This is a genomic window from Stenotrophomonas sp., assembly GCF_032103445.1.
Classification (GTDB): Bacteria; Pseudomonadota; Gammaproteobacteria; order Xanthomonadales; family Xanthomonadaceae; genus Stenotrophomonas.
In genome coordinates, this window is record NZ_DAMDFR010000027.1 from 1 (window position 1) to 56,382 (window position 56,382).

A 56,382-nucleotide genomic window follows, 5' to 3' on the forward strand; every position below is an offset into this window, starting at 1 on the left:
ACCGCGGCCACCGCAACGCCGGTAGTGCCGGCCGTTGGCCGACTCCGCGACACACCTTCCGCAGGCGCATCAACCGCCACCGGCATGTACTCCACCTCCGGCCCCGGCCCCGGCCGCGGGCCGCCCAGCAGCCACCATCCGGCCGCCCCGATCACCACACCCAACGCCAGCAGCCGCATCAAGGTCATGAGCTCACTCCTGCATGATCACAGGCACCGACGCATCCACCGCATCAGCCACCCGCAACGCATCCCAGTTGGTCATCCGCACGCAGCCGTGCGATTCGGTCTTGCCCACATGCCCCGGCTCCGGGGTGCCATGCAGGCCATAGTGCGGCTTGGAGATGTCGATCCAGACCGGCCCGACCGGATTGTTCGGCCCCGGAGGAATCGTCGCCTTGCGGTCGCCCTTCTTCGCATCCCAGAACAGCTTCGGGTTGTAGTGGAACGGCGGGTCACGCGAGATGCCCAGAATCTTCCACTCGCCAATCGGCAGCGGGTCGTGCTGGCTGCCCGAGGACACCGGGACCTGCGCATAGACCTTGCCGGCGGCGTCATACAGGCGCAGCGTCGAATCAGACTTGTCGATCACCAGTTTGGCTGCCTTGGGCAAGGCGGCCGGTGCAATGTTAGGCACCTGGATCTGGCTCCCTGCGTTGCCCAGGTCCACGCCGGGGTTCAGCGTCTGCAGCAGCTTCGGGTCGGCGTGGAAGCGCTCACCCAGGGCTTCGGCCACCGAGGCATACCCCAGTGCGTCGAGCTTGGCCTGGTCGGCCGGCTTCTTCGGCACCGGACGGAATGGCCCGGCCACGTCCTCGGCGGTGAGCGTGTAGCGGGCCAGCGCCGGCGTACTGTCCTGCAGTGCCTGCCAGGTGGCGTCATCCAGCTCCCCGGTCACCTTGAGGCCGCGCGCCGCCTGGAAGCCGGCGACCGCGCGCCGTTGGTTGGAGCCGATCTCGCCATCAATCTGCCCGGGCGAGAAGTTGGCCCGGTCCAGCAGCACCTGGGCGTGCAGGTTGGAGCGCGGGCCGGTCTGAAGCGCGTCTGTTTCGGCGATGGGAGCCGGCAGTGCGGCCGGGGCAGGGGCCTGGGCGAGGGCAGAGGAGCTTGCCGCAGCCAGGGCCAGCGCCAACAGGGGTAAGGACGCAGATCGTTTCAGCAGCATCGGGCACTCCGTTTCACATCTGTCCCGAACATGCCGCAGTCGGCCGCGCACGCCTTGTGAAAAGCTGCACCCGCGCTGGGCTGGCCGTCATGCAGATGAGTGCGCCGTGGGTGGGGTGTGAAGCACCGTGCACAGCCAAGCGCTAAGGTAGGGCCACACCGCTTCCGAAGGGGGAGGGCAGGATGGCGTGGTTGGCGGCCGCGTTGTACGTGCTATGCCATGCGATGGTGCTGTGGCTGCCCGCGCATGCCACGCTGGGCTCGTTCCTGTTCCTGATCGGTGCGCCATTGCTCGCCGCTGCGGCCTGCTTCCATCGCCTGGTGCGCAGCTGGCACAGCGACGTGCGCATCGGCTGGTTGGCGCTGAGCGTTGGCATGCTGCTGTGGGCCGGTGGCATGGCATTGAACATGTACCAGGAAGTGGCCCTGGGCAACGTGGACGCCGTGCCCGGCATCGCGATGTTGCTGTACGTGCTGTATGGCGTGCCGCTCACTTTCGCCATGGCGCACCCGCGGCACGAGCCGTGGTACCTGATCGCCATTGACGGCGCGCTGGCCCTGCTGCTGGGCTACTTGTTCTTCGTGCACACCTTTTCCTACGCCACGCCGACGGATGCCCCCGACCCGGCGATCGGCAGCCTGCGCCTGATGTTCGACATCGAGAACATCTTCATCGCGCTGTTTGCGCTGTTGCGCTACATCACCAGCGAAGACGGAACCCGGCAGGGCCTGTTCCGCGCACTGACGGTGTTTGCCTGGGTCTATCTGGCGATGGCCGCCTACATCAACCACATGGCCACCGATACCGGTTATGGGGCGCTGCCCGACCTGCTGATCGACATCCCGTTCCTGCTGTTGGCGGTGATGGCGTTCCGCCATGGCGACGAGCCGGCCCGGCAGACGCCGCGCAGGCTGACCTTGGCGGTGCGCGCGGGTGCGCCCTTGATCCTGCCCGCTGCGCTGCTGGTGGTGTCGGCGCTACTGGTGGACCAGCATCCGCATCTGGCCGCGTTCGGTTTCATCTTCGCCACGCTCGGGGCCGGGCTGCGGGGTGTGGTGATGCAGGTGCGGGCGATGGAGGGCCAGGATCAGCTGGACCGGTTATCGCGCGTGGATGCGCTGACCGGCGTGGCGAACCGGCGCGAATTCGACCAGGTACTGCTGGGCGAATGGGGGCGTGCGCGCCGTAGCGGGCAGCCAATGGCGCTGTTGATGATCGACATCGACCACTTCAAGCAGTTCAACGACCGCTTCGGCCATCCCATGGGCGATGCCTGCCTGCGCGCCGTGGCGAACACGTTGAACCACTGCGCCACGCGTGGCACGGATGTGGTCGCGCGTTATGGCGGCGAGGAGTTCGCCGTGGTCGTGCCGGCGACGCCACGTGCGGGCGTGCTGGCGCTGGCGGATACACTGCGCGGCGCGGTGGAGCGCATCCGGCTGGCCTCACCGGATGGGGTGGGGCAGATCGGGGTGACGATCAGTGTGGGGGCGGTGGTGATTGCCAAGGTGGCGGGGGCGGACCCCACGGCGCTGCTGAAAGCCGCCGACGCAGCGCTGTATGCCGCTAAACACGAAGGCCGCAACCGGGTGGTGGAAGGACACCTGCCGTAGGGATACGCCATGCGTGTCCAAGCCGATCACGCTCGCGTGCCCACCTCGCCGAAAAACCACAGGTCGCTGTACCACTCGTCGTACCCTTCAACTGCCGGATACTCGGCGGCAACGCCCCATTCGCCCACGCCGGGCGGCAACGTCAGATTCCACTCGAGCGCCAGGCTGCGCGGCTGAAGAGAGCGCAACTGGCCACGGTCGTAGGGGCCGGGCACGGTGTGGCCGCGATAGTAATCTTCATCGAGGTACAGGCAGATCTCGCTGCCAAACATGTGTGGCAGCGCGATGAGGCAGGTAACCCGCACGTGGGCGAGTTCTGCCGGCCTTGCCGCGATCAGGTGCGCGCAGGCATTGATCAAGTGCTGCGCGCATTCCCGCTGCAATTGAGGGTTGGTGGTGGGCGCTTCTACCAGCCGTGACTCGACAGGAATCTTGTTGTTCCAGTAGCGGGGGTGTTCGGCGATCTCTTCCGCTGAGGGAAACCTCCCGGCGAATCCCTCCGACCAGCGCTGCAGGTCACGCAACCCACGCGGCGCAAAGCGCAGCTTCGCCTGGCCGCGCTCGGCGGGCCGAAGCAGCGCTGCGCGCCTTGCCTTGGCCGACTGGCCCGGACTCACCGCTCTCATGACGGATCCCTGCCTGGTTCCACAGCTTGGGCCACGTATCGCATTCGTGCATTGGGCAGCAATTGCCCGCGCAGCTCAACCACCTGCCGGTCTACCACTACAAACCCATTCGAAGCGAAGAACTTTTCCGCGGCAAGGCTGACGTCGGCGGTGAGTTCGGTGATGCCACGATGGGCCGCCTCACTCATCAGGTGCTGCATCAGTGAACGGCCAATGCCTTTACCAGTCCACCGGGGGTGAACGAAGAACAGGTCGATGTAGCCTGACTCCTAAAGGTCCGCGAATCCAGCGAGCTGATCGTCCACCACCACCACGAACGGATTCACGGATTGGATCCGCTCGGCCCACACACCGACGTCGTAGCTGACCGGTGCCCAGGCCTCACACTGTTGCGGCGAGTAATGGCGAGAGGCCGTCTCATGCACGGCGGCGTGGAACAGCTGGCGAAGCTCGGCTTCTTCGCCTGTCCGGTATGGACGGATGTGCATGGGGGTCACCGGGCGCGGTCGGATGTTTTCCGCCGCTTGGCATAGATGATCAGTGGCCAGAAGGCAATCATCCCCAGGCAGAACAGGGCACCTATGGCCTTGCCGAACAAGGTGGCGTTATCGTTGCGCAGGACGACATCCAGCAGCACCAGACCGGTGATGATGGTCGGGCCGCCGAGGAAAAACAGCGCAAACAATCTCAGACGGCCGCTCACCGGGCTGTCGCTGCGCAGGGCTCCAACGACACTGACATCGCCGAAATGCACCTGCAGCGGGTCGGTGGTGGAACGGGCGGCTTCGGGGGTGGCCGGAGCCGGCGGAGCCACCGGTTGCTGATAATCCTGCTGCGGATTGGCAGGCTGCAGCAGATCACCCAGATTGGTCTGGGCGATCAGGTCCTTGAGCTTGGAGTCCATCGTGCGTTCCGTGCGTGGGGGCACGGATTATCGCACGTCGCGCATTTCCCAATGATGGCCGGCCAGCAGGCGCAGGCGCTGCTTGAAGACGTCGCTGTCGATCTTCGTATTGACGGTCAGGTTGATGCGCAGGTCCTTCTGTTCACCGGTGACGGTGGCCTCCGGGTCGGTCACGCCCCACTGAATTTCCACCGCGTCCGGGTCGGGCTGCTTGGCGCGCCACTTTTCGAACAGGGTGGTGCTGCGCAGGGCGTCCTGCAGCTCCTCGGCGAATCCACTCGCCCCGTGCGACTTGAACGACAGGTCCGGGTCGCTGCCACGGGCTTTTTCCGGGTCAGGCAGGCTGATGGTGTAATGAACGACTGACGACATGGTGGTCTCCATTGAATGCACGCAGACTGCCAGAAACCCGGTGCAACCGGTGTGCAGAAACCGGCCGGCCAGGTCAGCCGCTGAAGGTGTGCGGGCCGTCGGCAAAGCCGACCGTCACCGCGCCCTTGCCGACGTTGACCATGCCGGTCAGGCTCATCACCGACTCGAACAGCTGCACCCCGTGCGCCTCGCAGGTCTGGCGCAGGCTGGCGTAGCCGGGCAGGGCGCGCAGGTCCTCCAGCTCGCCGCCGTAGCTGACGCAGACGGTGGGGGTCATCAGCCCGGCCTTGACCCGCTGGCCGACGAAGTCGAACAGCTTCTGCACGGCGTTGTCGAAGCCCTTGATCTTGGCCACCGGCCCGGTCTCGCCCCGGTAGCCATGCAGCACCGGCTTGATGTCCAGCGCGCTGCCCAGTGCGGCGCTGATCAGGCCCACGCTGCGGTCGCCCTTGTGACGGGCGCGGGCGCGCATGTAGTACAGGTCGCGGGTGACCATGTAGCCGTGCACGTTGTGCGCCAGGGTCTCCAGCTTCTCGCGGATCTGCTGCACGCTTGCCCCGCTGTCACGCAGCCGTACCGCTTCCACGGCGGTCACGCCCTGGGCGGCGAACAGGTTCTGGGTGTCCAGCACGCGCAGCGCGAACGGCGAGTTGAAGCCCGCCGCCTGGCGCACCGGCTTGTAGTCGTTGAGGATCGCGAAACTGGCCTGCATCGCGTTGTCGTAGATCGGGCTGCGGGTCTTGGTGATCGTCATGCAGAACACATGGTCGTAGTCGATCACCAGCTTGCCCAGGAACAGATCGCGGATCTGCACCACGCTGAAGGGTATGGTTTCTGCTTCAGCCCCGTTCTCGGCCACGTGGGCATGCAGGAAGCTCAGGGTGGCTTGTTCGTCGCGATGGTCGGCGAGCACGGCTTCGCCGATCCGCACCGTGATCGGCAGCAGCACCAGGTTGTTCTTTTCAATGAAGTCCTGCGGCAGATCGCAGGCCGAGTCCACGACAATTCCGATGCGCATCCTGTTACCCCCTCCAGGCAGGTGTCGGTTCGAAAATGTGAAAGCTATCTCAAAATGGACTCACGTACCTGACCGGGGATTCACGGATTCGGATGTAATCGATTACCCGGCACATGAAGCAGCCGGGCAAGCCCGGCTCTACATTTACCGCGAGTATGCCCGCGGTTCGCTGCCAGCGGGAGCCGCGTACCGATCCCGAAGCTCCGTCTGGCGCGAACGCATCGGCATGGCCTTGCCGCCCAGCCATACCTGCTCGGCGTAGTGCGCCACATCCAGCGGGTCGCCTTCCCACAACACCAGATCGGCCAGCTTGCCCGGTTCGATGCTGCCGATCCGGTCACCCACGCCCAGCACCTGCGCCGGCACCCGGGTCAGGCCGGCCAGGCCGTCCTGCCACGGCAGACCGTTGGCCACCGCATTGCCCGCCAGCTGGCGCATCTTGCGGGCATTGTGCGAGGCATCGTCGCGCTGGGCAAAGCTCACGTCCACACCGGCCTTGCGCAGCCGCGCGGCGTTCTCCAGCGTGGCCCCGAGCTGGTCGAAGCTGCTCGGCAGGTTACCCAGCGCATCCACGAACACCGGCACGTTGGCCTGTGCCAGCTGCGGGGCGATCCGCCACGCTTCGGCACCGCCGGCAATGGCGATCTTTACTTTCTCACGGGCAGCCCAGCGCAGCAGCTGGCGGATGTCGGCGGCACGGTCGACTTCGACCACCAGCCGGCCTTGGCCGTTGAGATAGCGCGCCAGCGTGGCACGGCCCGCAGGCGTGAGCAGGGCATGGGGCGAATCCGCCGGAACCCGGCCACGCGCTTCGCTGACCATCTGCTCCAGCAGCATCCACTGCGCCGCGCGCGAGCTGCCGGTGAGTTCGGCACCCGAAGCACCCAGACGGATGTACAGCGCCAGCGGGCCAATCGGGTCGGCACTGCCGTCCAGCCGCATCACGCCGCCCTGGCCGGCAATGAACGATCCGCCGGTGTTGGCTCCCAGCGCGGTGAAGCCGATGCCGTCCAGGCGTGCCACCGGAATCAGCACCGAAGCGGGGTTGTAGGCCAGGCTGACGTCGAATTCCGGTCGCAGCGGCTGGTCTTCCAGCTTCAGCGTGCTGTGCACGGTGGAAGATTCACCGGACACCTCGTCGATGCCGATATCGGTAATGCCGCCAAACAGGGCAGGGGTCAGCGGCTTGCCCGCCGCTTCCACCACGCTGGCACCGGCCGGTGCAGTCAGGCCGGTACCGACGGCGCGGATCACGCCGCCCTGCACCAGCACGTCAGCATGTTCCAGCGTGCCGCGCGCGCTGGCGGTATGCACGGTGGCGTTACGGATCAGCACGTCCTGGGCGAAGGCCGGCGCGCTGGCCAGCAGGGCGGCCAGGGCTGCAGTCAGGGCAAGCCGGCTCATGGGCGTGCCTCCTGGCCGAGCATGAAGTCCGACAGCGGCTGGCGGCGTACATCCGCGCGGTCGTACACCTGGTGGCCGTCGATATAGACCTTCTCGGCCTGCGCATAGGAACTGAACGGACTGCCGTTCCACACCACCACGTCGCCCATCTTGCCCACCTCCAGGCTGCCGGTCTGCTGTTCCACACCCAGCGAGCGTGCGGCGTTATGGGTCAGCCACATGATCGCGCGCTCCGGTGCGATCTGCATGCCGGCACGGCGTGCATTGGCCATCACCTTGGCGGCTTCCTGGTTGAGGCGCTGGATGCCCTCGGGCGAATCAGAGTGCACGATGGCGCAGCTGTTGGCCGGACGATCCACCAGCGCGATGTTCTCCTGGATGCCGTCGAAGGCTTCCATCTTGAAGCCCCACCAGTCGGCCCACAGCGCGCCACACACGCCTTCGGCCGCAAGGCGGTCGGCCAGCTTGTAGGCTTCCACGCCGTGGTGGAAGGCGGCGATCTTGAAGCCGAACTCCTTGGACAGGTCCAGCATCGTGGCCATCTCATCGGCGCGGTAGCAATGAATGTGCACGCGGATGTCGCCGTTGATCGCGCCGGCCAGCGTGTCCAGCTTCAGGTCGCGCTTGCCACCGGCATCACCGGCGCTGTCACCCTTCTCATCGCCGCTGAACCAGCGCTTCTTCTTCACTTTCTTCGGGCTGTTCCTGGCCAGGTACTCGCTGGCATCGATGAACGCGGCGCGGTAGCCGGCCACATTGCCCATGCGCGTACCCGGGGCCACGCCCTTGCCGCCGCCATACACGCGCTTGGGATTCTCACCGCAGGCCATCTTCAGGCCCCACGGCGCGCCGGGGAACTTCATGGCCTGGTAGGTGGTGGCGGGCACGTTCTTCAAGGTGACGCCACGTCCACCGACCAGGTTGGCCGAGCCCGGCAGCACCTGCATCGAGGTGACACCGCCGGCCAATGCAGTGGCAAAGCCCGGATCCTGCGGCCACACCGAGTGTTCGGCCCAGACGTTGGCGGTGACCGGTGCGGTCATTTCATTGCCGTCGCTGTGCGCGCCGACGCCGGGGCTGGGGTACACGCCCAGGTGCGAGTGCACGTCGATGATGCCGGGGGTAACCCACTTGCCGGTGGCATCCACCTGCACCGCATCGGCGGGAACCTGCAGCGCGCTGCCCACGGCAGCAACGCGGCCATCGCGCAGCAGCACGTCGGTCTGCTCCAGGCGTGCGCCGGTGCCGGTCAGCACAGTGGCGTTGCGCAACAGCACCGGAGCCGAGGCAATGGGGGCATAGGTGCTGGGGTAGGGATCCTCGGTGAACCGCGAAGCGGAGTTCGCCGCAGGCGCGGCCAGTGTCAACAGTGCCAGGCCCAGCCCGGCGCTCAAGTGTGTACGCATGTTTTCCCCGACGTGCATCTGTGCAGAAAGCGACGCTAGCCGCTGGGTGGGGTCGTTGCCAAGTGCCGGTCTGCACGCTGGGTAGAGCAGAACACTTGTTTCAATCGTGTGACTGTGTTCTTGTCGGGGTGTGCTGACCTGGCCCATTGGCTTTGCCGAAAGTGGCGCAGCACCGTTCGAGCATGCCGCGGAGTGGCATGCATGTCTCGCCGTTCTCAAGGAAGTCGCTTCTGATGACCCATCGCTTCACGATCCAAGCTACCCCACGTCGCCCCGTGCCCAGCCTGCTCGCCTCCGCCATTACCGGCACATTGATTGCAGCGCTCGCGGTTCCTGCTCTGGCAGCGGCACCCGCCGACACCCTCTCCAGCTATCAGCAGCAGCGCGTGCTGCAACGTGCGGCATTCGCCGAGCGCAGCACGGAGCCCTCCGACCCGCTACCGGTCAACGGTACGCCCGGCGATGCGGCCAGCTGGCGCTCCGAAGAGTTCCAGGCCGACTGGGGCCTGCAGGCGATCAATGCTGATGCAGCGTATGCGCGCGGGCTGAGCGGCAAAGGCATCCGACTAGGCGTGTTCGACAGCGGCAGCGGTCTGGACCATGACGATTTCGGCGGCAAAGACCATCGCAGCATCCACATTGCCGACCTGCTGGCCGACGGCACGCGCTGCGGCAATACCCTTATTCTGACCGGGCCCGATGCCTGCTTCAGCAGTGATGGCGACGACGTGGCGATCGACTCGGTGGCATTTGATGACAGCGTGCCGGAGAACATCCGCGAGATCATCCGTAACGGTCGGTATGTGCAGCCGGGCATCAACTACAACACCCACGGTACCCACGTGGCCGGCACCATCGCTGCCAACCGCGACGGCAACGGCATGCATGGCGTTGCCTTCGGCGCTGACCTGACAGCCGGTCGTCTGTTCTTCAATTCGGCGGCGCAGTGGCAGGCAATGCCGGGCGGCGGTTACTCGGTCGTCTCGCTGGGCGGCGTGGGTCCTGATCCCACGGCCTTCGAAGACATGTACGCGCAGATGAACGCCCAGGGCGTGCGCGCGGTCAACCATAGCTGGGGCCTGGCCAACGAGCCGGATGAAGAAGATTACGACCTGATCTACCAGGATCCGGGTGATCGCGAGTACCTCAACACCTATGCAGAAGGCTCGCGCGCCAATGGCATGATCCAGGTATGGGCCGCCGGTAACAGCGGACCCAATGCGTCGCCGGAAGCCAGCCCGATCGCAGGCATCTACGCCACCCTGCCGCGCGCGTTTGAAGATATCGAGCCGTACTGGCTGAGCGTGGTCAATGTGAATCAGTCGCTGACCCTTGATGATTCGTCAAACCGTTGCGGTCTGAGTGCGAACTGGTGCCTGGCTGCACCGGGTACCGAAATTCTGTCGACGGTGTATGGCGACGATTCGCAGATCGACGCACAGGTCGTGACCGGGCCGCAGGGTGAGTTGATGCTCGACGTCATCTCGCGCATGCCCACCTATGACTATGCGCTCAATACCGGCACTTCCATGGCCGCGCCGCACGTCACCGGTGCGCTGGGCCTGCTGTTCGAACGCTTCCCCTACCTGAGCAACGCGCAGGTGCGCGATGTGCTGCTCACCACCGCCACCGACCTGGGCGAAGAAGGGGTGGACGACATCTACGGCTGGGGCTTGATGAACCTGGCGGCGGCCATTGAGGGTTACGGCCAGCTGCGCGTGGACACCGACGTGGTGATGAACCAGAGGGCCGGTGGTCTGAAGGTGTGGGAAGGCGAAGCGTGGGACGACTGGACCAACGACATCGGCGGTCCCGGTCGTCTGACCAAATCCGGTATCGGTTGGCTGCGGCTGAGCGGGGACAACAACTTCAACGGGGCTACGGTGCGCGAAGGTGTGCTTGAGCTGGATGGGGTGAACACGCTCAGCGGTTCGCTGGATGTGGCTGGCGGGCAGTTCCTGCTCAATGGCACCCTGCGCGACATGGCCTTCAACAGTGCCGGTGGCAGCAGTGTGGTCAGTGCCAGCGGCGTGCTCGACAACACCGACCTGACCATCAGCGGCGGCGTGGTGTCGTTCAACGGCGTGCAGACGGGTGGCGGCACCCTCGTCGGTGCTAACGGCACGCTGAAGGGCGTGGGCCGGTTGGGGGACACCCGTGTGGAAGGCACCATTGCCCCGGGCAACTCGATCGGCACCCTGACCGTCGATGGCGACTACGTGCAGACCGCCACCGGCGTGTACCAGGCCGAGTTGGCCCCGGGCAGCCGCAGCGACCTGCTGCATGTCACCGGCACTGCCAGCCTGGACGGTACCCTGGTGGCGCTGCCGGAAGCCGGCGTGTACTACCTGGGCGAGCAGTTCAACTTCCTGGCCGCCGATGGCGGTGTCAACGGCACCTTTGCCAGCACCGACTTCTCCGCGTTCTCGCCGTTCCTGCAGTTCAACCTCGTGTATGACGCGCAGAGCATGCGCATCGACGTCATCCGCGGCAACGCGCTGGCCTCGGCAGCCAGCACCGGCAATCAGCTGGCCGTGGCCAGCAGCGTGGACGGACTGGCCATCGAGCAGGGCCTGCCGCGTCCGCTGACCCAGCTGTTCCCCGAACAGGTAGGCGCGGCACTGGACAGCCTGAGCGGCGAGCTGCATGCGGCCATGCCGATGCTGCTGGTGGAAAGCAGCCGCTACCTGCGTGACGCTGCGCTGGGCCGTTCGCTGGCACAGCGGGCACCGGGCGAAGCGGAGGGCGGGGCGACCGGAGCCTGGGTGCAGGCCATCGGCGGCAGCACCCGTCTGGATGGCGACACCAACGCCGCCCGCACCGAGGGCAACAGTAACGGCCTGCTGGTCGGTGCCGACCATCAGTTCGGTGGCTGGCAGGTGGGTGCGCTGCTCGGTACCGGGCGTACCGATGTGAAGCAGGGCCAGGGCCGCCGCGCCAAGTCCGATATCGACAACACCCATTTCGGTGCCTATGTGGGCCACCAGTGGGGCGGTTTCGGTCTGAAGGCCGGTGTGGGTTACTCGCGTCACGACGTCGACAGCCAGCGCAGCCTCGCCTTCGCCGGGTACCAGGACACCTTGTCGGCCTCCTACGACGCCACCACCCGTCAGGCATTCATTGAGGGCAGCTACCGCTTCGGCGGCATGCAGGGCGGACTGGAGCCCTACCTGCAGGTGGCGCGCGTGGAAGTGGACGTGGACGGCATTGACGAGCAGGGCGGTGCCGCCGCGCTGAACGGTCAGGCCGCCGACACCCGCACCACCCTGGCCACGGCAGGTCTTCGATTCGATCGAGGCTTGAAGGCCAGCTGGCAGCAGGACGCGTGGCTGCACGTGGTGGGTGGGGTTGGCTACCGCAAGGCGTTTGGCGACCGCGAACAGGTGGCCGATCTGGCCTTGGCCGGTGGCGACGCCTTCCGGGTGACCGGCGCGGCGATCGCCGACAATGCGGTCGTGGCAGAGCTGGGGCTTTCGGCCTGGCTGAGCCCGCGCCAGCAGCTGGAACTGGGCTACAACGGCCAGTTCGGCAGCGAAGGTCGCGACCACAGCGTCAACGCGCGCTGGTCGCTGCAATTCTGATCCGGCCCGTCCGGTAGGAGAGAGAAGGCGGCTTCGGCCGCCTTTTTTCTTGCCATTTTTCCCGCCAGCCGGACAATTGCCGCACATCATAAAAACAAGAAGAACGGGCAATGAAGAACAAGCAGGAAATCGTGGAGAACTGGCTGCCGCGCTACACCGGCGTGGCCCTGGACCAGTTTGGCGAGCACGTGCTGCTGACCAACTTCGGTGGTTACCTGCACACCTTTTCGCAGCTGACCGGTGCGCCCATCGTGGGCCTGGACCGGCCGATGGCCAGCGTGACCCACGACGGCATCACCCTGATCAACTTCGGCATGGGCAGCCCCAATGCCGCCATCGTGATGGACCTGCTGTCAGCGGTGATGCCCAAGGCGGTGCTGTTCCTGGGCAAGTGTGGCGGGCTGAAGCGCAAGAACCAGCTGGGCGACCTGATCCTGCCGATCGCGGCGATCCGCGGCGAGGGCACTTCGAGCGACTACCTGCCGCCGGAAGTGCCGGCGCTGCCGGCGTTCGCGCTGCAGCGAGCGGTTTCGACCACGATCCGCGACCTGGGTCACGATTACTGGACCGGTACGGTGTACACCACCAACCGCCGGGTCTGGGAGCACGACGAGGCGTTCAAGGAAAAGCTGCGCCAGATGCGCTGCATGGCCATCGACATGGAAACCGCCACCCTGTTTGCGGCCGGCTTTGCCAACCACATCCCCAGCGGGGCGCTGCTGCTGGTCTCGGACCAGCCGATGATCCCGGACGGGGTCAAAACAGAGGCCTCGGACGCCAAGGTCAGCTCCCAGTTCGTGCAGAACCATATCCAGATCGGCATCGAGGCGCTTAAGCTTATCCGGCGCAACGGCAAGTCGGTCCGCCACCTGCGCTTTGACGAATGATGCAGACAGCCAGGGCAGGCGTCACCGTGACGGCCTGCCTGCAGGGATATGGAATGGACGTGGCGACGAAGGTAGTCGAATTCTGGACAAACGCGGGGCCACAGAAGTGGTTCACGCGCGATGCTGCGTTCGACGCGCAGTTCCGCGAGCTGTTCCTGGATGAACACTACGCGGCGGCCAGGCGTGCGCGCGAACATTGGCTGGTCAGCGCCGAAGGCGCGCTGGCACTGATGATCCTGCTCGACCAGTTCCCGCGTAACTGCTTCCGCGATACGGCCCATTCCTACGCGACCGACGGGCTGGCGCGCCACTACGCGATGCGCGCGGTGGAAGAGGGCCTGGACCTGCAGCTGGTACCGAAGCTGCGCGCCTTCATCTACCTGCCGTTCGAGCATTCCGAAGACCCGCAGGACCAGGAGCGCTCGGTGGCGATGTTCGACGCGCTGGGCGACAAGGAGTACCTGCAGTACGCCGAACTGCACCGCGACATCATCCGCCGCTTCGGCCGCTTCCCGCACCGCAACGCCGTGCTCGGCCGCATGCCGACCCCGGAAGAGCTGGACTATCTGGCCGAAGGTGGTTTTTCCGGGTAATGACACACAAAAAACGCCGGCAATGCCGGCGTTTTCCGTAGGTGACACGCCATGCGTGTCACGCAGCATGAATCAATACTTCGGCACCGCGTTGTCCACGTCCTCCGACCAGGCATCAATGCCGCCGGTGATGTTGTGGACGTTGGTGAAGCCCTTGGCGCGGAACTGCTCGGCGGCCTGGGCGCTGCGGCCACCGCGGTGGCACAGGAAGGCCAGTGCGGTGTCCTTGGGCAGCGCTTCCAGACGGGCGCGGTTGTCACCGTCGAAGGTCTCGAAGGCGGCGTTGATCGAGGCAATCGCGCGCTCGTCGGCCGGGCGCACGTCCACCACCGTGATCGTGCCCGCGCGCAGGCGGTCGTCTGCGTCACGCACGCTCAGTTCCTGCACCGGCTTCGGCGCGTTCGGGTTGTCGATCGCCAGGCCCTTGCCGCGGATGTCGTCCACCCAGTCAATGGTGATGCCTTCGGCGCGACGCGCGCTGGAGACGTCAAACTGGACGCGCAGCCCGTTGGACTCGGCGGCGATGGCGTTGTCGTCGTGCGGCACCAGCTGGAAGTTCGGCTGGAAGCCGGCGTCGATGCTCAGCTGCAGCGAAGCACCCGGGGCATCGGCCAGCGCACCGCGCAGCATTTCCACTGCGGCCGGGGTCACCGTGATGCGCGGCGGGGTGCGGTCCGGTGCCGCCAGGCCCAGCACGCTGCTCAGTTCGCCGCTGCTGGCCATCTGCAGAATGATGTCGCTGCCGCCCACCAGTTCGCCCTCGATGTACAGCTGCGGAATGGTCGGCCATTCGCCGTAGACCTTGATGCCTTCGCGGATTTCCGGGTCGGCCAGCACGTTGACGTGGGCGAACTCCACGCCCAGGTCCTGCAGCGCGCCTACGGCCTTGGCCGAGAACCCACACTGGGGCATGGTCGGCTGGCCCTTCATGAACAGCACGACGCGGTTGGCGTTGAGGATGGATTCGATGCGCGAGCGCAGGGCGGGATCAAGGGACATGACGGTAGGTCCGGGATATTCGAACCCGTCATTCTACGCGGCATGGCATCATGGGGCATGACCGTACCGGAAACGTTGCATCGCATTCCCCGCCGCCCCTGGCGCTGGCTGCCCTGGCTGGTGGCCTCCCAGCTGCTGGTGGTGCTGGCCTGGTGGAAGGCCGGCTGGCTGCTGGGCCTGCCCCTGATGGTGGCCTCGCACGCCCTGTTCATGGTGCCGGTGTTCCTGCCCAACAGCCGCTTCTATGCCCCGGTGATCAGCCGCCTGCCCGGCACGGCTCCGCGCGTGTGGCTGACCATCGACGACGGCCCCTCGGACGAAACCCCGGCTGTGCTCGACCTGCTCGACCGCTACCAGGCCAAGGCTACCTTCTTCATGGTCGGCGAACGCGCGCTGGCCCATCCCGAGCTGGTGCAGCAGGTGCTGGCGCGCGGGCATGACCTCGGCAACCACAGCCACAGCCACCCGCAGACCCGCTTCTGGCGGCTGGGTCCGGCCACCATGGGCACGGAAATCAGCGCCTGCCAGCAGGCCCTGACCGAGGTGAGCGGTGCGCCGCCGCGCTGGTATCGCTCGGTGGTCGGCATGACCAACCCGTTCGTGGCCCCCGCCCTCAAGCGCCTGGGCCTGACCCGGGTGGGCTGGAGCGCGCGCGGCTTCGATGGGGTGAACTGCACCCCGCAATCGGTGCTGGAACGCCTGCGTCCCGACCTGCAGCCCGGTGCCATCGTGCTGCTGCACGAAGGGGCCGCACACGGCCATAACCTTGCGATTATCGAGGCGGTGCTGCAGGAATTGCAGGCGAAGGGGCTGCGGGCGGAACTGCCGGATGCGCCCGCTCCCATTGCTGATGCGCCCAGCTCCCCAGTGAGGCCTGCGCCCACAGCAGCGTGAGCGACAGTCCCAGCGCCAGCACTCCGGTCACCCGGCGGCGCTGGTGCTGCAGCGCGCTGCCAATGCCCAGCAGCAACGCCAGCACGCTCAGGCCCAGTCCAACGAACAGCAGCACCAGCAAGGCCAGCGGCACTTCCTGCATGTCTTCATAGGCAGGGCGATGTGCCACCTGTGCGGTGACCGCGAACACCACCAGCGCACACAGGCTCACCACCAGTGCGGTGATGCCCAACGCGGAATGACGCGGACCGGCCTGCATGCTCAGCCGCGCGTGGCGGTGAACAGCCAGTTGTTGAACGGGGTGTTGCCGTACAGCGGTGTCATCTGCAGGTGCAGCCCCGCCGCTTCCAGTGGCGCACGCACACTGGCGGCGTCGGGGTAGTGGCGGGGGCGGGTGCCCATCCAGCCGACCAGATGCGCCAGCATGTCGGTGATGCGGGTAGTACGGTCGCGACCGCTGTTGTCGGCCAGCACGGTGCGGATCACCAGCCGACCGCCCGGTGCCACGCGCGCGGCGGCGCCCGCCAGCAATTGCGGCTGTGCCGCCGCTGGCAGGTACTGCAGGACGTCCAGCAGGGCCACGCTGCCCTGGTGTGCCGGCAGGGCTGCACTGGCGTCCACCACGTCAAATCCGGTGTCAGCCAAACCGGCGCGGCGGTCGGCGCGCACGGCCCGGGCGATCTTGTCCGCATCCACGTCCACGCCCAGGTAGGGCATGGTCTGGCCGTCCTGGCGCAGTACATGCGCCAGAAGGCCCAACCCGCAGCCGATGTCGAGCAGCGGTTGGGTGTCGCCGCGCAGCGCACCCAGCACGCCGGGGAACAGCGGGTCGCTGCCCAGCTTGCCGCGGGTGTAGTAATAGTCGCGCCGGTTGCCGAAGCGCTGCGCCGGCATGAAGGCGTCAGCGATGCGGCGGGCCTGTTCCCTGGCCAGTGGTAGGGCGTCCGTGCTCAGGGGAGTACCTCGTTGTTCAAGTTCCGGTACGCGACCGGATACGCCTGCTGGAACCAGTGGGTATACAGCGCGGCGGAAGGATGCAGGCCGTCGTCGGCCAGCATGGCCGCCTCGCCACCGCGTGCGCGGCTGACCGGGGCGGTGTCGATGAAGGCAATGTCGTGTTCGGCGCAGACGGCGGCTGCCACCGCGTTATAGCTGTCCAGCTCGCGTGCGATCTGCGCCACGTCGCGCCCGGAGCCGGCGGCAAACGGGGTCACGCCCCAGTCCGGAATCGCCAGTACCAGCACCCGCTGCGCGCGCTGCCCAGCAAAGCCAAGCGCGCGTTCGAGCAGTGCGGTGAATTCGCTGCGGTACTCGTCAACCGATCGCCCGCGATACTGATTGTTCACCCCGATCAGCAGGGTGACCAGATCAAACGGCCCCTGCGGTGCCGCCGCATCAATGCCGGCGGCCAGCTCGTCTGTGGTCCAGCCGGTGGTGGCGATGATCTGCGGGTCCGCGATGTCCACGCCGTTCGCGCGCAATGCGGCGGCCAACTGCATCGGCCAGCGGCCTTCGACCGCCACGCCCTCACCAATGGTGTACGAATCGCCCAGCGCCAGGTAACGCAGCGCCATCGTTCAGGCCACGCTGCGCGGCTTGAGCGGCACCACCTTGGTGTTGGCCTCGGCACGGCGCGCCAAGGCACGGTCGATGCGAGCGAACACGTCGCGCATCACGCTCGCTTCGGGCAGCAGGGTGACGCGGAAGTGGTGGCGGTAGGGCACGTTGAAGCTTGAACCCGGCACCACCAGCACGCCTTCCTCGTTCATCAGTTCCAGCGCGAAGTCGTGGTCGTCGAAGGCTTTCGCCGCCGCACCGACCACCGCCGGGAAGGCGTACAGCGCACCGGCAGGAGCCACCAGCGACAGGTGCTCGCTGGCGTTGCAGGCTTCAATCACGGCGCGGCGGGTTTCATACAGGCGGCCGCCCGGGGCACAGAGCTCGGAAATGGTGTCCGGTCCGTTCACCGCCGCGTCGATGGCGTACTGGCCCGGCACGTTCGCGCACAGGCGCAGCGCGCTCAGCAGGTCCATCGCCGCGCGGAACTCGCCCAGCTGTTCGGCGGCACCGGACAGCATCGCCCAGCCCACGCGCCAGCCGCAGGCGCGGTGGACCTTGCTCAGTCCGCTGAAGGTGATGCAGGGATGATCGCCGGCCAGCGGTGCCACCGGCTGGAACTGCGCGCCGTCGTAGAGGATCTGGTCGTAGATTTCATCGACCATCAGCAGCAGGTTGTGCTTGCGCGCGATCTCAACAATGCGCTCCAGCAGCTCGCGCGGGTAGCTTGCGCCGCTGGGATTGTTCGGGTTGATCAGGACGATCGCGCGGGTGCGCGAGGACACCAGGGTTTCAATCTCGCTCGGGTCGGGCTGGAAGCCGTTCTCCGGGGCGCAGCGGTAATACACGGGCCGACCGTCGTTGAGGATGGTGGCGGCCGACCACAGCGGGTAGTCCGGCGAGGGCACCAGCACTTCATCGCCCGGGTTGAGCAGGGCGCGCAGCGACAGGTCGATCAGTTCGCTGACGCCGTTGCCAATGAACACCCGGTCCGGGTGTGCGTCCGGTGCGCCGCGGCGGGCATACGCAGCGGCAATGGCCTCGCGCGCGACCGGCAGGCCCTGCTGGTGGGTATAGGGATCGGTGCGGCCCATGTCGTCGGCAATCGCGCGCTGCAGGTGTTCCGGCGCGCGGAAGCCGAAGTTGCCGGGGTTGCCGATGTTCAGCTTGATCAGGGTGCGGCCCTGGGCTTCCAGCTCACGCGCTCGTCGTGCCAGTTCGCCCCGGATCTCGTAGCGGACTTCGGACAGGCGCTCGCGGGTGGCGAGCGGCTTCAGCGGTGGCGTTGACATGGCTGGGCCAGGTTGGGCATGGAAATCGCATGGTAGCGGAAATGGTGCGACGCAGGGCAAGCCCCTCGGGGGCAAATCCTGAGCACTGGCGGGCAGTTGCCGGCCATGCCTCAAGGGTAGAATGCGCAGGATGACCGACCCGATCGATTACCGCGCCCTGCAGACCATTGGCTGGCCCTGGCCAGGGGCCCCTGAACTGCCTGCCTGGCAGGCCTTGTTCGCGGCGCACCCACAGGCCCGTCCGGGCCGGGTGATCGAGCAGCACCGCACCGGTTACGTAGTGGCCGATGCCCCAGAGGCCGCCCTCAAGACCGAATCTCCGCCCGAGTGGCAGCGCCCGCGCTTCCCCAGCCATGAACGCGCGGCGGTGGGCGACTGGGTACTGCTGGAGGGCATCAAGATTGTCGCGCTGCTGCCCCGGCGCACCGCGATCAAGCGCGGCGCGGCCGGTGAGCACTACCACCAGCAGGTGATCGCGGCCAACATCGATACCGTGTTCATCGTCTGTGGGCTGGATGCCGACTTCAATCCGCGTCGTATTGAGCGCTACCTGCTGCTGGTCGGCGGGGGCGGCGCACAGCCGGTGGTGGTGCTGACCAAGGCCGACCAGACCGAGTACAGCCAGGACGCGCTGGATGTGCTGGAAGAGCTGGCCGCGCAGGATATTCCGCTGCTGGCGATCAACGGCAAAGATCCAGAGAGCGCCAGCGCGCTGCTGCCCTGGCTGGGCCCGGGCCGGACCGTGGTGCTGGTCGGTTCCTCCGGGGCGGGCAAGAGCACGCTGACCAACACCCTGTTGGGCGAGCAGCGGATGAAAACCGCCGATGTGCGCGAGAACGACTCCAAGGGCCGGCATACCACCACCCACCGCGCGCTGATGCCGCTGCCGGCCGGGGCCTGCCTGATCGATACCCCCGGCATGCGCGAACTCAAGCCCACCGGCGAAGAGGCGTTGAGCGAGGGTGGCTTCGCCGATGTGGAAGCGCTGGCCGCGCAGTGTCGCTTCCGCGACTGTGCGCATCAGAGTGAACCCGGCTGCGCGGTGCGCGCGGCCATTGACGCCGGCGAACTGGACGAAGAGCGCCTGCTCAACTACTTCAAGCTGAAAGAAGAGGTGGCCGCGGCCGCCGCCAAGCTGGCCGTACGCCAGGCCGAAACCGCACAGGAGCGCGGCAAGGGCAGGGGCCAGCAGTTCCGCCCTGCGGGCAAGCCGCGCCGGCGTTGATCAGCGGGCCCGAAACAACAGGTTGTACTGCAATCGCTGCGTCGCCCGCGCGGTGATCCGTTGTGCATCCGCATGCTGCGCATTGATCAGCACCACCGTCTCCTCCGGTACGATCACCGACGGCAGCTCCACCAGCGCCTGACCCTGCGACAGGTACCACGCCGAACCGGCCTCCACCGACACCACGCCATGCGGAATCGCGTCCCAGCCACTCGGCAGGACATCGGCGCTGATGATCCGCCGTGCTGCCCATACATCGTCCGGCACGTCGATCTCGATCACATACTTGTTCAACGGCAAGCCGCTGTCATCGATGTGCGCGGCCGTCTCCAGCACGGCCATCGCCAGGGTGGGTGCGGCGTACACCACGGCCTGCCCTTGCTTGTTCCAGCGACCGGGTGAGTAAGCAGCACCGACGCCGCTGAGATCGTCCGGCCGCCAGGTAGGCCCCGTGGAGCCGATCCGCGCCAGCTTCACTGATACGCACCGCTCTGGATGGCCCCCAGTACCCGCATCACCGAGTCGCGCCCGCTGGGCGTGTCCATCAGTTCCGCCGGAGCCAGCCCGCCGAGCGCCGGCTGCGGCCGCTGGATCCACTCACCCACCCACTTCTGCACATCGAAGTCGCGCGCCTCGGCGTTGTCGGTTTCAGCCGCCAGCATGTCTTCGACCTTGTTGATGAGCTCCATCAGGCCGACCACCGATTGCCCGGGCGTGCCGCCGAACAATGCCTTGTCGCGCATCTTTTTGGTGAAGGTGGCCTTGGGAATGCGCACGAACACCTGGAAATCGGCGCTGCTTTCAAACACGTCGTCGATCAGGCCTTTCACCACCTGATAGGGGACACCCTCACGCTCAATGCGGACCCGTTCTGTCAGAGGGGCAGTGCGCAACTGCACACGAAAGCTGTTGGCGGTGGAGGACATAGCGTGGCTCGGCGTGGCTAGATATGGTCCTAATGTAGGCTAAAAATAGTCATAAGCAAGTGAGGGCTGTCGCCTTTGCCCACCGAAGTCATTGATCCTGTTAATGTCCGCCCATGAACACCGCTCCGATCACCGCGGACCGTGACGTGGCCTACCACACCCAGCTGGATGCGCAGCTGGTGGAGGCTGTGGGCGACATCAAACTGCTGGGGCTGACCAGCTGGCCCGCCGCGCTGCAGGCCCCCTTCCTGGCCAGCGTGGCGCGCGGGCAGCCGGTGCTGCCGCAGGTGGACTACCCGAAGCTGGACTTTGGCGAGACCCGGCAGGCGCTGGCCAAAATCAGCGACCGGTGCGACCCCAGCCATCCGCTGGGCCAGTATGTGCAGCGTTCCGCACAGAGCTGGGACCTGGCCGCTGGGCTGCTGGAGTCATTGGGCACGGCAGCAGTGGATGGATACTCGGTGCAGTTGTACGGTGCGCCGGAACAACCGCTCCCCGGGCATGGGCCCAGCACGCGTGAGGCGGCGCGCCACTTCATCCAGATCGCGCAGGAACTGGACCACGAATTGTTGGCCCCAGAAGAACAGGTGCCGGTTTCGGCCACCGCGCTGATGCTGCAGTTGCAGAGCGATCTGGACGCGTTTTTTGAATCCCGCATCATCCAGGTGCAGCTGGATCCGGATCTGATCTCCAAGGCCGCTGCGGGCCCGACCCGCATCCGCCTGCGCACCAGTGCGCGTTTCAGCGCGTATGACCGCGCGCAGCTGTTCCACCACGAGGCGCTTGTGCACTCACTGACTGCGCTCAATGGTCGCGAGCAGCCGCATCTGCCCAGTCTGGCGCTTTCATCGCCGCGCGTGACCGCCACCCAAGAAGGATTGGCCACGTTCGCTGAGCAGATCACTGGCAGCATCGACATCGAGCGGCTCAAGCGCATCAGCCTGCGTACCGAGGCGATTGCCATGGCCCGCGAAGGTGCGGACTTCATCCAGGTGTTCCGCTACTTCTGCGATGCCGGGCAGAACCACGAAGAGAGCTTTGCTTCCGCGCAGCGTGTTTTCCGTGGGGTACCCACAGTGGGTGGGGCGGCGTTTACCAAAGACACCGTGTATCTGCGCGGACTGGTGTCGGTGCACACCTTCTTCCGGCACATGCTGGCCGAAGACCGTCTGCAGATCTGCCGCTGGCTGTTCGCCGGCAAGATGTCGCTGACCGATGCGATTGAGTTCGCCCCCTTGTTCGAAGAGGGCATTCTGCGTCCGCCGCGCTGGCTGCCGCATTGGGTCAGCCGCGCCAACGGGCTAGCTGGGATGCTGGCGTTCTCGCTGTTTGCCAACCGCATCCGGATGGATCAGCTGGCGGCGGAGTAGCTGGGTTACAGTCCGGAGAATATCCGAGCTATCCATTGCCGCAGGCGAGGTGCGGCTGGCGCTGTCGCATCAGCTTCTGAAATGTCGCCAATCCCCATCTGGATACTCTCAAGAATGGCTGGGTCAAAGAGACTTGCGCTTGCTATTTCAGAAACGGGAAGCACCTTGAACGAGGGAATCGTCGGGATTTGCTCAAGTGTGGCCGGTGGCGATTGTGTCTGGTGGTGGGCTGTGAATACTGCCGTGTAATCATCCGTGAAGTGAACGCTGAGATCGTCCTTGTCTCTGTACCCACCCAGCAGTACCTCAAGGTTGAGGTGGGACATGCTCGCAGCCTTGAAGCTTGGTGCCTGCCTTAGAAGACCGACGTACACTTTTCTATCGCGCATCGACACCATGATGGGTGCCGGGCTGGCGGTTCGCGAGACGTCGTCGTAATGCGTGATGACTCGCCATTGCCTCCGCGCTTCAAGTCGCTTTCTGAGGGGGTAGCCAAGAATCGGGACTGCCGCGGTCATCCTCAGCGCGAGCTCTACGGGTAGAGAACGGAACACAGCGCCATCAAATGGAACGCTACCATTGAAGCTCGCAAAGAACAGAGCTTCAAGCTGGGTGAGGGTGCCTCTGCCGTACAGCCAGCGGCCTGCCTCTGGGATTGACCATGAGCGGTTGATCCAAAAGACCAAGAGCGTCCCAAGTGCGAGTGAAAGTGCCGCCGTTCCGATGCCGTCGTACGGAACGTGAGCGTGCAGCACGCGGTGGATGTCCTTGCCCCAATGGGTGCTTGCGACCAGCAGCGTTATGACGCGGGATACCAGAGCAAGCAGCGCGCCGGCAAAGGCGGAAGCCAGCAGGAGCTGCTCCTTGGACTGGCGCGATGACCAGTAGATGAAGCAGTTGGCGTAGGCGACGAGTACATAGCCGCCAAGCAAAGGAAGCAAGAGCTGGTTGAATGGCATGGCGTCCGTGCCCCGGGATCTGCTTCAGGGCCTGCGCTTCTGCGGCTTGTTTGAGAGCGCTTGTGCTGCTTCGTGAATACGCTTCAGCAGGCGCTGCCCCTCCCGCGTTGCCAGAAACCCCCGTACGTCCATCGTGATGCCTGCTGGACCGAACCGAGCGTAGCTGGCTTCAGCGAGCTCCTTATCCGTCAGTATTTTTTTAGCCATTTCTGCGCCCCTGCCGCTTGGATGTTCCATGCCGGTAAGAATGTGTCCCGGATTCGATGGCAGCCAGCAGGTAGTTCAGGGCTTACATGAAAGCTGAAGAAGATCAGTGGGTTGAGATCATTCCGACTGCGCGGTCAAATGTCGTCACCGGTCCCATTTCCGCAGATTGCACCCGCCCGGGGACGGGTGCAATCGCTCAGAACATGTGCAATCCGCCGTTGACGGCGTAATCCGCCCCGGTCACGTACGCGGCATCATCCGACGCCAACCAGGCACACAGGCTGGCCACTTCCTCCGGCTTGCCCAGGCGCCGGATCGGTACCGAACCTGCCAACCGATCCAGCACATCCGGCGGGAAGCTGCTGATCGACTGGCTGGCGATGTATCCCGGCGAGATGGTGTTCACGGTCACCCCGCGCGTGGCCACTTCATTGGCCAGCGCCCGGCTGAACCCATGCATCGCCGCCTTGGCGGTGGCGAAGTTGACCTGCCCGATCTGGCCCTTGTGCGCGCTCACCGAGCCAATGTTGACGATGCGGCCCCAGCCGCGCGCGGCCATGCCGTCGATCACCTGCTTGGTGATGTTGAACAATGCATGCAGGTTCGAGCCCATCACCGCGTTCCAGTCGTCCTGGCTCATCTGCCGGAACAGCACGTCACGGCTGCCGCCGGCGTTGTTGACCAGCACGTCGATCTCACCGACCTCGGCCTTGACCTTGGTGAAGGCGGCCACCGTGGACTGCCAGTCCGCCGCGTTGCCTTCGGAGGCGATGAAATCAAAGCCCAGCTCGCGCTGCTCGCGCAGCCATGCCGCCTTGCGCGGAGAGTTCGGGGCGCAGCCGGCGACCACGGTGTGGCCGTTGCGGGCCAGCTTCTGGCAGATGGCGGTGCCCACACTGCCCATGCCACTGGTTACATATGCGATGCGAAGCGTCATGCGAATCTCCTGTCAGCAATCAGGAAGCAAAGGGATACAGGCCGCAGATCAGGCTGCCGACCATCAACACCAGCGACACCATCACCGCCCACTTCAGGGTGAACTTCTGGTGATCGGCAAAATCCACCTTGGCCAACCCAACCAGCAGATAGGTCGAAGGCACCAGCGGGCTGAGCAGATGCACCGGCTGGCCGGCCAGCGAGGCGCGTGCCATTTCCACCGGGGTGATGCCGTAGTTGCCTGCCGCTTCGGACAGGATCGGCAGCACGCCGAAGTAGAACGCATCGTTGGACATGAAGAAGGTGAACGGCATCGACGCAATCGCCGTGATCACAGCGAGGTACGGGCCCCAGGCATCCGGAATCACCGCCAGGAAGCTGCGCGACATCGCCTCGACCATGCCGGTGTTGTTGAGGATGCCGGTGAAGATGCCCGCGGCGAAGATCAGCGACACCACCGACAGCACATTGCCGGCGTGGTTGACTACGCGGCGGCGCTGCTCGGCCAGGTTCGGGTAATTGATCACCAGCGCAATGGCGAAGCCGACCATGAACAGCACCGGCATCGGCAGCACGCCCATCACCAGCGCCACCATCAGTGCCAGGGTCAGGGCAAAGTTGACCCACAGCAGCTTCGGCCGCTTGGTGTCCTCGGCGTCTTCCACGGTGGGCAGGGCGCCGTCGTCAGACACGCTGGCATCCATCCAGGTGCCGCCGCTTGGCAGGGTGACCACACCCAGGCGGCGACGCTCCTTCAGGCCCAGGTACCACGCCAGCAGCAGTACCGAGGCGCAGGCCAGCACCATCGCCGGAATCAGCGGCACGAACACATCGGCCGGGTCCACGTGCAACGCGGTGGCGGCACGTGCGGTCGGGCCGCCCCACGGGGTGAGGTTCATCACGCCGCCGGCGAGGATAGTCACGCAGGTCATGTTCAGCGCGCTCATGCCCAGGCGCTGATACAGCGGCAGCATGGCGGACACGGTGATCATGTAGGTGGTCGAGCCATCGCCATCCAGCGAGATCAGCATCGCCAGCGCGGCGGTGCCGAGGACGATCTTCATCGGGTCGCCCTTGACCAGGCGCAGGATGATCCGCACCAGCGGGTCAAACAGGCCAGCGTCGATCATCACCCCGAAGTACAGAATGGCGAACATCAGCATCACGCCAGTCGGCGCGATCTTCTTGATGCCATCCAGCATCATCTCGTCCAGCCCGGTGGCGAAGCCGCCAATCAGGGCGAAGATGATCGGAATGGTGATCAGTGCCACCAGTGGCGACAGCCGTTTGCTCATGATCAAGTACATGAACGTAATGACCATGCCAAAGCCGAGGATGCTGAGCATCATCTGCGGACTCCTTAAAACGAGGGGTTAGAAATCGAACTGCAGGCGGCCGGTGACCGCGCGGGTGTGGTCAACCGTGGTGCCCGCAAGCTGGTCGCGGTTACGGCTGTCAATCAGGTTCAACATGAAGCGCAGGTTCGGGCGCATGTACCAGTTGCCGCCCAGCGTCCAGGCTTCGGTGCGGCCGTCGCGCAGGTCCGGCTGGCCAATCAGGTGCTGGTCACCACGCATCTGGTCGTAGCGCAGCGCCAGCTCGAAGGCACCGGCCTTGTGCTGGATGTTCTTCACGCGGGCAAAGCGACCGGTCTTGCTGTCGTAAGCACGCGATTCGCCGGTGACGAACCAGCTGAGCATGCCGTAGCCGGCGAGCACCTTGCCGCGCTGCATGCCGTCGTCGAAGGTGGCCCCGCTGAACTCGCCCTGCCAGGAGATCGGGCCGCGCACCTGCGCGTACTCCATCGACCACTTGTTGACGTCGGTGTCGCGACCGGCCGAGAAATCGACCAGGGTCAGGCGGCTGTTGTCGCTCAGATGGCCCGCCGGGCGCGGGCGGATCTTCAGCCCGGGCACGCCGTTCGCACCCGGATTGTCGTAGCGCTCGTGCGCCAGTGACAGGCCCAGGTGCAGCACGTCGCCGGCGGTGGCCCCCGGGGCCCAGGTCACACGGCCGCCGGCCGCGCGGCCCTTCACCTGCCAGGCATCAATGCTCTCCAGGCTGTACGCGCTGGCCGCCCAGGTCATGTCGTTGCGTGCGGCCTGCCAGGACGCACCCAGCCGGTACAGCGGGGCCAGCGTGGTGCCGGCGTTGCCGCGTTCCAGGAAGCTGCCGTAGTTGGAACCGGTGCGGTCGTCCAGCGAGAAGTACTGCTTGAACTGACCCACGGTGAGCTTGCCGCCGCTGAAGTCGCGGCTGACGTAAACGTCCTTGGCTTCCACACGGTCGCCGGAGAAGTCCGCTTCCAGCTTGTAGTCGACCACGAAGAACCTGCCGGACATGTCCAGCCAGGCGCGACGGACCTCGGTGTCGTCCTTGTTCGGGGTGCCGCGGCTGTCGTTGTCGAAGTCGGCAAAGTCCAGGTGCAGGCGGCCGCCGAACGTGGCGGTCACCGGTCGGTCGTCATCGGCCGCTTCGGCAGCCCACAGCGGTGCCAGGGGAAACAGCAGGGTGCAGGCGGCCAGCCCGCGCCAGCGCAGGAAATCGAAAGACATGCACCCTCCCAGGTACGTTGTAGGTCGAAACATCCGCACCGTGGGGGAGGTGGGATGGCGCAGCCTAGTACCGGGAAGCTGTCATCCACCTGTCAGCCATTGTTGCGCCGCAGCGTAACCACGGAAGGCCCGCTACGCGCTAGCATCTGGGCACCTTTGAACGTTTGTGGCCGATGCGCATTCTGCTGGTGGAAGACAACCCGGACCTGGCCGACGCCATCGTCCGCCGCATGCGCCGCAGCGGCCACGCGGTGGACTGGCAGAACGACGGCTTGGCCGCTGCGAGCGTGCTGCGCTACCAGAGCTTCGACCTGGTGGTGCTGGACATCGGCCTGCCCAAGCTGGATGGCCTGCGCGTGCTGGCCGGCATGCGTGAGCGTGGCGATGCCACGCCGGTACTGATGCTGACCGCGCGCGATGGCATTGAAGACCGCGTGCAGGCGCTGGACGTGGGCGCGGATGACTATCTGGGCAAGCCGTTCGACTTCCGCGAGTTCGAGGCGCGCTGCCGCGTGCTGCTGCGGCGCGCACGCGGGCAGGCCAGTGAAGTGGTGCAGATTGGCGGCTTCCAGTTCGACAACGCCTCGCACCGCGTGTCGCTGGATGGCACGCCGATTGAACTTCCCAACCGCGAGTTCCGTTTGCTGGAAATTCTGATGGGTCGGTTGGGGCAGGTCGTCGGCAAAGATGAAATCGCCAATGGCCTGTTTGGTTTCGATGACGAAGCCGGCCCCAATGCCATTGAGCTCTATGTAGGCCGCTTGCGTCGCAAGCTGGCTGACGCACCGGTGCGAATCGTCACCGTGCGTGGCAGTGGATATATGCTGGAAGCGGCGGAAGAGGGCGGCGATGGCAGCCGTTGAGGCCGCGCCAGGTTCCCTGCGGCGCACGCTCACCCTGTATCTGGGGGCGTTGCTGGCGGTGTTCGCGGTGGCGTTGCTGTTTGCCGCGCGCGACTACGGCCAGCGTGCCGCCAATCGCTCCTACGACCACCTGCTGGTGTCGTCTGCGCTTTCCATCATCGACTCAGTCGCGCTGGTGGAGGCCCAGTGGCAGGTGGACCTGCCGTATGCCTCGCTTGATCTGCTGTCGATGGCTCCGGAAGACCGCGTGTTCTACCGCGTGTTCGACGCCCACAACCAGACCGTGACCGGCTACGAAGACCTGCCTGCGCCACCGCGTGAACCCACCGACCAGCCGCAGCTGTTCGACGCACCGTACAGCGGTGAAACCGTGCGCTTCGTAGTGGTGTCACGTCGTGTGTCCTCGCCGTCCACCCAGGTGGAGGTGCGCGTGCAGGTCGGCCAGACCAGGCGCGCACGCGAGGCCCTGGCGCAGGACATGGTCAACCGCTCGCTGATCGCCATCGGCGTGCTGTCGCTGCTGTCGTTGGCGCTGGTGGCGTTCGGTGTGCACCGCGCGTTCCGGCCGCTGGTGAAGGTGGAGCGCGAGCTGTCGCGGCGCGAGCCGTCCGACCTGAGCCCCTTGGATGCGCGCGTGCCTCGTGAGATGGACCAGATGGTGGCCGCGCTGAACCGCTTCATGGGCCGACTTTCCAGCAGCAATGAGACCCTGCGCGCGTTCATGGCCGAGGCCGCGCACCAGATGCGCACCCCACTGGCTGCGCTGCGTGCGCAGGCTCAGCTGGCGCTGGATGATGACGACCCGGAGGACATGCGCCGCAGCCTCGTCGCCATCGAGCGCAACGCGACCCATATGAGCCGCCTGCTGAACCAGCTGCTCAGCGACGCCAGCGTCATTCACCGCTCCAACCTGCAGCGCTTCGCGCCGGTGGATCTGGTGGAAACCGTGCACCAGGCCCTGCATGAAGCCCTGCCACAGGCTGGTCCGGCCCCACGCGTGCAGCTGGCGGTGGGCGTTACCTCCGCCAGCGTCAACGGCGATGCGCTGCTGCTGCGCGAGGCGATCAAGAACCTGATCGACAACGCGCTCAAGTACGGCGGTCCCGGCGACCTGCAGGTGGCGCTCACCGCCGACCGCAAGTGTTTCGTACTCACCATTGCCGACCACGGCCCGGGCATTGCGCCCGCCGATGCCGAGCGCGTGTTCGAGCGTTTCGCCCGTGGCGAAGGCGCGGCCGCCGGTGGGGCAGGGCTGGGGCTGGCCATCGTCAAACGCGTGGTGGACAGCCATGGCGGCCATATCGACCTGAGCAACCGGCCCGGCGGTGGGTTGGTGGCTACTTTGACACTGCCCGGACGGAATACATGAAGGCGCTGATTTCCCTGTTTCTGCTCTTCTTCGCGGGCACCGCGCTCGCCGCGCCCGGTGACGTGCAGCGCTTCCCGGCCAAAGGCCCGGTGCTGGCCCAGCTGCGCATCCATGGGTCCACCGACATCGAGGTGTTCGGCACCGTCATTGCCGATTACCAGCGCCTGTATCCCGGCACCGAGATCGTCTACGAAGACATCATCACCCAGGACATGTACGCGCGTTACTTGAACGAGCGTAACGGCCCGAATGGGCCGGACATGCTGATCAGCAGCGGCATGGACCTGCAGACCAAGCTGGTCAACGAAGGCTATGCGCTGGCGCATCGTTCCGCGCAGACCGAGGCGCTGCCGGACTGGGCGCAGTGGCGACATGAGGCCTTCGGCATCAGCTACGAGCCGGTGGCCATGGTCTACAACACCCGCACCCTGCCCAAGGCGCGGGTGCCCCACACCCGTCGTCAGCTGCTGGAGCTGCTGCGCGCCCCCGACGCCCCGTTGGCTGGCAAGGTCGGCACCTATGACGTGCAGCGCAGCAGCGTCGGTTACCTGCTGGCCACCCAGGACACCCAGCGCGGCAGCATGGCGGGCGCACTGCTGGGCGCAATGGGCGACAACCAGGTCGAGCTCGAAGAGCGCACCGGCGTGCTGCTGGACGCGGTAAGCAGCGGTCGCTTGTCACTGGTCTACAACGTACTCGGCTCCTACGCCCAGGCCCGCATCGACGCTGGCGAACCGCTCGGCATCATCGAACCCGAGGACTACACCCTCGTCGTGCTGCGCACCGCGATCATCCCGCGCAGCAGCCGTCACCCCGACGAAGCCCGCCGCTTCCTCGACTACGTGCTTTCGCCCCGCGGCCAGCAGGTGCTTTCCCGCGAAGCCCGCCTGATGCCGATCCTGCCCGCCCAGCGCCCCCAGCAACCCGGCGGCGCACCCGAGCGCAGCTACCGCCCCATCCAGCTCGGCCCCGGCCTGCTGGTCTATCTCGACGCCCTCAAACGCCGCCAGTTCCTCGACGCATGGCGCGGCAGCATGCTCCCGCCGAACCCGTGATCGTCCCGGGCAACTTCGGACACGCTGCCCACGCTGGCCGCTGTGCCCGCACTGCCCGCATCGCCTGATTCCCACGCTTTTCCTGCTTTGGTAGCGTCGGTCGCAAGACGACGGCCGATAACATCCATCGGCCCTGTAACGCATGACCCCGGAACGAAGCCCAACACCACCCCAACGCACCCCGTACAATCCCCCCATGGATGCCCTGACCCTGCTAGTCGCCGACGACCACCCGCTCCTCCGCGCCGCCGTCGTCCACTCCCTGCACCAATCGCTCCCCGGTGCCAGGGTCATCGAAGTCGCCAGCGCCTCCGCCCTCGAAACGGCCCTCGATCAGAACCCCGAAATCGAACTGGTCCTGCTCGACCTCACCATGCCCGGCGCACGCGGCTTCTCCTCCCTGCTGCACGTACGCGGCTCGCACCCCGACATCCCGGTCGTCATCGTCTCCTCCAACGACCACCCCCGTGTCATCCGCCGCGCCCAGCAGTTCGGTGCCGCCGGCTTCATCCCCAAATCCGCCCCGGCCGAAACCATCGGCCAGGCTGTGGAAGCCGTTCTCGACGGTGGCCTCTGGTTCCCCGCCATGGCCCCCGAGCGCAGCGAATCCGACGCCCTGCTCGCCGCCCGCCTCGCCCAGCTCACCCCGCAGCAGTTCCGCGTGCTGCTGTGCCTGGCCGACGGCCTGCTCAACAAGCAGATCGCCTACGAACTGGGATTGGCCGAAAACACCGTGAAGGTGCATGTGACTGCCATTCTCAAAAAGCTCGAATGCCACAGCCGCACCCAGGCTGCCGTGCTGGTGAAGGCGCTCGAGCCTGAGGGAGATGCGGGTGCTGATCTGACGTAAACGCGGGCGCGTCCCGGCTGCTCCAACGCATGACCCGGTAGCGTCGGTCGCAAGACGACGGCCGACAGCATCGATCAGTACTTTAACGACGTGTGCTCTAACGAAGACGCTCCACATCGGTCGGGCGTCCGTCAATAACTTCAATCGTAGATACGCAAACTTGAGCAGCCCATAGCGCCAGGTGCCCATTGTTCGCTGCGTCAACCTTACCTGTGATCACAATCCTCTGTCCCCGGAAATTGCTCGCGGGCGATGTTCCGGTCAGCCAAACTCCACTTTTCTTATCGTGCTCACATCCCGGTGATGGATATAGGCCGCTTTCCTCAAAGCCAGAACAGTAGAATCCGTTCAAGCGCACGTAAGTGTCGTGAAACTTTTCAGGTTGCGATGTCAGTAGTTCGATTGAGACATCTTCAGGGCGTGATGACGAAATCTTGCACGCCTCTTCGGTCAGGCTGGCCTCGTAATTCGATGACGGGGATCCTTCACAAGCACATAAGCCCGCCACGATTGCGGTTAGCACCAACGCTCGAATCTTTAGCTTCTCGACCATCATCGCTTCCTGGGGGGGGGCTCATCAACCTACTATTGACACGGTTGCACTTAGCTCAAAGCATTAGACACTCATCCATGCATCAAGCCACGGTGCACGCCATTCGCTGCGATACTTCCTGTCAATCTCGCACGAGAACCGCAGTTGCTTAGGGCTATTGGGCTTCCGGCGCAAGGTGCCGGTCAGCGTGTAACTCTCGAAGGCCAAGGGAAGGGGATCTGACATCAGGTGGAACGACCTGCCTGACGTAACAGAAGGTTCGCGGTCGTATCGCTTGAGTAGAGGGGTGACAGGTCTCGCTGATATGTCCTCTGGCGTCAGTGTGACATCCTCCAAGCTGTCCCCTGGAAGCGTGTTCGAGACATCAATGGACAAGCGGTATGGCGAGCCGCGCGTAGCAGGCTGCCCCGATGCGAAATCTCCTGTCAGCTGGGCCTGCAGCACGACGCCGCTAACCCGGCATTCGCCCGGCTTGTAGTCGTAATAGGTATAGCGATCAAACAGCATCACCCAAAGCGCGAAAACGCCAGTAGCAATGCCCAGCAGGATAAGAATGATCGATCCGGGTTCGGTGCGCATCACAGGGTTCGTTCGTGGGCGAGCGATTGGCTGAGGACCGCAACGGCTTACTGGCAAGCGGACAGTAGCGTACCTTTCAAGGTGCCCGCAATCAGGGCACGCGATCAGAGCACGAACGCCCCGGTAGCGTCGGTCGCAAGACGACGGCCGGTATCACCTGTCGGCTCTATAACGCAGCGCACCCGACCGAAGCCGTCACGACAAGCCGGACCGCCCGACCGCCCACTCACGTCCCTCACATCGAGCCAATCGCAACCCGGTCCATTCGCGACTCCGACCACCACACTTCACCACAACGCTGCAATAAGTGCACCACGTCACACATGGCGCATAGGCCTCGCGATTCCGCGCCAATTCCGACATCACATGTCGCTACCTGCACATTATTGACGCCATCAATCGAACCTCGCGTATCCTCCAAAACAGGCAGCAACCGCACGCATGGTTTCTGCCGCATGGTGTGCCCTCGGAGCTTGAAAACTCCCTAATCACAGTAAGTGCGTGGAAGTCCCAGGTCGGGTGGGTGGTGGAATACAACACCCTCGCGGGAATACGCCACGCCGTGCGTGATTAGACGGTTTTCAACCTCCCGACTCCCTCGCCATTCCGGCGAGGGAGAACTTCCTGGAGGGTTTACGCATGTGTGATTGCAAGTCTGATGATTCGACGCAGAAGCAGTATGGGTTCGCCTGGGCTCCGCCAGAGACGATCAGGATCTCAAAGGTCAAGCTATCCTCTGGCCAGCTCCTTCCCGATAACGAGTCCATACCGTCGCTGCTGCTGCGTGGCATGTGGCTGGTTCAGTGGGGCTATCGCGCGGGATGCCGGGTGCGAGTGAGGGTCAACCACCGGCGCATTGTGTTGACGCTGATTGATCCGTCGGAACAGCGGGCGCGCGGCCCGGGCATGGTTCGCCGCTGGGCGCAAGCCGCGATGCGCTGGGTCTGGGCCTGAGGTAGGCGCTGAGCATGAAAGACATTGACGCGAACCGACCACGCAACTGCTTAACCAGGTAGTGACGGGTCATGCCCGTCATAAGCGCCGACCAGCATCATCCGGGCGCGCGCCAGCGCGTCCGGTTCCAGATCAGGTTATCCATCGGGCGCGCTGAGAGACTACATCCACCGAGCGCACCTTTGGCTAACTGCGACAGAAATTGCCCGAATGGACCTTATCCAGCGAAGCACGTCGTCAACGCTTGAAGCATTGCAGCAGACGTCGCTGCCGTTGCACTGAGCCCTGCACGGGAAGCGGAGGCAAGCCAACGTGGCATCTCCCGGATGCAGTAAACGTAGGATCGCGAGGCCATTCGACCATCACTCAGCAAAGGATCCGCTATGAAAGAGAAGAGTCAGCGCCCAACCACACCGCCCGACGTCGAAAGGCACAGTCACACCCCGCCGCCAGCGCGCAATCCGCCCCCGCCTCCACCGCCCCCGCCGCCCAAGAGGTGACGCCATGACCGAAGATGCCGACTACCCGCGTTCTCTGTACGAAGTCCGGATGGACATCTGCTTCAAGGCAAAGGTCCACGCCCTTCACGAGCGCTTGTATGCGCGGCTGGACAAGGGGGTCAAGGCAATCGAGCTGATTGCCAGCAGTGGCGCGTTCTACGCGGTCACTGCTGGCTACACCGGTACCACCAAGGTGTGTGCCTTGATCGTCACCACCTTCGTACTGTTGAGCCTGGTGTACGACTTCGGTGGGCGCGCACGTGAGATGCGCGACATGATGCGCAATTACATGCAGTTGCTGTCCGAGGTGGATCGCGAGGACGTCACAGTGGCCTCGCTTGACCGACATTTGGCCTTGATTGGAAGGGATGGGCCCGCGCTGATCAATGGCTTGGCCAAGCCTGCTTACAACCAGAACCTCGCCACCCATGGGCGCTATGGTTATGCGCTTCCACTGAGTCGATGGGAGCGGCTCCTGCAGGGCATCGCGTAGAACCGGCGTGAAGGACGCCGCTTTACAGATGCGAGTCTGTGCGTAGTGACGGGCCATGCCCGTCACCGTCGCCAAACAAGATTGTCCCGACACGCGTGAGTGCGCCCGAATCATCGTTACCGTTCTGATCCGACACCCATCTGAATCCATCGCCGACATGGCGTGGAAAGACGTGAAGATGGAAGTGGCCAAGATCATTGAACGCGCCGTTGTTCTGCAGCAGTGATACGCCATCGCAGTCCAGCCTGTCCTTGAGCAGTTGCGCCATGTCTTTTGCTGTTGTGGCGATCTCAGCGATCAGGTCATCTGGCAGATCGGTGAGGTCAGCCAGATGCGCGCGTGGGCAGATCAGGATGTGGCCCGGGTTGATGGGCGCGCGGTCGAGGAAGCAGATGATGGGGTCGTTCTGGTGGATGATGTGGGCTGGGGATTGGCCTGAGGCTATGGCGCAGGCTATGCATGTACTGGTCATTGAATCGGGCCCTTGAGTTGGCTGGCTACGTTCGCAGCCGGGCAAGCCCGGCTCTACGGGACTTCGCGTTTGCCATGATGGGAAGGCCCGGCGGGCTGTATGATCGAATGGCGATGCCCCAGATGGTGTCGCGACATTGACGCCGGGGCCAGAGGCAGTTGCGACGATCTGTGTGTCCTCGGCCATTGCGGCCCGGAACTCAATGGCGGCGGAAACCAAGGATGATGCGTTTTCTTTCAAACCTGCTCTGGCGAAACAGAAGGCTCAACGAACTCGAGGTGCTGATCCTCGATACGGTGAGGTCGCGTCTGGATCCGGAACTGTACGGGCTGTGGGACGAGCAGACCTCGTCGATCAACCGGGTGAATCGACTGCCGGAGGGCGTGGAGTCAGATTTCTACTGCATCAGGAACGGGAATCCATACCGCGATCCGAAGATCGCCTTCCCAGACTGTGCCGAAGAGCATCTTCTGGCGACAGTGAGGTTGACGTTGTGCTCAAAGGTGCTGACGGCAGAGGTTTGGCTTGTCCACGGGCAGGTGTTCTGCATTGAGTACTCTGGCGGAGCGGGGTACTTCGAGGAGGCGATGGGCGGTGAGCTGTGGTCGGGCCATGAGATTCGATGCGAGGTTCATGAGGGACGCTTCCGATCAAGAGCAGCCGGGCAGAGCCCGGCTCTACGGTAGTGAGATTGCAGGGTGTACATGCGGACGCGCATGGCGCGTCCCTACAGGTGCATCCCGTGTAGTGACGGGCCATGCCCGTCACGCCGCACCCGCATCACCCACCCGGTCCGCGATGCCGCACCAGCAACTGCGTCATCAGGGCGCGCAGCGCAGGCGGCCTGACCGGCTTCGGCAGGAACCCCCAACCCTGTTCCGCCGCATGCGCCTTCAACGCATCATCGCGCTCAGCGGTCACCAGAATCACCGGCGGTCGCGCCTGCCACAACAGGCACAGCTCCTCATACAGATCCGGCCCGCGCCATTCGCCCATGCGCACGTCGAGCAGCAGCAACTGCGGTACGTTGAAGGCCGAGGCAATCTCCAGCGCCGCCTGCGGCCCATCGGCCAGCTCAACATTGCAGCCCCAGCGCTCCAGCAGCGCACGCGTCGCCGCGCACACGCGCGGGTCGTCGTCGATGCTCCACACCCGGCACTGGCGCAGCGGGCTTTCATCGCCCGGGTCGGCCGGCGCAACTACCGGCACCGGCGCAACCACCGCCTCGGCCTTGCCCAGTGCCACGGTCACGCAGAACACGCTGCCCTTGCCCAGCGTGGAGCGCAGGCTGATGCGGTGACCCAGCAGCCGCCCGATGCGCTCGACAATGGCAAGCCCCAGGCCCGCGCCACGTTCCTGCTCCACGCCATCGTTGAGCCGGCGGAACTCCTCGAAAATCTCGCCCTGCAAGCTCTCCGGAATGCCCGGGCCCTGGTCGTGGACCTCAATCCGCAGCTGGTCGCCATCACGGCGGCAGCCAATCAGCACGCGGCCGCGCGGGGTGTAACGGAGGGCATTGGAGAGGAAGTTCTGAAGAATGCGGCGCAGCAGGGCTTCATCACTGACCACCACCGCCTTGGTGTCCACCCAGTCCAGCTGCAGACCACGGCTTTGCGCGGCAATGCCAAATTCGCGGGCCAGTGTCTCGAGCAGCGGCGACAGTGCAAACGCACGCACATTCGTCTGCAGCGTGCCCGACTCCAATCGCGAGATATCCAGCAGGCTGTTGAGAATGGCGTCCTGCGCCGCAAGTGCAGCGTCCACATGCTCGCTCAGCTCACGCGCATCACCTTGCAGCTTGCCGCGCAGCACCGACACGAACATACGCGCCGCATTCAACGGTTGCAGCAGGTCGTGCACGGCAGAGGCCACAAAGCGGGTCTTGTAGCGGTTGGCCCGCTCGGCTTCGCGGCGGGCCTCGTCCAGATCGCGCGTACGCTCGGCCACGCGATGCTCCAGCGCATCGGCCAGCGAGCGCAGCTCGCGCGCAGTGTTCTTGTACGCGGTGATGTCGGCGTAGCTGGTGACGAAGCCGCCATCCGGCAGCGGGTTGCCGCGAATCTCCAGCACGGTGCCATCGTCCTTCTCGCTCTCGCGCATATGCGGGCGACCGCTGCGCAGGTGGTTGAGCCGGCGTTCGATGGCTTCATCAATCGGCCCCGGGCCGAGCAGGCCGCGACGCGCGTTGAAGCGGAAGATCTCCTCAATCGGGCGACCGACCTTCACCAGGTCCGAAGGGAAGCGGAACAGCTCAAGGTAGCGCGCATTCCACGCCACCAGCTTCTGTTCGTTGTCGATCACCACGACGCCCTGCGGCAGGTGCGCCAGGCTGCGGCTCAGGCCACTGTCGGCCTGCTGGGCGGCCTGCAGAATGCCGTCCTGCGCCATGCGTAGTTCTTCGGCATGCTGCTGCAGCACGCTTTCCAGTTCGCGACGGCTGCGCTGGCGGTGCGCGGCCAGACGACGGCGCTGCTGGATGAACAACGACAGGAAACACAGCGCCAGCCAGATGCCGCCGGCCGCCAACGCGGTGCTGCGGCCCACCGCGCCGCTGGCGCTGGCGTCGTGCAGCAGGTGCAGCTTCCAGTTCGGACTTTCCAAGGTGTAGGTCTGCCACAGCATCGGGCGGGGCAGGGCGGGTTGTTCCACCCGGACCATGCGTCCGCCATCGGCCAGTACGTCCAGCGTGCGGCTGCGTAAAGGCTGCAGCGAGCGGTCGGCGTACTGGCGGGTGGCCAGCATCTCGGCGCGCTCGGCCGGTGCCAGCGGACGCAGCAGGCGGTAACGCCACTCGTCACCGTTGGCCAGGAACACCACATCATGCGCATCGCTGGCCATCACGATGTCCGTGCTCTGCAGCCATTCCTGCTCCAGCGCCCGCAGCTCGATCTTGATTGCGATCACGCCGATGGGCTTGCCGTCGGCGTCGTAGATCGCCTGCGACAGGAAATAGCCCGGCACGGCCGTGGTCATGCCGATGCCATAGAAGCGGCCGGTGCCCTTGGCCATCGCCTGCTGGTAGTACGGGCGGTAGCTGTAGTCCTCGCCAACGTTGCTGGCCGGCTGATCCCAGTTGCTGGCCGCGACGGCCACGCCGCGGTGATCAATCAGGGTCAGGGTGGAGGTGCGGGTGACGCTGTTGGCGCGCTGCAGTTTCAGGTTGAGGCGTTGGCGCTCGGCGTCGGTCAGCGGTCGGCTCAGCGATTCCTGCAGGTCCGGGTCCAGCGCCATCACCTGCGGCAGGGTGCCGAAGCGGTCGATGCGCTGCTGCAGGGTCTGCGCGTACAGGTCCAGCTGGCGACGCACTTGGGTGCTTTCGGCGGCCAGGGCGCGCTGCTGGGCATAGCGGCCGGCCACCAACGCGGAAATCAGGGTGCCGCCGATCATGACCAGCAGGGTCAGCAGCAGGGCGCGTTTGCGGGAGGTGCTGTACATGGGGCAGGGCGGCCGGGGCCGAATTCACAAGGGATTTACCGGGGCCAATGATAGTGCACACATGGGGCCGACCGCCGCGCGGCGGCCCCTATGAAACGGGGGCGTTTCAGTAGCGGGAGAATGGTATGAGAACTGCGATGATCGCGGCGCTGTCGTGTGCGCTGCTGGGTGGGCCATTGGTTACCTTGCCGGCGTTTGCATTGCAGTGTGATAGGGGGCAGGCAACACTGAAGGTGACTGATAGTGAATTTAAAGGAATCGCTGAGTTTCGCCCTAAGCTTGGTCGAGGTTATCGATCAACTGAGTACAGTGTCAGCGTGGAGGGGCGGTCGGAGATTGACCTTGCAGAAATAAAAGAGCCAGCAGAAGTAGACGGCATGAGCCTCCATCTGGTCATCGGGTCGCTGGCTCCGAAAGAGTTGAAGTACGTCGAAAAGACAAAGGAGTGCCTGCGATTCGGCGCATGGATCGCTGATAAGACGCAGGATCTAAGCCTGATAACGGTGTGGGGAGATGGTGTCACCACTTCTCCGACGATCTGCATTGATGGCTCGGGAAGCGCTCGCCTTAAACTAATGGCTGACGTCAATGAAAAGTTCGTCGAGAACTATGCACATCTCGGGTCTGGGGACTTTCGCGTCTATGTGAAGGGTAAACGACGTAGTGATGGGAGCGCGTTCACCATTTTTGACACGAACAACGCCTGTGAAGGAGCCTTGCCGGATTCTCCACCTGTGCCTCCCCGTCCGTGACACCGGCGGAGAGCCACTGCATTCCGGCTCGACAACTACGGACGCCGTCCGCCACCCCGGTTAGGCGCCAGTTGGCACCGACGGTCAGGTCGTTCTGGCATCCGCTTGGCGCTATCAGTGGCCAGAGCGCGTTTGCGGGAGGTGCTTCAGGCGTGGCAAGGGCGGACGGTGCCGGCTTCACAGGAGATTTACCAGGACCAATGATAGTTCACCCATGGGGCCTGCCGCCGCGCGGCCGCCCCTATGAAACGGGGGCGTTTCAGTAGCGGGAGAATCGTATGAGAACTGCGATGATCGCGGCGCTGTCGTGTGCGCTGCTGTGTGGTGTCGTGCCGGCCTTCCCCACGCAGGCACTTCAGTGCGAAGACGGGCAAGCAAACGTAAGCCTTTATCGCGACCATGTGTCCTATGACGGCCATACAGAGACGTACCACGTGCGGGGATTGGGTAGATCCTCGATTGATTTTTCCGATGTGCCTGAAGCAGTGGATAAAGACGAGATCATTCTCTATCTGGAGACGGGCCCGTTCGTAGTTCGTCTCCCGTATGTCGAGAAAGAAATCTCCGATCCTTCTCTTTTATTTGGTAGTTGGTACGATCCCCAGCATCTGGCAATAACAGTTCCTTCGTACATTCATAGAATCTATCCCGCCGTAAACTTCGTTGACGGCCGCCGTCTGGTTTGGGACTTCCATTTTGACCTGGTTTCCACGATCCCGTTCACGAAGGGCAAGCCGACGCTATCGAGTATTCGCGTGTACGCGCAAGGAATAGGGAATGATGGGAAATTGCTGAAGCTTTTTGATACACGTAATCCTTGCAAAGAATAGCTGCCACACCAAGCGAAGGCAGGGTGGCCGTACGTACCCTGTCTTCAATCTTTAACGTCAGTTCGGATCTGAGTGTGCTGGTTGATCTGATCATGCACTTGGTTGCTATCGGCATCCAGGACTGAACTCACAAGGTATTTACCGGGGCCAATGATAGTTCACCCATCGGGCAGTCCGCCGCGCGGTCGCCCCTATGAAACGGGGGCGTTTCAGTAGCGGGAGAATCGTATGAGAACTGCGATGATCGCGGCGCTGTCGTGTGCGCTGCTGTGTGGTCCGCTGGCGACGTTCAGCGCCAAGGCCCTGCAATGTGAAGGCGGGCAGGCGAATGTGACAGCAACCAAGGGGAGTCACCGAAACGCATTGGTTTACCGGTCGGGCCTGGGGAGGGACTGCTCGTCCATTGAGTACAACATCGATATTGAAGGAGCATCTGCAGTTGACTTTGCGGAAATTCCATCGCCGCGAGATGTCGATGGCATGGCGTTGTATGTGGTCGTCAGGTCACTGAGGCCGAAGGAGTTGATCTACGCGGAGAAGGCAGGGAGGTGCCCGCATTTCAGGGGGGTGGACGGCAATGACGCAGCAGGAGGCATCGCTGCTTTCCATTTGGGGAAAGCACAGTGATTAACAACCAAAGATCTGCTTCGATAGTTCCGGAAAGGTGAATCTTGCGCTGCTGGTCGACGTGCACGATCTAGATGTGAGGGTGCGAAATACCCCGGGTCTCAAGATTTTAGCGTCTACGTGCGAGGTGAAAGAAGCTCCAATATAAAGGAGTTTTTACTGTTCCATACGCAAACGCCTTGCAAGGGATAAGTGCCCGAATGATTCGCAGGCAGAACGCCCTGCCGAAGTTGGCGTACATGGGGTAGGGCCGGGCAGGCAGGGACAACTTCACAAGGGATTTACCGGGGCCAATGATAGTGCACGCATGGGGTCGACCGACGTGCGGCGGCCCCTATGAAACGGGGGCGTTTCAGTAGCGGGAGAATCGTATGAGAATTGCGATGATCGCGGCGCTTTCGTGTGCGCTGCTGTGCGGTCCGTGGTCTGCATTCAGTTCCAGTGCTCCGCAATGTGGAGCTGGGCAGGCAAGTATGACGGCAACGAGGGGGATCGAGAGAACTCCCAAGTTCCGTAGGCCCGGGCTGGGGATGGGCTTTGCATCAGTTGAGTACAGCATTGCGCTTGAAGGAAGGACTGCAGTTGACTTCGCTGACATTCCAGAGCCGCGTGACGCCCATGGCATGTCACTGTATGTATCTGTCGGATCACTGGAGCCGAAGGAGCTGAAGTACGTAGAAAAGACCGGGGCCTGTCTGCAGTACAGGGCTTGGGCAGCAATGACGCGCCAAGATGTTGCCGTTTTCACGATATGGGGTGAACACGCAAACGATCAGCCGAAGATCTGCTTTGATGGTGCAGGTAAAGGGAGTCTTAGACTTCTTGTTGATGTCAATACAAGCAAGCTTGCAGGTGCCCATTATCTTGAGCCTTCGGATTTCCGGGTCCAGGTGCGCGGAAATAGAATCTCTGATGGAAAGGAGACACTGGTGTTCGATACGAAGATGCCCTGCAAGATATAGAAAGGGCCTCGGGCTTGCTGTGCCCATGTTCATGGCCGCTGACGAGTTCACAAGAGATATACCCGGATTGACGATAGTGCACCCATGGGGCCGGCCGCCGCGCGACCGCCCCTATGAAACGGGGGCGTTTCAGTAGCGGGAGAATCGTATGAGAACTGCGATGATCGCGGCGCTGTCGTGTGCGCTGCTGTGTGGTCCGTTGTCTGCGTCGCCCGCGCAGGCACTTCAGTGCGAGAAGGGGCAGGCGACTCTTGAGTTCACCAAGCAGGGTGCTATCGAAAATGGGCGCGCCGACCTCTACTCTGCAACGGTTAATGGGAAGCCCGGACTCGATTTTTCCGAGGTTCCCGGTGTGTCCAGCGAAAGCAGCCTGAACTTTTACTTCGCCGCCGATTCAATTCCGATGGTCGCTCTGCCCTATATCCGCAAAGTCGATACGCCCAGCCAGTGTCTTAATTTTTCGAGGAGATTTTTTGAGACGGAGACTGGGTTGGAACTGGAGTTTCGTGGCGGCCGCGGAACGGTAGTACCCCTAATCTGTTTCGCATCTGCGGGCAACACGATCTTCCACCTCGATGTCATCGCGCGTCCTGCCCGCTGGCTCGAGATCACCAATCCGCGGATCTATGTGCAGGGAAAGCGGAAGGATGGATCGTCTTACACCCTCTTCGACACAAGCAAACCCTGCAAAGAATAGCTGCCTTCCCAAACGAAAACAGGGTGCCTTCCAGCACCCTGTTCTCAAACTACGACACCGCTCAGATCAGAAATGCATCTGCGCGCGGACTTCGAACATCTCCGGCGTGGTATGCACACCACGGCGGCTGGCATCAGCCTTCACATAGTTCGCCTGGAACTTGAAGTGGCTGGTGAGGTACCAGTTCGCACCGATGGTCAGGTCGTTCTGGCGGCCGCCGAGCACGTCGCCGTCGTCCAGGTCGATGCGGCTGTAACGGGCCAGCAGTTCCACCGCGCCATAGGCGTGGGCCGGCTTGACGTTGGCCACGGCACCGGCGTTGTACGGGCGCGATTCGCCGGTCAGGAAGTAGCTGACGGCGGCGTACTGGCCGTCACCGGTGTAGTCCGGCTTGCCTTCACGGGTGACGGTGGTCTGCAGGGCTTCGGCCTGCACCGAGAACGGGCCCTTGATCCAGATGCCTTCCAGACCGGTGCGCTTGATCTTGTCGGCGGTGACCAGGGCACCGGAGTCGACCAGACGGATGTCGGTCAGGCCGGCTTCCGGGCGCGCGCGCAGGCGGGCGCTGGCTTCGTGGTGCACGTCACGGCCGTCGCGGTAGCCGCGCGGGTTTTCTTCCGAGTAGGCCACGCCCAGGTGCAGCACGTCGCCGGCGGCCTTGAACGGGGTCCATGCAGCGCGCACGGCCTGGGTGGTGCCGGGGTTGTCACCCTGCAGGTCCTTGCCACCGTATGCGCCTACCTGCAGCAGGTACTGCGGGCGTTCCAGCACCCACTCGGCACCGGTGCGGCGGCCTTCGTAGAAGGCCTGCACGGGCAGGGCGGTTTCGACGAAGCTGCCGGCGCGCGAGGAGGTGTTGGCGTCCAGACCCACCGGGGTCTTCATGTAGCCGAAGCGGAAGCGGCCCACGTCCTTGCCGAAGAAGGCCTTGCTTTCAAAGCGCACGAACACGTCCAGCCAGGTGTCGCTCTGGAAGTCGTAATACACCATGGCGTCGTACACGCCCTTTTTCTTCAGGGTGGCACCGAATTCCTTGCGGCGCACGGCGTCGGCATCGTCAATGCCGCTGCTGTCAGAGAAACGGTTCCAGTCGTAGGCGATGTTGCCGGTGGCGGCCAGTTCGGTGCCGTCGCTGAAGGCGACCTTGGTCGGCCAGTTGTCCCAGTCGTAGCCGGCAGCAGAGGCGGCCACAGGGGCGGAAAGAGCGGTCAGGGCAAGAAACAGGGGGGTCAGGCGCATGGGTATAGGTGTGCTTCTAAAAAATAGGGGCAGTACAACAACGGCCGCAAGCGGCAAAACTGTTGGGGCACTAGGCCCCGGCCGGCGCGGCAACCCGCCGCCGTGGGGGCGCGGTGCCGGGCCAGTGTAGGCACTGGCGGTAGCTGAACCGGGGGGTTAGTACCAATAGGTTATCTGCGTTCGGCGGCGCGGGGCGTAAAAAGTGCTCGCCCGATGCCGCCGTCCGCGGCCGGCATCCCTCGTGACACTGCCGGAGTTTCCCATGCACGTCCCCACCACAGCCCCCGTTGCGGCCAAGCCGCTGCCGTTCTACCGCCAGCTCTACTTCCAGGTGGTGGTGGCCATCGTCCTGGGTGCGATCCTCGGCCATTACGAGCCGGCATTCGCCGAATCGCTGAAGCCGCTGGGCGATGCCTTCATCAAGCTGGTAAAGATGATCATCGCGCCGGTCATCTTCCTGACCATCGTCACCGGCATCGCCGGCATGACCCACCTGCGCACCGTGGGCCGGGTGTTCGCCAAGTCGATGACCTACTTCCTGTTCTTCTCCACCCTGGCCCTGATCGTGGGCATGGTGGTGGCGCACGTGGTGCAGCCGGGTGCGGGCATGAACATCAACCCGGCCGATCTGGACCAGACCGCGGTTCACAGCTACGTGGAAAAGTCGCATGAGCTGACCCTCACCGGGTTCGTCATGGACATCATTCCGGCCACCCTGGTCAGCGCCTTCGTCGATGGCAACATCCTGCAGGTGCTGTTCGTGGCCGTGCTGTTCGGTATCGCGCTGGCCCTGACCGGCGAGAAGGGCCGCCCGGTGCTGACCTTCCTGGAAGCGCTGACCGCCCCGGTGTTCCGCCTGGTGCACATCCTGATGAAGGCGGCCCCGATCGGTGCCTTCGGCGCGATTGCCTTCACCATCGGCAAATACGGTGTGGGTTCGCTGATCAACCTGGCCTGGCTGGTGGGTTCGTTCTACATCACCTCGTTCCTGTTCGTGGCGGTGATCCTGGGCATCGTGTGCCGTCTGTGCGGCTTCTCGGTGTTCAAGCTGGCCCGTTACCTGAAGGCCGAACTGCTGCTGGTGCTGGGCACCTCGTCCTCGGAATCGGCGCTGCCGTCGCTGATGGAAAAGATGGAAAAGGCCGGTTGCAGCAAGTCGGTGGTGGGCCTGGTGGTCCCGACCGGCTACTCGTTCAACCTGGACGGCACCAACATCTACATGACCCTGGCCGCGCTGTTCATCGCCCAGGCCACCAACACCGAACTGACCCTGGGCCACCAGATCGCCCTGCTGCTGGTCGCCATGCTGAGCTCCAAGGGCGCGGCCGGCGTCACCGGTGCCGGCTTCATCACCCTGGCCGCCACGCTGGCCGTGGTGCCGGAAGTGCCGGTGGCGGGCATGGCGCTGATTCTGGGCGTGGACCGCTTCATGAGCGAATGCCGCTCGCTGACCAACTTCATCGGCAATGCCGTGGCCACCGTGGTGGTGTCGCGCTGGGAGAACGCCCTGGACCGCGACCGCCTGGCCCTGGCGCTGGATGGCCGCGAAGCCGAACTGCCGGCTCTGGCGACCGATGACACGCCGTCGCCGCTGACCGCGCCGGCCCGCTGAACCCCCCGCAGGTGATGCGTTGCAGGGTTGCGCCGTTCCCCCCTTGGGCGGCGCAATCCTGCTTTTTTGTGCGGTCGCAGCACCCCCGCGACAGCCTGCCGACAGGTCTTACCTCGCCAACGGGGGTATGATCCTCTGTTCCTCTTGCCCATTCACGTCCACGAACCGCGATGTCCAACGAAGACTTCAAACAGGCCGCCCTCGATTACCACCGCATGTCGCCGCCGGGCAAGATCAAGGTCTCGGCGACCAAGCCGATGCTGACCCAGCGTGACCTGTCGTTGGCGTATTCCCCCGGCGTGGCCCACGCCTGCGAGGCCATCATGGCCGACCCGCAGCAGGCCAGCGAGCTCACCGCACGCGGCAATCTGGTCGCGGTCATTTCCAACGGCACCGCCGTGCTGGGCCTGGGCAACATCGGCCCGCTGGCCGGCAAGCCGGTGATGGAAGGCAAGGGCGTACTGTTCCAGAAGTTCGCCGGCATCGATGTGTTCGACATCGAAATCAATGAAAACGACCCGGACAAGCTGGTCGACATCATTGCCTCGCTGGAGCCGACCTTCGGCGGCATCAACCTGGAAGACATCAAGGCTCCGGAATGCTTCATCGTTGAGCGCAAGCTGCGCGAACGCATGAACATTCCGGTGTTCCACGACGACCAGCACGGCACTGCGATCATCGTGGGCGCGGCCGTGCTCAACGCCATGGTCGTCACCGGCAAGAAAATCGAAGACGTGAAGCTGGCCACAACCGGCATGGGCGCGGCAGGCATTTCCTGCGTGAACATGCTGGTGTCGCTGGGTGTGAAGAAGGAAAACATCCTCGCGTTCGACCGCGAAGGCGTGATCCACACCGGTCGTACCGACCTGGACCCGGAAAAGGCCCGCTACGCGCGCGACACCGACAAGCGCACCCTGGCTGAGATCGTTGACGGCGCGGATATCTTCCTGGGCCTGTCGGCCCCGGGCATCCTCACCGCCGACATGGTCAAGACCATGGCCAAGGATCCGGTGATCTTCGCGCTGGCCAACCCGACCCCGGAAATCATGCCGGAAGTGGCGCGCAGCGTGCGCCCGGACGCGCTGATCGGCACCGGTCGTTCGGACTACCCGAACCAGATCAACAACGTGCTGTGCTTCCCGTACCTGTTCCGCGGTGCGCTGGACGTGGGCGCAACCGCGATCAACGAAGAAATGAAGATCGCCTGCGTGCATGCCATCGCCGCGATGGCACGCCGCGAGGCCAGCGACCTGGGCTCCGCTTACGGTGACACCCCGAGCTTCGGCCGCGATTACCTGATTCCGCGTCCGTTCGACCGCCGCCTGCTGGTGGAACTGTCCGCCGCCGTGGCCCAGGCCGCGATGGACTCGGGCGTGGCCACCCGCCCGGTCGCCGACATGGGCGCGTATCGCGAGAAGCTGGCGCAGTTCGTGTACCGCACCAGCCTGATGATGAAGCCGGTGTACGACCGTGCGCGCGCCGACAAGCAGCGCGTGGTGTACGCCGAGGGCGAAGAAGAAGTGGTGCTGCGTGCGGTGCAGAACGTGGTCGACGAAGGGATTGCCCGTCCGATCCTGATCGGCCGCCCGGACGTCATCGAATCGCGCATCGAACGCCTGGGCCTGCGCCTGAAGGCCGGTGAAGACTTCGACGTCACCAACATCAATGACGATCCGCGCTTCAACGATTACTGGCAGTACTACCACAGCCTGACCGGCCGTCGTGGTGTCACTGTGGCTGCAGCGAAGAACCTGATGCGCTCGCGCCCGACCCTGATCGCGGCGGTGATGGTGGCACGCGGTGAAGCCGATGCCATGCTGACCGGCGTGGTCGGTCGCTTCCACAAGAAGCTGGGCTATGTGCGCAGCGTGCTGCCGCTGGAACCGAAGGTCACCTCCACCTCGGCCATGACCGGTGTGATCAACCAGCAGGGCGTGTTCTTCTTCGTGGACACCCACGTGCAGGAAGACCCCACGGCCGAGCAGATCTGCGAAGCCACGCTGCAGGCGGCGTACCGCATGAAGCTGTTCGGCATCGAGCCGAAGGTGGCGCTGCTGTCGCACTCCAACTTCGGCAGCCACGACTCCAAGGACGCGCTGAAGATGCGCCAGGTGCGTTCGCTGCTGCTCAAGCGCAACCCGCGTCTGAACGTGGACGGCGAAATGCAGGGCGACACCGCGTGGGATGAGGCACTGCGCCAGAAGCTGCTGCCGGACAGCACGCTGAAGGGCCGTGCCAACCTGTTCGTGCTGCCGAATCTGGAAGCGGCCAACATCGCCTACAACCTGGTGCGCGTGTTCACCGACGGTGTGGCGATTGGTCCGATCCTGATGGGCGTGGCCAAGCCGGTGCACATCCTGACCACCAGCGCGACCTCACGCCGTATTCTGAACATGACCGCGATTGCGGCCGTCGACGCTCAGATCCGCAAACAGCTCGAGGAAGAAAAGAACGCGTAACGCGTTCTTTTCACACCCGCGATGCAAGGTAGTGCCGGCCGCTGGCCGGCATTGCTTTTCATGGCTTCGCAGCACAGCCGTAATCGCCGTGAAACGCGGCAATGGCCCAATATGCCCACGTGGCCCGGCTTGGCGGCGCTTGAAAAAGCGCTGCCACCCCGGGCCCGACCATTTGTGCGATCTTACGTTCCCGGGATATCCAATGGGGCCGTAGAGCCACGCCCTGCGTGGCTTCGACCAACCCAAACACCGCGCAGCCACGCAGGGCGTGGCTCTACGTCAGGTTCCGGCACCGCGTGGACACGCATGGCGTGTCCCTACAGGAGCCCCGCAACGTCCGGCCCCGTAGCGACGCGCCATGCGCGTCCCACGGGAACCCAGCCGGGCTCAATGCGCCCCAGGTGCCAACAACTCCACCTCGGCCAACTGCGCGCGCCCCTGTGCCTTGATCCGCAACCGGTACTCGGCGTATTTCCCCGGCTGCGCAATCTTGAACGGCCGCGTCTGCTGCGCCCACGCGAACGCCTCACCCTTGCGCTGGTCGACTGTCTTCCAGCGCCCACCGGCGGTCCGCGCCTCCAGCACCCACTCGGCGGCACGGATCGAACTTTCGCCACTGGTCAGTGTGTACAGCGTGGCCTGCCCGTCGCTCAGCCCGGTAAAGGTCACCGTTCCGACATCACCCACGCCCAGCGCGCTGTCGGCATCGTTGTCGATCAGGCCTGCGGCCACCGAACCATCCGCCAGCGTGGCCTTGGCCCCGCTGCCCAGCAGGTCATGCAACCCGGCCGGTCGCTGACCCGGTGCAGTGAGCGAACGCGGTGCATCGTCCGGCCCGGTGCCCCAGCGCGATGGCTGCGGGCCCATCTCGAAGTCCAGCGTGGCCCCGGCGGCAATCAGCTCATGCGGAACCCAGGTCTTCGTCCACGGCTTGCCGTTGATCTTCAGCGACTGAACGTAGCGGTTCTCGCGCGAGTTGGCCGGTGCGTTCACGGTCAGCACCTTGCCGTCGCCCAGCTGCACGCGTGCCTGCTTGAACAGCGGTGAGCCGATCACATACTCCGGTGCACCCATGCGCAGCGGGTAGATGCCCAGCGAGGCGAACAGGTACCACGCCGAGGTTTCGCCGTTGTCCTCGTCGCCCGGGTAGCCCTGGCCGATCTCGCTGCCCAGGTACAGGCGCTCCAGAATCGTGCGCACATGGTCCTGGGTCTTCCACGGCTGCCCGGCGTACAGGTACATCCACGGAATGTGGTGCGCCGGCTGGTTGCTGTGCGCATACATGCCCAGGCGCACATCGCGCGCTTCGGTCATTTCATGGATCACGCCACCGTAGGAACCCACCAGCGAGGTATCAGCGGTTTCCGGGGTGCTGAAGAACGCATCCAGCTTTTTGCCCAGTGCCTCACGACCGCCGTAGAGCGCAGCCAGGCCTTCACCATCGTGCGGCGCGGTGAACGCGAACGTCCAGCCGTTGGATTCGGTGTAGTCGTAGCCCCACACGCGCGGGTCGTATTTCGCCGAATCCACCCGCCACGTTCCTTCTTCGGTGCGGCCCTGGAAGAAGCCGGCGGCCGGGTCGAACAGGGTGGCGTAGGTGCCGGCGCGGTTACGGAAGTAGTCGGCCTCGGTGCTGTAGCGCTCGCGCTCGGCGGGGTTGCTGGCGCGCTTGGCGAGCTCGGTGGCCATGTTGGCAATGCCGAAGTCGTTCAGGGCCCCTTCCATGGTCCACGACATGCCCTCATGCGTGTCGGTGCTGGCGTAGCCGCGGAAGCTGGACTGGCGCATGCCCTTGCGGCCGACATGCCGGTCCGGCGGCACCACGCTGGCGTTGCGCAGCGCCGCCTCGTAGGCCTCGGCGGCGTCGAAGCCCTGGATGCCCTTCAACCAGGCATCGGCGAAGGCCACGTCGGAGCTGGTGCCCACCATCAGGTCGGCATAGCCCGGCGAGGACCAGCGTGCCACCCAGCCACCGGCGCGGTACTGCTCCAGGAAGCCCTGCACCAGGGTGCCGGCATCGTTCGGCGTGAACAGTGCATAGGCCGGCCAGGTGGTGCGGAAGGTGTCCCAGAAGCCGTTGTTGACGTACACCTTGCCGTCGCGGATCGGCGCGTAGCTACGGCTGGCGCTGGCATCGTCGCGGGCATCCTCGCCGGCGCTGGCCTGGCTGGCGTAGCGCCAGTCCGGTGCGGCGGCGGTGCCGACGTTCTCGTGCGCGGAGTTGGGGTACAGGTACAGGCGGTAGACGTTGGAGTACAGCGTGGTCTTTTCGTCGTCGCTGGCCGCACCGATGTCGAAACGACCCAGGCGCGCGTCCCAGGCATCCTGGGCACGGCCGGCCACACGCGCGATGTCATCGTCGCTGGCCAGTTCCAATGCCAGGTTGTGGCGCGCCTGTTCCAGCGAGATCAGCGAGGTGGCGATGCGCATGTGCACCGTGCCTTCGGTGCCCGGGTCGAACTTGATGTAGCCGGTGGGGCGGCCGGTCTTGATCGTGCCGCTGCTGCGCCAGGGGCGGTCGAAGCTGGCCACGATGAACATGCGCGTGGCCCCGTTGGACAGGCCGCTGCGGGTGTCGGTGTAGCCGGAGAGCGTCTGCGTGGCGGGGTCCAGGGTCAGCCCGCCGCGCGCGTCGACGTTGTCGAACAGCAGGTTGGCATCGCTGCCCTTGGGAAAGTCGAAGCGGAACAGCGCGGCATGGTCGGTGGGTGCGATGGTGGCGGCAATGCCGTTGTCGAAGCGCACCCCATAGCGGTGCGGGCGGGCCACTTCATTGTCACGCGAGAAAGTGAGTGCGCGCTTGGCACGGTCGGCTTCCGGCACACCACGTGTGTTCGACGGCATCACCTGGAAGGTCTGGCGGTCGCCCATCCACGGACTGGGCTCATGGCTCAGCGCCAGCGCCTGCAGGCGCGGCCGGTTGGCGGCGTCGTTCTGTTCGCTCCAGCGATACAGCCAGCTCAGCGACCCTGCATCGGTCACCGGGGTCCAGAAGTTGAAGCCGTGCGGCACGGTGGTGGCCGGGAAGTTGTTGCCGCGCGAGAACGTGCCGTTGGACTGCGTGCCGCGGGTGGTGAGCACCCAGTCGGAGGGGCGCTGCGCGCTGTTGCGGGCGATGTCGCCCAGGCGGATGTCATCGATCCACCCGGCGCTCGGGGCCTGGGCGGCGCTGTCCACCTCCAGTTCAACCGCCACCACGCGGCGGCCGCGCAGGGCCGGCACGTCGCCCAGGCGCACCTGCTTGTGCGCCCACTGTTGCGGGTACAGCGTCTTCGAGTCGCCCTGTGCCTGCGCGCCCAGCGCCACGCCGTGGTGGTCGCGGGCGGCGCTGGCGGAAACGCGGCTGCCGTCATCCAGCACCAGGTCCAGCGAGACATAGGTGCTGGCCACGGTGTCGCCGCCCACGATTTCCGGCAGCACCATCCAGCTCAGCGTGGTGTCGGCACCAATGGTCACATCGGTGCTGAACAGCGCGGTGCGCGCGGCCCCACCGCCGCTGCGGTAGCCCAAGGCGCGCACGCCGCTGTAACCCGCATTGGCCTTGGCGGCATAAGGCGCGGCCGGTCCGTTCCCCACCTTCACCTGCAGGCCGCCGGAAGCGGCCTTGGGTGCCGGCTGGCCAGCTTCAAACGAGGTGCTGAAGTCCAGCGCCAGGGCGGGCAGGGCGGTGCCGGCACAGGCGAAGGCCAGTGCAAGCGGCAGCACGGCGTGGCGGGCAAGGGGACGGCGGGGCAGGGTCATGCAGGGTTCTCCCGGTGGGACAGGCAGCAGGGCAAAGCCCGCATCGGCGACCTGAGACAGACGGCACCCGCCCGGCCGCCAGCAGGCGGTCGGTGAAGCGGGGCCGGTCCGGTGGGGGTCGGGCCGTGCGATCGGGTTGTGATCGGAACGGGACCGATCCTGCAACACCCTGCGCCGCGCCGCAAGTGAAATTAGTTCGATCTAAACCCGGGAAAAACGCAAAACAGCGAAATTCGTGCGAACCCCGGCCCAAGCCCGGACACGCCGGGGCGGTGGCCCCGGGTGCTAGAATCACGGTCCTCGCACCTCCACTTCCGTATTCCGCCATGAGTCATACCGCCACCGCGCCCGCCAATGCCGAGAAGCGCTACACCGTGCACCGCAGCGAACTGCCGCTGAGCTGCCCGACGCCGGAAATGGCGCTGTGGAACTCGCACCCGCGCGTGTACCTGCCGATCGAAGACGAGCCCAACGGCGAAGCGCAGTGCCCATACTGCGGTTCGGTGTTCGTGCTGGCCGACTGAGCAGGCTGCACCGACCGTGCGCCGATTAACCGTGGTGCAGCTGCTGCCGGCGCTGCACTCCGGCGGGGTCGAACGCTCCACCCTTGAAATCGCTGCCGCGCTGGTCGCGGCCGGGCACCGTGCCCTCGTGGTGTCCGCCGGCGGCCGACTGGTCGAACCGCTGCTGGCCAGCGGCGCTGAACATCTCACCCTGGACATCGGCCGCAAGTCGCTATGGACGCTGCGCCACGTGCGCGCGCTGCGCGATCTGTTCGCACAGACCGGGGCCGATATCGTGCATGCGCGGTCTCGCCTGCCGGCGTGGCTGGGGCTGTATGCGGTGCGTAATCTTCCCGCCGATGAGCGTCCGCACTGGGTGACCACCGTGCACGGGCTGAACTCGCCAGGCCGCTACAGCGCGGTGATGACCAGCGGTGAACGGGTCATCTGCGTGTCCAACACCGTGCGCGACTTCGTGCGCCAGCACTATCCGTCGGTCGCCGCCGAGCGCCTGCAGGTGATTCCGCGCGGCGTGGACATCGCCCAGTTCCCGCGCGTGGGGCGGCAGGACCGGCGTGCGCGCCTCGCCGTGGCCGCGCAGCATCCGGCGCTGGCCGGTGATGCGCCGCTGCTGCTGTTGCCAGGCCGTGGCACTCGCCTGAAAGGGCATCACCATGCGCTGGCGCTGCTGGCCGGACTGCATGCGGCGGGTGTGCCGGCGCGGCTGTGGATGCCGGGCACGCGCGAACCTGGACGCGAGCGTTATGTCGCCGAACTGGAAGCGCAGGCGCGGCAGCTGGGGGTGGCGCAGACCGTGCTGATGACGGCACCCACCTCGCGCATTGCCGAGGCCTATGCGGCCAGCGATCTGGTGCTGCAGCTGTCCGACAAACCGGAAGCTTTTGGCCGCACCGTGGTGGAAGCGGTGTCGGTGGGCCGACCTGTACTGGGCTGGAACCACGGGGGCGTTGGCGAGCTGCTGACACAGCTGCAACCCTCTGGCGCGGTACCCTTGGGCGATGCACCGGCACTGCTGGCGCGCGCGCAGCAGTTGCTGGCGCAGCCGCCCGCGTTGCCTTCGCGAATTCCGTTCACCCTGCAGGCCATGCAACGTGACACGCTCCAGCTCTATTCCCAACTCGCTGGCTGAGCCGCCGCGCGCACCGGGTTCCCCGGGGGCGCGCGCCGGGCGTTGGGCGCCGTGGTGGGTCATCGCCTTCGTCGCCCTGTGGCCACTGCCCGGCATAGCCGAAACCGTGCTGGTGCTGGGGGCGATCTACGCCGCCGTGCGCATGGTGCAGCTGCGCCTGCAGGGCAAGCAGCGCCTGCTCAGCAGTCCCGCGTGGGCGCTGACCAGCATTCTGTTCCTGGGCTACTGGTTGCCGCAGGCGTTTTCCGCCTTCGATGCGATCGATCCTTCCGAGGCGTGGCGCAAGACCGCTGCCGGCCTGCGCTACCTGCCCTTCATGTGGCTGGTGGCGATTGCGGTGGCCACGCCGCAGCGGCGCGCGCTCACTTTGGGCGGCATTGCGGTGATCACCGGGGTGTGGACGCTGGATGCACTGGCCCAGGCCGCATTCGGCTCCAGCCCGTTGTTCTGGTCACTGGACCAGCTCAAGTGGGCGGTGAGCGGGCATGGCCTGTGCACCCCGGCCGAGGCGGCTGCCGCCGATCGTCTGAGTGGCGTGCTGGGTCCCTGCAATCTGAAGTTTGGCCAGGTGCTGGCCAGCCTGTCGCCGTTCCTGCTGTTTGCCGCCGCGCGCCGGCTGGGCACGTGGGGCTGGGCGCTGTCGGCGGCGGCAGTGGGCGTGGTGCTGGTGCTGGCGGGCTCTCGTGCTTCGTGGATCACCTATGCGCTGGTGCTGGCGTTCTCTGGCTGGCGGCTGCTGGGCACGCGCGGACTGCTGATCTGCGCTGCACTGGGGCTGGTGGTCGCGGTCGGGCTTTCGCTGGGTTCAACACAGGTGCGCGAGCGTATCGCCCGTACGGCGATGGCCTGGGATGGCGAAAGCGATGGTGTGAACCAGGCTTTGTCCGGCCGCGCACAGATATGGGCTGCGGCGGGGTGCATGATCCAGGAGCACCCCATCAATGGCGTCGGCGCGCGCGGCTTCCGCGATGCATATCCCGCCTGTCACCCATCGCCGCAGCAGCAGGATGTATGGGGCGAGGGTCCCGCACTGCACGCGCATCAGATCGTGCTGGAAATTCTGGCGGAAACCGGGGTGCTGGGATTGTTGTTGTGGCTGGCCGCTGCGGCACAGGCATGGCGCGCATGGCGGTTTGCGCCGCTGGCCGCACGTGATCGCGCCCGCCCGGCGGCGTTGGCGCTGGCGGTCACCGTGTTTCCGTTGAACACCCATCTCGCGTTCTACTCCACGTTCTGGGGCGGCCTCACCCTGCTGTTGGCCGCGTTGTACGCCGGCAGCCTGCTGGCGCGGGACGAAGAAGCCTGATTGCTCGCTCCGTAATGACGCAATTTCCGTAGAGCCACGCCCTGCGTGGCTGCACGCGATGCCAGATTCCCCGTAGAGCCACGCCCTGCGTGGCTGCGCTTTCGTCCGCCACCGCGAAGCCACGCAGGGCGTGGCTCTACGTCTGACATCACGGCGCGGTGTTTGGCGATACCTTCCGCCCAGCAGTCCTGCGACGGTGGAGGCATGTCCAGCCCCCGCCTACGACGCTATCGCCAATCCCACGTGGGCCGCATCTACGTGCTCACCACCGTGGTGCAAGGCAGACGCCGGTTGTTCGAGCAACCCCACAATGCAGAAATCGTCATCGACGCACTTCGGCATGTGGAGCGCAGTGGACGCAGCTATTCGCTTGCATGGGTGATCATGCCGGATCACGTGCATTGGTTGATGGAACTGCGGCAAGGCACGCTTCCCAGTTGCATGAACGTCTTCAAGTCCATCAGCAGCCGGAAGCTGCAGGCAGGGCAGGTGTGGCAGAACGGGTATCACGATCACGCCATTCGCCGCGATGAATCCGTTGAACATGCGGCCCGCTACATCATCGGGAATCCGTTGCGCGCTGGACTGGCGCAGCGCGTTGGCGAGTACCCGTATGCCTGGTGCCGCTGGGAAATCATGTGATGTGGATCCACGTCACGTGTGCCTCTGCGGTCACAGCATCCGTAGAGCCACGCCCTGCGTGGCTTCGCGATGTCAGACCCGGTCGCAGCCACGCAGGGCGTGGCTCTACGCGGTGGGTGGGATGGTCGCAGCCACGCAGGGCGTGGCTCTACGCGGTGTCAGACCCGTTCGAAGCCGTTGGGGATGGGCTCACCCCACCGGCGGCGGCAACTGCGGCGTCACCAGATCCACGGTGCGCTGCAGCGCCCCACGCCCGGTGCTTACCAGCGTGCAGCCCGCGCGCGCCATGTCCTCGCGCGCCTGCGGGTCGCGCAGCAGCATCAGCAGGGCGACATACACGCCTTCCACGTCGTCGGCAATCAATACCGCACCGGCTTCGCGCATGCGCCGGGAAATCTCCGAGAAGTTGTGCAGGTGCGGGCCGGTCACCGACGCAGTGCCCATGGCGGCTGGCTCCAGCAGATTATGCCCACCAATCGGCTGCAGGCTGCCGCCGACGAAGGCGACATCGGCGCAGCTGTAGAACGACATCAGCTCACCCAGCGTATCGATCACGAACACGTCGGTGTCCGCCTGCGGCCACTGCTCCTGGCGGCGGGTGGCGACTTTCCAGCCCTGTTCGCGGGCCAGCGCTTCCACGCGCGGGAAGCGCTCGGGGTGACGCGGTGCCCACAACAGCAGCAGGTCCGGAATCTCCGCACGCAGCCGGCGGTGCAGGTCCAGCGTGGCCTGCTCTTCGCCTTCGTGCGTGCTGGCGGCAATCCACACCGGGCGCGCAGGCGGCACCGCGGCATGGAAATTCGCCATGAACTCGCGCACATTCGGCGTGGCAATCTCGAACTTCAGGTTGCCCAGCGCACGCACCTGCTCCGGCTCGGCCCCCAGCTGGATGAAGCGCTCCGCATCCTCCTGCGATTGCGCCGCCACGCAGGTCACCGTGCGCAGCGCCCGTGCGATCAGCGGGGCCAGCAGCCGGTAACCGCGCAGCGAACGCGCGGACAGTCGCGCATTGAGGATGTACACCGGAATGCCGCGGTCGCGGCAGCCAAACAGCAGGTTCGGCCACAGCTCGGTTTCCAGGATCAGCGCCAGGCTGGGTTTGAAGTGGCCCAGAAAGCGACCGACGCTGCCGGGCACGTCGTACGGCAGGTAGACGTGGTCCACCGCATCACCCCACAGCGAGCGCACCCGCTCCGAGCCGGTGGGGGTGATGGTGGTGATCACCCAGCGGATGTCCGGGCGTTGTGCGCGCAGGGCGTTGACCAGCGGGGCAGCGGCATTGACCTCGCCGACCGACACCGCGTGCAGCCACACCCGTGGGTGCAGGCTGGACTGGGGATACGAGGCATAGCGCTCGTCCCAGCGCTGGAAGTACTGGCGCACCCGGAAGCCCCGCCACACCAGGTGATACACGGTGATGGGCAGCAGTATGTACAGCACGGCCGAATACAGGCCGCGCAAAATCCACTCAACAGGGCGATTACGCATGGGCAGAGGATACGGGAGCCGGCCCGGGAAAGACATGCGCCACAGGGGGCGGACGCATCCTTTAGAATCGGGGCATGTCAGATAACGCTTCCACCGCGACCCGCCCGTCGCTGCGCAATCCCCGGCACTGGCCGATGTTCGCCTTCATGCTGGGGGCCTTCGCGGTCGCGCGGCTGCCCTGGGGCCTGCAGCGGGCGCTGGGCCGCGGCGTGGGCACGGTGGCGTACCGGCTCGCCAGCAGCCGGCGCAAGGCCGCCGAAGTGAACCTCAAGCTGTGCTTCCCTGAACAGGACGAGGCCTGGCGGCAGCGTCTGCTGCGGGACAGCTTCGATGCACTGGGCGTGGGCATCTTCGAGTTTGCCCGTGCGTGGTGGGGCAGCATCGACAGCATCCGCCCCAAGGTGCAGGTCGAAGGGCTGGAGCACCTGCACCGCATGCAGGCCGAAGGGCGTGGCGTGCTGCTGGTGTCCGGGCACTTCATGACCCTGGAAATGTGCGGTCGGCTGTTGTGCGATCACGTCGAGCTTTCCGGCATGTATCGCAAGCACCGCAACCCGGTGTACGAATGGGCGGTGAAGTTCGGTCGGCTCCGTTACGCCAAGGCGATGTACGCCAACGAGGATATCCGTGCAACGGTGCGGCATCTGAAGAAGGGTGGCTTCCTCTGGTATGCGCCCGACCAGGACATGCGCGGCAAGGACACCGTGTTCGTGCCGTTCTTCGGCCACACCGCATCCACCATCACCGCCACGCACCAGCTGGC

General features: G+C 65.1%; 52 protein-coding genes and 1 pseudogene (1 of these 53 only partly in view). 27 read left to right on the forward strand and 26 right to left on the reverse strand.

Features of this window, described 5'->3' with window-relative positions:
- Positions 1–188 (reverse strand): annotated as a pseudogene (locus RT551_RS11360) (M23 family peptidase); the annotation flags it as partial.
- A 4-nt stretch (positions 189–192) separates the two neighbouring features.
- Positions 193–1,164 carry a L,D-transpeptidase family protein gene (locus RT551_RS11365; protein WP_313458644.1) on the reverse strand — a complete coding sequence of 324 codons (972 nt, stop codon included), beginning with the start codon at positions 1,162–1,164 and terminating at the stop codon, positions 193–195.
- Positions 1,165–1,346: 182 nt separating this feature from the next.
- Here RT551_RS11365 and RT551_RS11370 point away from each other — a divergent pair, with 182 nt between their 5' ends.
- Positions 1,347–2,777, forward strand: a complete 1,431-nt coding sequence (locus RT551_RS11370; RefSeq protein WP_313458646.1) for a GGDEF domain-containing protein — start codon at positions 1,347–1,349, stop codon at positions 2,775–2,777.
- Between the two features lie 26 nt (positions 2,778–2,803).
- On the opposite strand, the gene RT551_RS11375 is transcribed toward RT551_RS11370, so the two are convergent.
- Positions 2,804–3,403 carry a DUF3916 domain-containing protein gene (locus tag RT551_RS11375; protein WP_313458649.1) on the reverse strand — a complete coding sequence of 200 codons (600 nt, stop codon included), beginning with the start codon at positions 3,401–3,403 and terminating at the stop codon, positions 2,804–2,806.
- 26 nt (positions 3,404–3,429) lie between these two features.
- On the opposite strand from RT551_RS11375, the gene RT551_RS11380 reads away from it, so the two are divergent.
- Entirely contained in the window at positions 3,430–3,609 is a 180-nt protein-coding gene (locus RT551_RS11380; RefSeq protein WP_313458652.1) for a hypothetical protein, read from the forward strand.
- A 63-nt stretch (positions 3,610–3,672) separates the two neighbouring features.
- On the opposite strand, the gene RT551_RS11385 is transcribed toward RT551_RS11380, so the two are convergent.
- The 6 genes from RT551_RS11385 to RT551_RS11410 all read right to left on the reverse strand — a co-directional run bounded on the left by RT551_RS11385 (position 3,673) and on the right by RT551_RS11410 (position 8,507).
- Positions 3,673–3,891, reverse strand: a complete 219-nt coding sequence (locus tag RT551_RS11385; protein ID WP_313458654.1) for a hypothetical protein — start codon at positions 3,889–3,891, stop codon at positions 3,673–3,675.
- Between the two features lie 5 nt (positions 3,892–3,896).
- Positions 3,897–4,307, reverse strand: a complete 411-nt coding sequence (locus RT551_RS11390) for a hypothetical protein (protein ID WP_313458655.1) — start codon at positions 4,305–4,307, stop codon at positions 3,897–3,899.
- A 27-nt stretch (positions 4,308–4,334) separates the two neighbouring features.
- Complete coding sequence (locus tag RT551_RS11395; protein WP_313458657.1) at positions 4,335–4,679, reverse strand: hypothetical protein; 345 nt, start codon at positions 4,677–4,679, stop codon at positions 4,335–4,337.
- Positions 4,680–4,752: 73 nt separating this feature from the next.
- Positions 4,753–5,697: a DegV family protein gene (locus RT551_RS11400; protein WP_313458660.1), complete on the reverse strand. Its 945-nt coding sequence runs from the start codon at positions 5,695–5,697 to the stop codon at positions 4,753–4,755.
- A gap of 144 nt (positions 5,698–5,841) precedes the next feature.
- A complete protein-coding gene (locus RT551_RS11405) occupies positions 5,842–7,101 on the reverse strand; it encodes an amidohydrolase family protein (protein ID WP_313458662.1) in 1,260 nt (419 codons plus the stop codon).
- Complete coding sequence (locus tag RT551_RS11410; RefSeq protein ID WP_313458664.1) at positions 7,098–8,507, reverse strand: amidohydrolase; 1,410 nt, start codon at positions 8,505–8,507, stop codon at positions 7,098–7,100. Before RT551_RS11410 ends, RT551_RS11405 begins: the two co-directional genes overlap by 4 nt.
- 233 nt (positions 8,508–8,740) lie before the next feature.
- Here RT551_RS11410 and RT551_RS11415 point away from each other — a divergent pair, with 233 nt between their 5' ends.
- From RT551_RS11415 to RT551_RS11425, 3 genes are all read left to right on the forward strand, one after another.
- Positions 8,741–12,088, forward strand: a complete 3,348-nt coding sequence (locus tag RT551_RS11415) for an autotransporter domain-containing protein (protein WP_313458667.1) — start codon at positions 8,741–8,743, stop codon at positions 12,086–12,088.
- A gap of 110 nt (positions 12,089–12,198) precedes the next feature.
- A complete protein-coding gene (locus tag RT551_RS11420; protein WP_313458669.1) occupies positions 12,199–12,975 on the forward strand; it encodes an AMP nucleosidase in 777 nt (258 codons plus the stop codon).
- A gap of 53 nt (positions 12,976–13,028) precedes the next feature.
- Positions 13,029–13,568, forward strand: coding sequence for a DUF924 family protein (locus tag RT551_RS11425; RefSeq protein ID WP_311192538.1), 540 nt, complete (start codon positions 13,029–13,031; stop codon positions 13,566–13,568).
- A 72-nt stretch (positions 13,569–13,640) separates the two neighbouring features.
- Here RT551_RS11425 and grxD read toward each other — a convergent pair whose 3' ends face one another.
- Positions 13,641–14,567, reverse strand: a complete 927-nt coding sequence (grxD, locus tag RT551_RS11430) for a Grx4 family monothiol glutaredoxin (RefSeq protein ID WP_313458672.1) — start codon at positions 14,565–14,567, stop codon at positions 13,641–13,643.
- 57 nt (positions 14,568–14,624) lie between these two features.
- Here grxD and RT551_RS11435 point away from each other — a divergent pair, with 57 nt between their 5' ends.
- Entirely contained in the window at positions 14,625–15,461 is an 837-nt protein-coding gene (locus tag RT551_RS11435) for a polysaccharide deacetylase family protein (RefSeq protein ID WP_313458675.1), read from the forward strand.
- Between the two features lie 261 nt (positions 15,462–15,722).
- Here RT551_RS11435 and RT551_RS11440 read toward each other — a convergent pair whose 3' ends face one another.
- From RT551_RS11440 to RT551_RS11450, 3 genes are read right to left on the reverse strand one after another with little or no spacing between them, the layout of a single operon-like run.
- Positions 15,723–16,394: a class I SAM-dependent methyltransferase gene (locus tag RT551_RS11440; protein WP_313458754.1), complete on the reverse strand. Its 672-nt coding sequence runs from the start codon at positions 16,392–16,394 to the stop codon at positions 15,723–15,725.
- A 17-nt stretch (positions 16,395–16,411) separates the two neighbouring features.
- The gene (locus RT551_RS11445) at positions 16,412–17,035 is read right to left on the reverse strand and encodes an SGNH/GDSL hydrolase family protein (RefSeq protein WP_313458677.1); all 624 of its coding nucleotides are present in this window, start codon (positions 17,033–17,035) and stop codon (positions 16,412–16,414) included.
- Positions 17,036–17,038: 3 nt separating this feature from the next.
- Positions 17,039–18,310: a pyridoxal phosphate-dependent aminotransferase gene (locus tag RT551_RS11450; protein WP_313458679.1), complete on the reverse strand. Its 1,272-nt coding sequence runs from the start codon at positions 18,308–18,310 to the stop codon at positions 17,039–17,041.
- A gap of 130 nt (positions 18,311–18,440) precedes the next feature.
- Between RT551_RS11450 and rsgA the strand changes: the two genes are divergently transcribed.
- Positions 18,441–19,535 carry a ribosome small subunit-dependent GTPase A gene (rsgA, locus tag RT551_RS11455; protein WP_313458682.1) on the forward strand — a complete coding sequence of 365 codons (1,095 nt, stop codon included), beginning with the start codon at positions 18,441–18,443 and terminating at the stop codon, positions 19,533–19,535.
- On the opposite strand, the gene RT551_RS11460 is transcribed toward rsgA, so the two are convergent.
- Together RT551_RS11460 and RT551_RS11465 are read right to left on the reverse strand one after the other, a co-directional pair.
- Positions 19,536–20,012 (reverse strand): RES family NAD+ phosphorylase, encoded by a 477-nt coding sequence (locus RT551_RS11460; protein WP_313458685.1) that lies wholly within the window; start codon positions 20,010–20,012, stop codon positions 19,536–19,538. It abuts the gene before it with no gap.
- Complete coding sequence (locus RT551_RS11465) at positions 20,009–20,461, reverse strand: antitoxin Xre/MbcA/ParS toxin-binding domain-containing protein (protein ID WP_313458687.1); 453 nt, start codon at positions 20,459–20,461, stop codon at positions 20,009–20,011. The genes RT551_RS11460 and RT551_RS11465 overlap by 4 nt, the downstream gene beginning before the upstream one ends.
- Positions 20,462–20,574: 113 nt before the next feature.
- On the opposite strand from RT551_RS11465, the gene RT551_RS11470 reads away from it, so the two are divergent.
- Positions 20,575–21,831 carry a flavohemoglobin expression-modulating QEGLA motif protein gene (locus tag RT551_RS11470; protein WP_313458690.1) on the forward strand — a complete coding sequence of 419 codons (1,257 nt, stop codon included), beginning with the start codon at positions 20,575–20,577 and terminating at the stop codon, positions 21,829–21,831.
- Positions 21,832–21,836: 5 nt separating this feature from the next.
- On the opposite strand, the gene RT551_RS11475 is transcribed toward RT551_RS11470, so the two are convergent.
- The 4 genes from RT551_RS11475 to RT551_RS11490 all read right to left on the reverse strand — a co-directional run bounded on the left by RT551_RS11475 (position 21,837) and on the right by RT551_RS11490 (position 26,488).
- The gene (locus RT551_RS11475; protein WP_313458691.1) at positions 21,837–22,790 is read right to left on the reverse strand and encodes a hypothetical protein; all 954 of its coding nucleotides are present in this window, start codon (positions 22,788–22,790) and stop codon (positions 21,837–21,839) included.
- Positions 22,791–23,193: 403 nt separating this feature from the next.
- A complete protein-coding gene (gene phbB, locus RT551_RS11480) occupies positions 23,194–23,934 on the reverse strand; it encodes an acetoacetyl-CoA reductase (RefSeq protein WP_311192528.1) in 741 nt (246 codons plus the stop codon).
- A gap of 19 nt (positions 23,935–23,953) precedes the next feature.
- Entirely contained in the window at positions 23,954–25,279 is a 1,326-nt protein-coding gene (locus RT551_RS11485; RefSeq protein ID WP_125359632.1) for a CitMHS family transporter, read from the reverse strand.
- 27 nt (positions 25,280–25,306) lie between these two features.
- Entirely contained in the window at positions 25,307–26,488 is a 1,182-nt protein-coding gene (locus tag RT551_RS11490; RefSeq protein WP_313458695.1) for a porin, read from the reverse strand.
- 173 nt (positions 26,489–26,661) lie between these two features.
- Here RT551_RS11490 and RT551_RS11495 point away from each other — a divergent pair, with 173 nt between their 5' ends.
- The 4 genes from RT551_RS11495 (at position 26,662) to RT551_RS11510 (ending at position 30,625) form a co-directional block, all read left to right on the forward strand.
- Positions 26,662–27,351: a response regulator transcription factor gene (locus RT551_RS11495; RefSeq protein WP_313458697.1), complete on the forward strand. Its 690-nt coding sequence runs from the start codon at positions 26,662–26,664 to the stop codon at positions 27,349–27,351.
- Positions 27,338–28,720: a sensor histidine kinase N-terminal domain-containing protein gene (locus RT551_RS11500; RefSeq protein WP_313458699.1), complete on the forward strand. Its 1,383-nt coding sequence runs from the start codon at positions 27,338–27,340 to the stop codon at positions 28,718–28,720. Before RT551_RS11495 ends, RT551_RS11500 begins: the two co-directional genes overlap by 14 nt.
- Positions 28,717–29,775 (forward strand): ABC transporter substrate-binding protein, encoded by a 1,059-nt coding sequence (locus RT551_RS11505; RefSeq protein WP_313458702.1) that lies wholly within the window; start codon positions 28,717–28,719, stop codon positions 29,773–29,775. The genes RT551_RS11500 and RT551_RS11505 overlap by 4 nt, the downstream gene beginning before the upstream one ends.
- A 196-nt stretch (positions 29,776–29,971) precedes the next feature.
- Positions 29,972–30,625, forward strand: a complete 654-nt coding sequence (locus RT551_RS11510; RefSeq protein ID WP_313458705.1) for a response regulator transcription factor — start codon at positions 29,972–29,974, stop codon at positions 30,623–30,625.
- Between the two features lie 97 nt (positions 30,626–30,722).
- Here the strand turns inward: RT551_RS11510 and RT551_RS11515 are convergent, their stop codons facing one another.
- Together RT551_RS11515 and RT551_RS11520 are read right to left on the reverse strand one after the other, a co-directional pair.
- Positions 30,723–31,178 (reverse strand): hypothetical protein, encoded by a 456-nt coding sequence (locus RT551_RS11515; RefSeq protein WP_313458708.1) that lies wholly within the window; start codon positions 31,176–31,178, stop codon positions 30,723–30,725.
- Between the two features lie 63 nt (positions 31,179–31,241).
- Positions 31,242–31,757 (reverse strand): hypothetical protein, encoded by a 516-nt coding sequence (locus RT551_RS11520; RefSeq protein ID WP_313458711.1) that lies wholly within the window; start codon positions 31,755–31,757, stop codon positions 31,242–31,244.
- A 639-nt stretch (positions 31,758–32,396) separates the two neighbouring features.
- Here RT551_RS11520 and RT551_RS11525 point away from each other — a divergent pair.
- Positions 32,397–32,711 (forward strand): SymE family type I addiction module toxin, encoded by a 315-nt coding sequence (locus RT551_RS11525; RefSeq protein WP_313458714.1) that lies wholly within the window; start codon positions 32,397–32,399, stop codon positions 32,709–32,711.
- Between the two features lie 504 nt (positions 32,712–33,215).
- Positions 33,216–33,704: a hypothetical protein gene (locus RT551_RS11530; RefSeq protein WP_313458716.1), complete on the forward strand. Its 489-nt coding sequence runs from the start codon at positions 33,216–33,218 to the stop codon at positions 33,702–33,704.
- 22 nt (positions 33,705–33,726) lie between these two features.
- On the opposite strand, the gene RT551_RS11535 is transcribed toward RT551_RS11530, so the two are convergent.
- The gene (locus tag RT551_RS11535) at positions 33,727–34,176 is read right to left on the reverse strand and encodes an HIT family protein (protein ID WP_313458719.1); all 450 of its coding nucleotides are present in this window, start codon (positions 34,174–34,176) and stop codon (positions 33,727–33,729) included.
- A 221-nt stretch (positions 34,177–34,397) separates the two neighbouring features.
- On the opposite strand from RT551_RS11535, the gene RT551_RS11540 reads away from it, so the two are divergent.
- A complete protein-coding gene (locus RT551_RS11540; RefSeq protein ID WP_313458722.1) occupies positions 34,398–34,862 on the forward strand; it encodes a hypothetical protein in 465 nt (154 codons plus the stop codon).
- Between the two features lie 94 nt (positions 34,863–34,956).
- On the opposite strand, the gene RT551_RS11545 is transcribed toward RT551_RS11540, so the two are convergent.
- Positions 34,957–37,611 (reverse strand): PAS-domain containing protein, encoded by a 2,655-nt coding sequence (locus RT551_RS11545; protein WP_313458724.1) that lies wholly within the window; start codon positions 37,609–37,611, stop codon positions 34,957–34,959.
- 125 nt (positions 37,612–37,736) lie between these two features.
- Between RT551_RS11545 and RT551_RS11550 the strand changes: the two genes are divergently transcribed.
- The 5 genes from RT551_RS11550 to RT551_RS11570 all read left to right on the forward strand — a co-directional run bounded on the left by RT551_RS11550 (position 37,737) and on the right by RT551_RS11570 (position 41,479).
- Positions 37,737–38,363: a hypothetical protein gene (locus RT551_RS11550; protein WP_313458726.1), complete on the forward strand. Its 627-nt coding sequence runs from the start codon at positions 37,737–37,739 to the stop codon at positions 38,361–38,363.
- Positions 38,364–38,641: 278 nt separating this feature from the next.
- Entirely contained in the window at positions 38,642–39,193 is a 552-nt protein-coding gene (locus tag RT551_RS11555; protein WP_313458729.1) for a hypothetical protein, read from the forward strand.
- 228 nt (positions 39,194–39,421) lie between these two features.
- Positions 39,422–39,820 (forward strand): hypothetical protein, encoded by a 399-nt coding sequence (locus tag RT551_RS11560; RefSeq protein WP_313458731.1) that lies wholly within the window; start codon positions 39,422–39,424, stop codon positions 39,818–39,820.
- A 371-nt stretch (positions 39,821–40,191) separates the two neighbouring features.
- The gene (locus tag RT551_RS11565; protein ID WP_313458734.1) at positions 40,192–40,782 is read left to right on the forward strand and encodes a hypothetical protein; all 591 of its coding nucleotides are present in this window, start codon (positions 40,192–40,194) and stop codon (positions 40,780–40,782) included.
- Between the two features lie 160 nt (positions 40,783–40,942).
- Entirely contained in the window at positions 40,943–41,479 is a 537-nt protein-coding gene (locus tag RT551_RS11570) for a hypothetical protein (protein ID WP_313458736.1), read from the forward strand.
- 66 nt (positions 41,480–41,545) lie between these two features.
- Here RT551_RS11570 and RT551_RS11575 read toward each other — a convergent pair whose 3' ends face one another.
- Entirely contained in the window at positions 41,546–42,718 is a 1,173-nt protein-coding gene (locus RT551_RS11575; protein ID WP_313458739.1) for a porin, read from the reverse strand.
- 262 nt (positions 42,719–42,980) lie between these two features.
- On the opposite strand from RT551_RS11575, the gene RT551_RS11580 reads away from it, so the two are divergent.
- On the forward strand, positions 42,981–44,330 hold the full coding sequence (locus RT551_RS11580; protein ID WP_313458740.1) for a dicarboxylate/amino acid:cation symporter: 1,350 nt from the start codon (positions 42,981–42,983) through the stop codon (positions 44,328–44,330).
- A gap of 170 nt (positions 44,331–44,500) precedes the next feature.
- A complete protein-coding gene (locus RT551_RS11585; protein WP_313458742.1) occupies positions 44,501–46,789 on the forward strand; it encodes an NADP-dependent malic enzyme in 2,289 nt (762 codons plus the stop codon).
- 387 nt (positions 46,790–47,176) lie between these two features.
- Here RT551_RS11585 and RT551_RS11590 read toward each other — a convergent pair whose 3' ends face one another.
- The gene (locus tag RT551_RS11590; RefSeq protein WP_313458744.1) at positions 47,177–50,530 is read right to left on the reverse strand and encodes a GH92 family glycosyl hydrolase; all 3,354 of its coding nucleotides are present in this window, start codon (positions 50,528–50,530) and stop codon (positions 47,177–47,179) included.
- A 326-nt stretch (positions 50,531–50,856) separates the two neighbouring features.
- Between RT551_RS11590 and RT551_RS11595 the strand changes: the two genes are divergently transcribed.
- From RT551_RS11595 to RT551_RS11610, 4 genes are all read left to right on the forward strand, one after another.
- The gene (locus tag RT551_RS11595) at positions 50,857–51,054 is read left to right on the forward strand and encodes a zinc-finger domain-containing protein (protein ID WP_057497568.1); all 198 of its coding nucleotides are present in this window, start codon (positions 50,857–50,859) and stop codon (positions 51,052–51,054) included.
- 16 nt (positions 51,055–51,070) lie between these two features.
- The gene (locus RT551_RS11600) at positions 51,071–52,183 is read left to right on the forward strand and encodes a glycosyltransferase (protein ID WP_313458747.1); all 1,113 of its coding nucleotides are present in this window, start codon (positions 51,071–51,073) and stop codon (positions 52,181–52,183) included.
- Positions 52,176–53,489, forward strand: a complete 1,314-nt coding sequence (locus RT551_RS11605; protein WP_313458757.1) for an O-antigen ligase family protein — start codon at positions 52,176–52,178, stop codon at positions 53,487–53,489. The genes RT551_RS11600 and RT551_RS11605 overlap by 8 nt, the downstream gene beginning before the upstream one ends.
- A 258-nt stretch (positions 53,490–53,747) precedes the next feature.
- Complete coding sequence (locus tag RT551_RS11610; RefSeq protein ID WP_313458749.1) at positions 53,748–54,131, forward strand: transposase; 384 nt, start codon at positions 53,748–53,750, stop codon at positions 54,129–54,131.
- Positions 54,132–54,320: 189 nt separating this feature from the next.
- On the opposite strand, the gene waaA is transcribed toward RT551_RS11610, so the two are convergent.
- Entirely contained in the window at positions 54,321–55,619 is a 1,299-nt protein-coding gene (gene waaA / locus RT551_RS11615; RefSeq protein WP_313458750.1) for a lipid IV(A) 3-deoxy-D-manno-octulosonic acid transferase, read from the reverse strand.
- 74 nt (positions 55,620–55,693) lie between these two features.
- On the opposite strand from waaA, the gene RT551_RS11620 reads away from it, so the two are divergent.
- Positions 55,694–56,382: the 5' portion of an LpxL/LpxP family Kdo(2)-lipid IV(A) lauroyl/palmitoleoyl acyltransferase gene (locus RT551_RS11620; protein WP_313458752.1), read on the forward strand. The gene runs 232 nt beyond the window's last position; 689 of the gene's 921 nt are visible here — the first part of the coding sequence; its start codon is at positions 55,694–55,696; the stop codon falls past the right edge of the window.

What these genes read in the sequence shown, in the direction of transcription:
- RT551_RS11385 (WP_313458654.1), bottom strand. Translation starts at nt 3,891, where the DNA reads ATGCACATCCGTCCATACCGGACAGGCGAAGAAGCCGAGCTTCGCCAG.
- RT551_RS11470 (WP_313458690.1), top strand. Translation starts at nt 20,575, where the DNA reads ATGAACACCGCTCCGATCACCGCGGACCGTGACGTGGCCTACCACACC.
- RT551_RS11520 (WP_313458711.1), bottom strand. Translation starts at nt 31,757, where the DNA reads ATGCGCACCGAACCCGGATCGATCATTCTTATCCTGCTGGGCATTGCT.
- RT551_RS11570 (WP_313458736.1), top strand. Translation starts at nt 40,943, where the DNA reads ATGATCGCGGCGCTGTCGTGTGCGCTGCTGTGTGGTCCGTTGTCTGCG.
- RT551_RS11370 (WP_313458646.1), top strand. Translation starts at nt 1,347, where the DNA reads ATGGCGTGGTTGGCGGCCGCGTTGTACGTGCTATGCCATGCGATGGTG.
- RT551_RS11500 (WP_313458699.1), top strand. Translation starts at nt 27,338, where the DNA reads ATGGCAGCCGTTGAGGCCGCGCCAGGTTCCCTGCGGCGCACGCTCACC.
- RT551_RS11515 (WP_313458708.1), bottom strand. Translation starts at nt 31,178, where the DNA reads ATGGTCGAGAAGCTAAAGATTCGAGCGTTGGTGCTAACCGCAATCGTG.
- RT551_RS11555 (WP_313458729.1), top strand. Translation starts at nt 38,642, where the DNA reads ATGAGAACTGCGATGATCGCGGCGCTGTCGTGTGCGCTGCTGTGTGGT.
- RT551_RS11595 (WP_057497568.1), top strand. Translation starts at nt 50,857, where the DNA reads ATGAGTCATACCGCCACCGCGCCCGCCAATGCCGAGAAGCGCTACACC.
- RT551_RS11550 (WP_313458726.1), top strand. Translation starts at nt 37,737, where the DNA reads ATGAGAACTGCGATGATCGCGGCGCTGTCGTGTGCGCTGCTGGGTGGG.
- RT551_RS11510 (WP_313458705.1), top strand. Translation starts at nt 29,972, where the DNA reads ATGGATGCCCTGACCCTGCTAGTCGCCGACGACCACCCGCTCCTCCGC.
- RT551_RS11580 (WP_313458740.1), top strand. Translation starts at nt 42,981, where the DNA reads ATGCACGTCCCCACCACAGCCCCCGTTGCGGCCAAGCCGCTGCCGTTC.
- RT551_RS11540 (WP_313458722.1), top strand. Translation starts at nt 34,398, where the DNA reads ATGATGCGTTTTCTTTCAAACCTGCTCTGGCGAAACAGAAGGCTCAAC.
- RT551_RS11560 (WP_313458731.1), top strand. Translation starts at nt 39,422, where the DNA reads ATGAGAACTGCGATGATCGCGGCGCTGTCGTGTGCGCTGCTGTGTGGT.
- RT551_RS11425 (WP_311192538.1), top strand. Translation starts at nt 13,029, where the DNA reads ATGGACGTGGCGACGAAGGTAGTCGAATTCTGGACAAACGCGGGGCCA.
- RT551_RS11375 (WP_313458649.1), bottom strand. Translation starts at nt 3,403, where the DNA reads ATGAGAGCGGTGAGTCCGGGCCAGTCGGCCAAGGCAAGGCGCGCAGCG.
- RT551_RS11530 (WP_313458716.1), top strand. Translation starts at nt 33,216, where the DNA reads ATGACCGAAGATGCCGACTACCCGCGTTCTCTGTACGAAGTCCGGATG.
- RT551_RS11490 (WP_313458695.1), bottom strand. Translation starts at nt 26,488, where the DNA reads ATGTCTTTCGATTTCCTGCGCTGGCGCGGGCTGGCCGCCTGCACCCTG.
- RT551_RS11585 (WP_313458742.1), top strand. Translation starts at nt 44,501, where the DNA reads ATGTCCAACGAAGACTTCAAACAGGCCGCCCTCGATTACCACCGCATG.
- RT551_RS11590 (WP_313458744.1), bottom strand. Translation starts at nt 50,530, where the DNA reads ATGACCCTGCCCCGCCGTCCCCTTGCCCGCCACGCCGTGCTGCCGCTT.
- RT551_RS11400 (WP_313458660.1), bottom strand. Translation starts at nt 5,697, where the DNA reads ATGCGCATCGGAATTGTCGTGGACTCGGCCTGCGATCTGCCGCAGGAC.
- RT551_RS11415 (WP_313458667.1), top strand. Translation starts at nt 8,741, where the DNA reads ATGACCCATCGCTTCACGATCCAAGCTACCCCACGTCGCCCCGTGCCC.
- RT551_RS11435 (WP_313458675.1), top strand. Translation starts at nt 14,625, where the DNA reads ATGACCGTACCGGAAACGTTGCATCGCATTCCCCGCCGCCCCTGGCGC.
- RT551_RS11575 (WP_313458739.1), bottom strand. Translation starts at nt 42,718, where the DNA reads ATGCGCCTGACCCCCCTGTTTCTTGCCCTGACCGCTCTTTCCGCCCCT.
- RT551_RS11545 (WP_313458724.1), bottom strand. Translation starts at nt 37,611, where the DNA reads ATGTACAGCACCTCCCGCAAACGCGCCCTGCTGCTGACCCTGCTGGTC.
- grxD (WP_313458672.1), bottom strand. Translation starts at nt 14,567, where the DNA reads ATGTCCCTTGATCCCGCCCTGCGCTCGCGCATCGAATCCATCCTCAAC.
- RT551_RS11525 (WP_313458714.1), top strand. Translation starts at nt 32,397, where the DNA reads ATGTGTGATTGCAAGTCTGATGATTCGACGCAGAAGCAGTATGGGTTC.
- RT551_RS11495 (WP_313458697.1), top strand. Translation starts at nt 26,662, where the DNA reads ATGCGCATTCTGCTGGTGGAAGACAACCCGGACCTGGCCGACGCCATC.
- RT551_RS11565 (WP_313458734.1), top strand. Translation starts at nt 40,192, where the DNA reads ATGAGAATTGCGATGATCGCGGCGCTTTCGTGTGCGCTGCTGTGCGGT.
- RT551_RS11390 (WP_313458655.1), bottom strand. Translation starts at nt 4,307, where the DNA reads ATGGACTCCAAGCTCAAGGACCTGATCGCCCAGACCAATCTGGGTGAT.
- RT551_RS11420 (WP_313458669.1), top strand. Translation starts at nt 12,199, where the DNA reads ATGAAGAACAAGCAGGAAATCGTGGAGAACTGGCTGCCGCGCTACACC.
- RT551_RS11450 (WP_313458679.1), bottom strand. Translation starts at nt 18,310, where the DNA reads ATGTCAACGCCACCGCTGAAGCCGCTCGCCACCCGCGAGCGCCTGTCC.
- RT551_RS11395 (WP_313458657.1), bottom strand. Translation starts at nt 4,679, where the DNA reads ATGTCGTCAGTCGTTCATTACACCATCAGCCTGCCTGACCCGGAAAAA.
- RT551_RS11535 (WP_313458719.1), bottom strand. Translation starts at nt 34,176, where the DNA reads ATGACCAGTACATGCATAGCCTGCGCCATAGCCTCAGGCCAATCCCCA.
- RT551_RS11485 (WP_125359632.1), bottom strand. Translation starts at nt 25,279, where the DNA reads ATGCTCAGCATCCTCGGCTTTGGCATGGTCATTACGTTCATGTACTTG.
- RT551_RS11505 (WP_313458702.1), top strand. Translation starts at nt 28,717, where the DNA reads ATGAAGGCGCTGATTTCCCTGTTTCTGCTCTTCTTCGCGGGCACCGCG.
- rsgA (WP_313458682.1), top strand. Translation starts at nt 18,441, where the DNA reads ATGACCGACCCGATCGATTACCGCGCCCTGCAGACCATTGGCTGGCCC.
- RT551_RS11365 (WP_313458644.1), bottom strand. Translation starts at nt 1,164, where the DNA reads ATGCTGCTGAAACGATCTGCGTCCTTACCCCTGTTGGCGCTGGCCCTG.
- RT551_RS11465 (WP_313458687.1), bottom strand. Translation starts at nt 20,461, where the DNA reads ATGTCCTCCACCGCCAACAGCTTTCGTGTGCAGTTGCGCACTGCCCCT.
- phbB (WP_311192528.1), bottom strand. Translation starts at nt 23,934, where the DNA reads ATGACGCTTCGCATCGCATATGTAACCAGTGGCATGGGCAGTGTGGGC.
- waaA (WP_313458750.1), bottom strand. Translation starts at nt 55,619, where the DNA reads ATGCGTAATCGCCCTGTTGAGTGGATTTTGCGCGGCCTGTATTCGGCC.
- RT551_RS11475 (WP_313458691.1), bottom strand. Translation starts at nt 22,790, where the DNA reads ATGCCATTCAACCAGCTCTTGCTTCCTTTGCTTGGCGGCTATGTACTC.
- RT551_RS11445 (WP_313458677.1), bottom strand. Translation starts at nt 17,035, where the DNA reads ATGGCGCTGCGTTACCTGGCGCTGGGCGATTCGTACACCATTGGTGAG.
- RT551_RS11410 (WP_313458664.1), bottom strand. Translation starts at nt 8,507, where the DNA reads ATGCGTACACACTTGAGCGCCGGGCTGGGCCTGGCACTGTTGACACTG.
- RT551_RS11405 (WP_313458662.1), bottom strand. Translation starts at nt 7,101, where the DNA reads ATGAGCCGGCTTGCCCTGACTGCAGCCCTGGCCGCCCTGCTGGCCAGC.